Source organism: Kribbella antiqua, assembly GCF_004345665.1.
Lineage (GTDB): Bacteria > Actinomycetota > Actinomycetes > Propionibacteriales > Kribbellaceae > Kribbella > Kribbella antiqua.
This window is the reverse complement of record NZ_SLWR01000017.1, coordinates 1-57,027: the sequence shown is the minus strand read 5'-3', so window position 1 is coordinate 57,027 and position 57,027 is coordinate 1. Positions and strand designations below refer to the sequence as shown.

55 protein-coding genes, 1 tRNA gene and 1 pseudogene (1 of these 57 only partly in view) are annotated in these 57,027 nt (G+C 67.0%); 24 read left to right on the top strand and 33 right to left on the bottom strand.

Going from position 1 to position 57,027, the window contains the following annotated elements; all coding sequences use genetic code 11:
* The 5 genes from EV646_RS35705 to EV646_RS40450 form a co-directional block, all read left to right on the top strand.
* Window positions 1-238: the final stretch of an ABC transporter substrate-binding protein gene (locus EV646_RS35705; protein ID WP_241996542.1), read on the top strand. The gene continues 1,055 nt to the left of window position 1, outside the view; 238 of the gene's 1,293 nt are visible here — the last part of the coding sequence; its start codon lies off the left edge, out of view; the stop codon is at window positions 236-238.
* Window positions 239-1,150 (top strand): carbohydrate ABC transporter permease, encoded by a 912-nt coding sequence (locus EV646_RS35700; RefSeq protein ID WP_132156685.1) that lies wholly within the window; start codon window positions 239-241, stop codon window positions 1,148-1,150. It begins immediately after the preceding gene.
* On the top strand, window positions 1,147-1,989 hold the full coding sequence (locus EV646_RS35695) for a carbohydrate ABC transporter permease (protein WP_132156683.1): 843 nt from the start codon (window positions 1,147-1,149) through the stop codon (window positions 1,987-1,989). The genes EV646_RS35700 and EV646_RS35695 overlap by 4 nt, the downstream gene beginning before the upstream one ends.
* Before the next feature lie 74 nt (window positions 1,990-2,063).
* Entirely contained in the window at window positions 2,064-3,983 is a 1,920-nt protein-coding gene (locus tag EV646_RS35690; RefSeq protein ID WP_132156681.1) for a glycoside hydrolase family 2 protein, read from the top strand.
* Between the two features lie 120 nt (window positions 3,984-4,103).
* Window positions 4,104-5,441 (top strand): ricin-type beta-trefoil lectin domain protein, encoded by a 1,338-nt coding sequence (locus EV646_RS40450; RefSeq protein ID WP_241996541.1) that lies wholly within the window; start codon window positions 4,104-4,106, stop codon window positions 5,439-5,441.
* Between the two features lie 174 nt (window positions 5,442-5,615).
* Here the strand turns inward: EV646_RS40450 and EV646_RS35680 are convergent, their stop codons facing one another.
* On the bottom strand, window positions 5,616-5,813 hold the full coding sequence (locus EV646_RS35680) for an antitoxin (RefSeq protein ID WP_241996540.1): 198 nt from the start codon (window positions 5,811-5,813) through the stop codon (window positions 5,616-5,618).
* A 196-nt stretch (window positions 5,814-6,009) separates the two neighbouring features.
* On the opposite strand from EV646_RS35680, the gene EV646_RS35675 reads away from it, so the two are divergent.
* The 4 genes from EV646_RS35675 (at window position 6,010) to EV646_RS35660 (ending at window position 10,324) form a co-directional block, all read left to right on the top strand.
* Window positions 6,010-6,282: a hypothetical protein gene (locus EV646_RS35675; RefSeq protein ID WP_199237382.1), complete on the top strand. Its 273-nt coding sequence runs from the start codon at window positions 6,010-6,012 to the stop codon at window positions 6,280-6,282.
* Window positions 6,279-7,868 (top strand): amidase, encoded by a 1,590-nt coding sequence (locus EV646_RS35670; RefSeq protein WP_132156677.1) that lies wholly within the window; start codon window positions 6,279-6,281, stop codon window positions 7,866-7,868. Before EV646_RS35675 ends, EV646_RS35670 begins: the two co-directional genes overlap by 4 nt.
* A gap of 141 nt (window positions 7,869-8,009) precedes the next feature.
* The gene (locus EV646_RS35665) at window positions 8,010-9,155 is read left to right on the top strand and encodes an aminotransferase class I/II-fold pyridoxal phosphate-dependent enzyme (protein WP_132156675.1); all 1,146 of its coding nucleotides are present in this window, start codon (window positions 8,010-8,012) and stop codon (window positions 9,153-9,155) included.
* Entirely contained in the window at window positions 9,152-10,324 is a 1,173-nt protein-coding gene (locus EV646_RS35660) for an ATP-grasp domain-containing protein (protein ID WP_132156673.1), read from the top strand. The genes EV646_RS35665 and EV646_RS35660 overlap by 4 nt, the downstream gene beginning before the upstream one ends.
* On the opposite strand, the gene EV646_RS35655 is transcribed toward EV646_RS35660, so the two are convergent.
* The 12 genes from EV646_RS35655 to EV646_RS35600 form a co-directional block, all read right to left on the bottom strand.
* On the bottom strand, window positions 10,317-12,794 hold the full coding sequence (locus EV646_RS35655) for a LuxR C-terminal-related transcriptional regulator (RefSeq protein WP_132156671.1): 2,478 nt from the start codon (window positions 12,792-12,794) through the stop codon (window positions 10,317-10,319). The two genes, EV646_RS35660 and EV646_RS35655, sit on opposite strands and share 8 nt — an antisense overlap.
* A gap of 49 nt (window positions 12,795-12,843) precedes the next feature.
* On the bottom strand, window positions 12,844-14,004 hold the full coding sequence (locus EV646_RS35650) for a DUF6923 family protein (protein WP_241996539.1): 1,161 nt from the start codon (window positions 14,002-14,004) through the stop codon (window positions 12,844-12,846).
* A gap of 133 nt (window positions 14,005-14,137) precedes the next feature.
* Entirely contained in the window at window positions 14,138-14,905 is a 768-nt protein-coding gene (locus EV646_RS35645; protein ID WP_132156667.1) for a bestrophin-like domain, read from the bottom strand.
* A complete protein-coding gene (gene ispH / locus EV646_RS35640; protein WP_338419310.1) occupies window positions 14,902-15,810 on the bottom strand; it encodes a 4-hydroxy-3-methylbut-2-enyl diphosphate reductase in 909 nt (302 codons plus the stop codon). Before ispH ends, EV646_RS35645 begins: the two co-directional genes overlap by 4 nt.
* 17 nt (window positions 15,811-15,827) lie before the next feature.
* The gene (locus EV646_RS35635; RefSeq protein ID WP_132156663.1) at window positions 15,828-16,859 is read right to left on the bottom strand and encodes a family 2 encapsulin nanocompartment cargo protein polyprenyl transferase; all 1,032 of its coding nucleotides are present in this window, start codon (window positions 16,857-16,859) and stop codon (window positions 15,828-15,830) included.
* An 11-nt stretch (window positions 16,860-16,870) separates the two neighbouring features.
* The gene (locus EV646_RS35630; protein WP_132156661.1) at window positions 16,871-18,247 is read right to left on the bottom strand and encodes a family 2B encapsulin nanocompartment shell protein; all 1,377 of its coding nucleotides are present in this window, start codon (window positions 18,245-18,247) and stop codon (window positions 16,871-16,873) included.
* Window positions 18,244-20,424 (bottom strand): terpene synthase family protein, encoded by a 2,181-nt coding sequence (locus EV646_RS35625; RefSeq protein WP_132156659.1) that lies wholly within the window; start codon window positions 20,422-20,424, stop codon window positions 18,244-18,246. The genes EV646_RS35630 and EV646_RS35625 overlap by 4 nt, the downstream gene beginning before the upstream one ends.
* Window positions 20,425-20,427: 3 nt before the next feature.
* Window positions 20,428-21,840, bottom strand: a complete 1,413-nt coding sequence (locus EV646_RS35620; RefSeq protein WP_132156657.1) for a family 2B encapsulin nanocompartment shell protein — start codon at window positions 21,838-21,840, stop codon at window positions 20,428-20,430.
* Window positions 21,841-22,151: 311 nt separating this feature from the next.
* On the bottom strand, window positions 22,152-23,156 hold the full coding sequence (locus EV646_RS35615; protein WP_132156655.1) for a zinc-binding dehydrogenase: 1,005 nt from the start codon (window positions 23,154-23,156) through the stop codon (window positions 22,152-22,154).
* A 31-nt stretch (window positions 23,157-23,187) separates the two neighbouring features.
* A complete protein-coding gene (locus EV646_RS35610) occupies window positions 23,188-23,928 on the bottom strand; it encodes a cysteine hydrolase family protein (protein ID WP_132156653.1) in 741 nt (246 codons plus the stop codon).
* Window positions 23,929-23,985: 57 nt separating this feature from the next.
* Entirely contained in the window at window positions 23,986-25,500 is a 1,515-nt protein-coding gene (locus tag EV646_RS35605) for an amidase (RefSeq protein ID WP_132156651.1), read from the bottom strand.
* Window positions 25,501-25,554: 54 nt separating this feature from the next.
* Window positions 25,555-26,100 (bottom strand): XRE family transcriptional regulator, encoded by a 546-nt coding sequence (locus EV646_RS35600; protein WP_132156649.1) that lies wholly within the window; start codon window positions 26,098-26,100, stop codon window positions 25,555-25,557.
* Between the two features lie 80 nt (window positions 26,101-26,180).
* Here EV646_RS35600 and EV646_RS35595 point away from each other — a divergent pair, with 80 nt between their 5' ends.
* From EV646_RS35595 to EV646_RS35565, 7 genes are read left to right on the top strand one after another with little or no spacing between them, the layout of a single operon-like run.
* Window positions 26,181-27,056, top strand: a complete 876-nt coding sequence (locus EV646_RS35595; protein ID WP_199237380.1) for an MBL fold metallo-hydrolase — start codon at window positions 26,181-26,183, stop codon at window positions 27,054-27,056.
* Entirely contained in the window at window positions 27,053-28,240 is a 1,188-nt protein-coding gene (locus EV646_RS35590) for an amidohydrolase family protein (protein ID WP_132156647.1), read from the top strand. Before EV646_RS35595 ends, EV646_RS35590 begins: the two co-directional genes overlap by 4 nt.
* Window positions 28,237-28,971, top strand: a complete 735-nt coding sequence (locus tag EV646_RS35585; protein WP_241996538.1) for an ABC transporter ATP-binding protein — start codon at window positions 28,237-28,239, stop codon at window positions 28,969-28,971. The genes EV646_RS35590 and EV646_RS35585 overlap by 4 nt, the downstream gene beginning before the upstream one ends.
* On the top strand, window positions 28,968-29,765 hold the full coding sequence (locus EV646_RS35580; RefSeq protein ID WP_132156645.1) for an ABC transporter permease: 798 nt from the start codon (window positions 28,968-28,970) through the stop codon (window positions 29,763-29,765). Before EV646_RS35585 ends, EV646_RS35580 begins: the two co-directional genes overlap by 4 nt.
* A gap of 38 nt (window positions 29,766-29,803) precedes the next feature.
* Window positions 29,804-30,973: a substrate-binding domain-containing protein gene (locus EV646_RS35575; RefSeq protein WP_241996537.1), complete on the top strand. Its 1,170-nt coding sequence runs from the start codon at window positions 29,804-29,806 to the stop codon at window positions 30,971-30,973.
* Entirely contained in the window at window positions 30,973-32,268 is a 1,296-nt protein-coding gene (locus EV646_RS35570) for an FAD-binding oxidoreductase (RefSeq protein WP_132156643.1), read from the top strand. The genes EV646_RS35575 and EV646_RS35570 overlap by 1 nt, the downstream gene beginning before the upstream one ends.
* Before the next feature lie 11 nt (window positions 32,269-32,279).
* A complete protein-coding gene (locus EV646_RS35565; protein WP_132156641.1) occupies window positions 32,280-33,035 on the top strand; it encodes a creatininase family protein in 756 nt (251 codons plus the stop codon).
* Here EV646_RS35565 and EV646_RS35560 read toward each other — a convergent pair.
* Complete coding sequence (locus tag EV646_RS35560) at window positions 33,022-33,450, bottom strand: cupin domain-containing protein (protein WP_132156639.1); 429 nt, start codon at window positions 33,448-33,450, stop codon at window positions 33,022-33,024. The two genes, EV646_RS35565 and EV646_RS35560, sit on opposite strands and share 14 nt — an antisense overlap.
* Window positions 33,451-33,520: 70 nt before the next feature.
* Window positions 33,521-33,739 (bottom strand): hypothetical protein, encoded by a 219-nt coding sequence (locus EV646_RS35555; protein WP_132156637.1) that lies wholly within the window; start codon window positions 33,737-33,739, stop codon window positions 33,521-33,523.
* 390 nt (window positions 33,740-34,129) lie between these two features.
* Here EV646_RS35555 and EV646_RS35550 point away from each other — a divergent pair.
* A tRNA-Lys gene (locus tag EV646_RS35550) sits at window positions 34,130-34,202 on the top strand.
* 99 nt (window positions 34,203-34,301) lie between these two features.
* Complete coding sequence (locus EV646_RS35545; protein ID WP_132156635.1) at window positions 34,302-34,835, top strand: 2'-5' RNA ligase family protein; 534 nt, start codon at window positions 34,302-34,304, stop codon at window positions 34,833-34,835.
* Between the two features lie 138 nt (window positions 34,836-34,973).
* On the opposite strand, the gene EV646_RS39645 is transcribed toward EV646_RS35545, so the two are convergent.
* The 11 genes from EV646_RS39645 to EV646_RS35490 all read right to left on the bottom strand — a co-directional run bounded on the left by EV646_RS39645 (window position 34,974) and on the right by EV646_RS35490 (window position 44,592).
* On the bottom strand, window positions 34,974-35,390 hold the full coding sequence (locus tag EV646_RS39645; RefSeq protein ID WP_199237379.1) for a site-specific integrase: 417 nt from the start codon (window positions 35,388-35,390) through the stop codon (window positions 34,974-34,976).
* Window positions 35,391-35,496: 106 nt separating this feature from the next.
* On the bottom strand, window positions 35,497-35,739 hold the full coding sequence (locus EV646_RS35535) for a hypothetical protein (RefSeq protein WP_132156633.1): 243 nt from the start codon (window positions 35,737-35,739) through the stop codon (window positions 35,497-35,499).
* Between the two features lie 143 nt (window positions 35,740-35,882).
* Entirely contained in the window at window positions 35,883-36,566 is a 684-nt protein-coding gene (locus EV646_RS35530) for an SDR family NAD(P)-dependent oxidoreductase (protein WP_132156631.1), read from the bottom strand.
* Entirely contained in the window at window positions 36,556-37,746 is a 1,191-nt protein-coding gene (locus EV646_RS35525) for a sialidase family protein (RefSeq protein WP_132156629.1), read from the bottom strand. Before EV646_RS35525 ends, EV646_RS35530 begins: the two co-directional genes overlap by 11 nt.
* The gene (locus tag EV646_RS35520) at window positions 37,743-38,507 is read right to left on the bottom strand and encodes an HpcH/HpaI aldolase family protein (protein ID WP_132156627.1); all 765 of its coding nucleotides are present in this window, start codon (window positions 38,505-38,507) and stop codon (window positions 37,743-37,745) included. The genes EV646_RS35525 and EV646_RS35520 overlap by 4 nt, the downstream gene beginning before the upstream one ends.
* A gap of 20 nt (window positions 38,508-38,527) precedes the next feature.
* Entirely contained in the window at window positions 38,528-39,469 is a 942-nt protein-coding gene (locus tag EV646_RS35515; protein ID WP_132156625.1) for an aldo/keto reductase, read from the bottom strand.
* Window positions 39,466-40,296 carry an ATP-binding cassette domain-containing protein gene (locus EV646_RS35510; RefSeq protein ID WP_132156623.1) on the bottom strand — a complete coding sequence of 277 codons (831 nt, stop codon included), beginning with the start codon at window positions 40,294-40,296 and terminating at the stop codon, window positions 39,466-39,468. Before EV646_RS35510 ends, EV646_RS35515 begins: the two co-directional genes overlap by 4 nt.
* Window positions 40,293-41,138 (bottom strand): ABC transporter ATP-binding protein, encoded by an 846-nt coding sequence (locus EV646_RS35505; RefSeq protein WP_132156621.1) that lies wholly within the window; start codon window positions 41,136-41,138, stop codon window positions 40,293-40,295. Before EV646_RS35505 ends, EV646_RS35510 begins: the two co-directional genes overlap by 4 nt.
* Entirely contained in the window at window positions 41,138-42,031 is an 894-nt protein-coding gene (locus tag EV646_RS35500; RefSeq protein ID WP_132156619.1) for an ABC transporter permease, read from the bottom strand. The genes EV646_RS35505 and EV646_RS35500 overlap by 1 nt, the downstream gene beginning before the upstream one ends.
* Window positions 42,028-42,963, bottom strand: coding sequence for an ABC transporter permease (locus tag EV646_RS35495; protein ID WP_132156617.1), 936 nt, complete (start codon window positions 42,961-42,963; stop codon window positions 42,028-42,030). The genes EV646_RS35500 and EV646_RS35495 overlap by 4 nt, the downstream gene beginning before the upstream one ends.
* A 3-nt stretch (window positions 42,964-42,966) precedes the next feature.
* A complete protein-coding gene (locus tag EV646_RS35490) occupies window positions 42,967-44,592 on the bottom strand; it encodes an ABC transporter substrate-binding protein (protein ID WP_132156615.1) in 1,626 nt (541 codons plus the stop codon).
* A gap of 222 nt (window positions 44,593-44,814) precedes the next feature.
* On the opposite strand from EV646_RS35490, the gene EV646_RS35485 reads away from it, so the two are divergent.
* The 3 genes from EV646_RS35485 to EV646_RS35475 are packed head-to-tail and all read left to right on the top strand — an operon-like array spanning window position 44,815 to window position 47,843.
* Window positions 44,815-46,026, top strand: coding sequence for a four-carbon acid sugar kinase family protein (locus EV646_RS35485; RefSeq protein WP_132156613.1), 1,212 nt, complete (start codon window positions 44,815-44,817; stop codon window positions 46,024-46,026).
* Window positions 46,023-47,027 carry a 4-hydroxythreonine-4-phosphate dehydrogenase PdxA gene (gene pdxA / locus EV646_RS35480; protein WP_132156611.1) on the top strand — a complete coding sequence of 335 codons (1,005 nt, stop codon included), beginning with the start codon at window positions 46,023-46,025 and terminating at the stop codon, window positions 47,025-47,027. Before EV646_RS35485 ends, pdxA begins: the two co-directional genes overlap by 4 nt.
* A gap of 24 nt (window positions 47,028-47,051) precedes the next feature.
* Window positions 47,052-47,843: a DeoR/GlpR family DNA-binding transcription regulator gene (locus EV646_RS35475; RefSeq protein WP_132156609.1), complete on the top strand. Its 792-nt coding sequence runs from the start codon at window positions 47,052-47,054 to the stop codon at window positions 47,841-47,843.
* Window positions 47,844-47,904: 61 nt separating this feature from the next.
* On the opposite strand, the gene EV646_RS35470 is transcribed toward EV646_RS35475, so the two are convergent.
* Window positions 47,905-49,671, bottom strand: coding sequence for a CE1 family esterase (locus tag EV646_RS35470; protein ID WP_132156607.1), 1,767 nt, complete (start codon window positions 49,669-49,671; stop codon window positions 47,905-47,907).
* 428 nt (window positions 49,672-50,099) lie between these two features.
* On the opposite strand from EV646_RS35470, the gene EV646_RS41090 reads away from it, so the two are divergent.
* Both EV646_RS41090 and EV646_RS35460 read left to right on the top strand, forming a co-directional pair.
* The gene (locus EV646_RS41090) at window positions 50,100-50,747 is read left to right on the top strand and encodes a hypothetical protein (protein WP_158291111.1); all 648 of its coding nucleotides are present in this window, start codon (window positions 50,100-50,102) and stop codon (window positions 50,745-50,747) included.
* Window positions 50,666-51,445 (top strand): type IV secretory system conjugative DNA transfer family protein, encoded by a 780-nt coding sequence (locus EV646_RS35460; protein WP_241996536.1) that lies wholly within the window; start codon window positions 50,666-50,668, stop codon window positions 51,443-51,445. Before EV646_RS41090 ends, EV646_RS35460 begins: the two co-directional genes overlap by 82 nt.
* A gap of 364 nt (window positions 51,446-51,809) precedes the next feature.
* On the opposite strand, the gene EV646_RS35455 is transcribed toward EV646_RS35460, so the two are convergent.
* From EV646_RS35455 to EV646_RS39130, 6 genes and pseudogenes are all read right to left on the bottom strand, one after another.
* Entirely contained in the window at window positions 51,810-51,998 is a 189-nt protein-coding gene (locus EV646_RS35455; RefSeq protein WP_132156605.1) for a hypothetical protein, read from the bottom strand.
* A gap of 156 nt (window positions 51,999-52,154) precedes the next feature.
* Window positions 52,155-52,982: an alpha/beta hydrolase gene (locus EV646_RS35450; protein ID WP_132156603.1), complete on the bottom strand. Its 828-nt coding sequence runs from the start codon at window positions 52,980-52,982 to the stop codon at window positions 52,155-52,157.
* A gap of 693 nt (window positions 52,983-53,675) precedes the next feature.
* A complete protein-coding gene (locus EV646_RS35445; RefSeq protein WP_158291110.1) occupies window positions 53,676-54,446 on the bottom strand; it encodes a S1 family peptidase in 771 nt (256 codons plus the stop codon).
* Window positions 54,447-54,640: 194 nt separating this feature from the next.
* Window positions 54,641-54,910, bottom strand: a pseudogene (locus EV646_RS41085) (BBE domain-containing protein); the annotation flags it as partial.
* A 127-nt stretch (window positions 54,911-55,037) separates the two neighbouring features.
* Window positions 55,038-55,226: a hypothetical protein gene (locus EV646_RS35435; RefSeq protein WP_132156599.1), complete on the bottom strand. Its 189-nt coding sequence runs from the start codon at window positions 55,224-55,226 to the stop codon at window positions 55,038-55,040.
* 8 nt (window positions 55,227-55,234) lie between these two features.
* Entirely contained in the window at window positions 55,235-55,387 is a 153-nt protein-coding gene (locus EV646_RS39130; RefSeq protein WP_158291109.1) for a hypothetical protein, read from the bottom strand.
* Between the two features lie 368 nt (window positions 55,388-55,755).
* Between EV646_RS39130 and EV646_RS35430 the strand changes: the two genes are divergently transcribed.
* Entirely contained in the window at window positions 55,756-56,730 is a 975-nt protein-coding gene (locus EV646_RS35430) for an NYN domain-containing protein (protein WP_132156597.1), read from the top strand.
* Window positions 56,731-57,027: the final 297 nt, after the last annotated feature.

Here is a 57,027-nt window from a genome sequence, read left to right as displayed (position 1 = left end):
CCCGGCGGCGCCGCTGTTCAAGCCGATCGATGCGCTCGGCGGTCAGGACCTGTGGAAGGTCGCGGTCGAGGCCGGCAAGCAGGTGCCCGGCGGCTACACGATCCCGACCTGGTGGGGGAAGGCGGTCGACTACTTCGGCGTCAACGTGCAGAAGCTGCTCGCCGGGCAGATGAGCCCGGACGAGGTACTGAAGACGTCGGCGACGCAGATCCAGAAGAACCTGATGGGTCCCAGCTGAATGGCAACGATCACCGAAGCAGCCGCAACCCGGCGGCAGGCGCGTCCAGTACGACGCCGCCGGGTGAAGGCCGCACCGTATCTGTTCGTCGTGCCCTTCGTCCTGGTCTTCGCAGCCTTCAGCGCGTACCCGATCTTCTTCGCGCTGCAGCTGAGCTTCACCAACTGGCACGGCGCCGGGGTGCTGGAGTTCATCGGGTTCGCGAACTACCGCTATCTGCTCGCCAGCCCTGACTTCTGGCAGTCGATGGCGACGTCCGGTGCGCTGTGGCTGCTCGTCGTACCGGCGCAGGTTCTGCTGGCGTTGACGATCGCTGTGGCCTTGCGCAAGGCAAGGTTCCGCGGGTTGTTCAGCGCCGCGTTGATCGCACCCTTCGTCACGCCGCTGGTGGCGATGGCGCAGGTCTGGATCATCCTGTTCGATCAGGACTTCGGTGCGGTCAACCACGGCCTGGCATCTGTCGGATTGCCGGCAATCGGCTGGTTGACGACCTCAGCGGGCGCGAAGGTGACCGTCGCGCTCCTCGTGCTGTGGCGAACGACCGGATACGCCGTGATCCTGTTGATGGCCGGATTGTCGGCAATCCCATCGGATGTCTACGAGGCGGCGCGGATCGACGGCGCGAGCGCGTGGCACCAGTTCTGGTCGATCACCGTCCCGCTGGTGACGCGGACGCTGAGCTTCGTCGTCGTGATCGGGACGCTGACCGTGTTCCAGCTGTTCGCCGAGCCGTACGTCGTCACCGGCGGCGGACCGTTCAACTCGACCCGGACGGCCGGGCTCCATCTCTACAAGCACATCACCAACTCCGACCTAGGGCTCGGGGCGGCGAACTCGATGCTGCTCGTGGTGATGGTGCTCGCGTTGTCGCTCGCGTCCATCCGGCTGCTGCGTTCGAGGGAGGACTCGTGAAACTCGGAGCCGTCGGACGGTACACGCTGCTCACCATTGCCGGGATCCTCAGTCTGGCGCCGCTGCTCTGGATGATGCTGTCGTCGCTCAAGCCAGGCGGGGACATCATCGCCCGGCCGTTCAGCTTCGACTTCTCGCAGCTGACCCTGCACAACTTCCGGGCGATGCTGGACACGATCCCGATCGGCACCGGCTTCCGGAACACCGCGATCGTGGTCGTGATCAAAGGCGCGCTGACCATGATCTTCTGCCCGATGGCCGGTTTCGCGTTCGCGAAGTACGCGTTCCCGGGGAAGCGCGTGCTGTTCGCGACCGTGCTGACCACGCTGATGCTGCCGACGCTCGTACTGCTGATCCCGCTGTTGCTGGAGATGAGTCAGCTCGGCTGGGTGAGCACGTTCCAGGCGCTCATCCTGCCGGGTGCGATCGATGCCTTCGGCGTGTTCTGGATGCGCCAGGTGATCATGGCGATCCCGGACGAGCTGCTGGACGCCGCCCGCGTCGACGGCGCCGGTGAGTTGCGGATCTTCGCGAGCATCGTGCTCCCGGTGATCCGGCCGGGTCTCGCGGCGCTCGGCGTACTGACGTTCATCAACATCTACAACGACTTCGTCTGGCCCGTGGTGGCGGTGAACGACGAGCAGCACCAGACCCTGCAGGTGATGCTCTCGGCCCTCGCCCAGAACATCCGCTCGGGTCAGCTCGGCGCGGACTGGACCAGCGTCTGGGGCCAGTTGCTCGCGGCAAGCACCGTGGCCGCGATCCCGGTCCTTGTCGTCTTCATCGTCCTGCAACGTCACCTCATCAAGGGCGTCATGGCCGGCAGCCTCAAGGGATGAAAATCACCCTCGTTCCGCTCGGGGTGGGGGAAGCCCGCTCCGCTCGGGGTGGGGGAAGAACCTGGAGAACACTCGTGAACACACCGCGTCCCGAATATCCGCGCCCGCACTTCGATCGCTCGGAGCGCTGGCTCAACCTCAACGGCGACTGGGACTTCGCACCGGACCCCGACGACCTCGGCCCCGGCGACTTTCCGGAAACCATCGTGGTGCCGTTCCCTTGGGAGCACCCAGCCTCAGGTGCCGTCGCGCACTGGTTGCCGACAGCCTGGTATCGGCGGCGGATCGAGCGGCCCGCGGACTGGGTCGGGCAGCGGACGATTCTGCACTTCGGCGCCGTGCACCATCAGGCGACCGTCTGGGTCAACGACGTACTCGCCGTCGAGCATGAAGGCGGTTACCTCCCGTTCGAGGCCGACATCACCGACTTGCTCGACGCCGACGGCGCCGGGACCCTCGTCGTCCGCGTGCATGCGCCGACTGATAAGCGCTTCATCCCGCACGGCAAGCAGCGGAGTATTCCGGCCGACGACTACGACGGTTGTGCGTTCACCCCGTCCAGCGGGATCTGGCAGACGGTGTGGCTCGAGCCTCGGCCGGCGTCGTACATCTCCCAGCTGTCGTTGCGCCCGACTCCGGAACTCGACGGCATCGAGGTGTCGCTGACAGGTCCGTCGCCGGTCCGGATCGAGATCCCGGGTGTCGGCGTGCAGACTGTCGACAATCTGACCGGCCCGGTCACGGTGCCGATCCCCGAGCCGCGGCTGTGGAGCCCGGAGGATCCTCATCTGTACGACGTGATCGTCACCGCCGGCGAGGACACGGTTCGGACGTACACCGGGCTGCGCCGGATCGAGTGGCAAGGCAACAACCTGCTGCTGAACGGCGTACCGACGTACGTGCGCGGCGTCCTGGACCAGGGCTTCTGGCCGACCGGCGGCCATGCTGCGCCGAGTGACGAGGCACTGCGGCAGGACATCGAGCTGGCGCGTGAGGCCGGGTTCAACCTGGTCCGGAAGCATCTGAAGCTCGAGGACCCGCGCTGGCTTTACTGGGCCGACAAGCTCGGCATGCTGGTATGGGCTGAGCCGCCGTCGACCGGCCGGTTCAGTGGCACGGCTGTTGCCGCCTTCGAAGAGGTGGCGGTCGGGATGGTGGCGCGCGACGGCAACCATCCGAGCATCGTGATCTGGGGTGCGTACAACGAGGAGTGGGGACTCGACTGGGACGTGCCCGGCGATCCCGCCAAGCAGGACGCCGTACGACGGGCGTACCGGTTGATCCGGGACGCCGACCCGACGCGGCCGGTGGTGGACAACTCCGGATGGGCGCACGTCGAGACCGATCTGGTCGACTGGCATTACTACGACGACAACGTCGCGTCGTGGGCATCGGTCATCGACCGGCTGATCAACACGGCCGACGGCAGCTTCCCAGTGAAGCTCGGGCCGGACTTCGTGGTAAACGAGGCGATTGCGGCTCCTGGCTTCGAAGCTGCCGATCGGATCCAGCTCAACGGTGAGTACGGCGGCGGGTCGACCAGCGTCGAGCGCGGCTGGCATCTGCGCTGGCAGACGCAGGAGCTGCGCAGGCACGCGCGGAACGCCGGGTACATCTTCACCGAGCTCTACGACATCGAGCACGAGACCGTCGGCATCTACACCTACGACCGGCGAACGAAGGACCTCGGCGGCACCCGGCCTTCCGACGTACATGCGGAGACGACGCTCATTGTCGACGTCACGCCGGAAGCGCCTGGCCGTGATGCCGTGGGTGAAACGACCCTACCGGTCCGGGTCTCGCACCACGGCCGCGAGCCATTGCTCGGCACGTTGCACTGGGAATCCGGCTCCGCGCCGATCGAGGCCAAGCCGTTCGCCGTCACGGCGCCGATCGAGGTCTCCGCGACAACGCCTGGCCGCCTGCATCTTTGGGTCACCGACTCGGCCGGTGCCGTCGTCGCGAGGAGTTTTGTCGACATCGCCGCGCGCTGAATTCCCGGGGATCAATCCGCCCGTTGTTCCGAGGAGGTTTCATGTCCGTCCGACGACTATTGATTGCTCTCGGCATCATTGCCGCGGCGCTGGTGGCTCTGCCGGCGTCCGCGGACCGTTTTGGCTACCTTTGCCCGGCGCAACGAATCCGGGCCGGCCAACTTCCCCATCTTCCGTAGCACCGATGGCGGGGCCACCTTCGGCGCCGCACCGATCAGTACGATCAGCTCGAACACCGCCGGCTGGGATCTTGGCGCACCTGTCATCTACGAGGTCCCGCGCACGGCCAACGGATTGAATGCCGGTGACCTGCTCGCCGCCGGTACGGCGTGGGACGAGGGCAGCTTCACCGCGCAGAAGATCGAGGTCTTCAAGAGCACCAACCATGGCGCGAGCTGGCAGTACCTGTCGAACTGCACCCAGACGAGCGGACAGCCGAACACGATCGGCCAGGGCATCTGGGAGCCATGGTTCCTGCTCGCGCCGAACAACACGCTGGCCTGCTTCATCTCCGACGAACGGCCCGCCGGTTCGCCTACCAACAACCAGATCATCGGGCACTACACGTCGACCAACGGCGGCCAAAGCTGGAGCGGCAGCATCACGCCGGACGTCGCGTTCCCGAACGACAACCTCGCCCGGCCGGGGATGTCGATCATCACCGCGCTGCCGAACGGCCAGTTCCTGATGACGTACGAGCTGTGCCGGGACGCGACCAACCCCGACCACGCCTGCGAGGTCTATCTCAAGACCAGTCCGGACGGCCTCAACTGGGCGCCGAGCGACAACCCCGGCACGCTGGCTCAGACGAGTGACGGCCGCCATCTGCTCCATACGCCGTACGTCGCCTGGGTGCCGGGTGGAGGACCTAACGGGACGCTGCTGCTCTCCGGGCAGCGAGTGGTCACTGGACCCACTGGCAACAAGGCGGTGATGGCGGAGTCGGGCTCGGTGGTGTTCGCCAACAAGTCACTGGGAACGGGCAGTTGGACCGAGGTCGAGGCGCCGGTGAATGTGAATCCGACCGGCAGCTACGGTCCTGGTGCCCCTGGCTGCCCGGGCTACAGTTCGCCGATCGTCCCGTCCTGGAACGGTACGTCGTTCCTCTACCTCGCTGCGACGTGGTTGGGAACCGGCAACCAGTGCCAGGTCCGCTTCGGCACCGGCACGATCCCCGGCCCGACCGGCGCCATCACTGGCCCGGCCGCCGCCGGCAAGTGTCTCGACGTCGACCACAACACTGCCGTGAACGGCAACGCCGTACAGCTGTGGACGTGCAACGGCGTACCCGGCCAGCAATGGACGATGACCACCGACGGCAGAATCCATGCCTTCGGCAAGTGTCTCGATATTGCCGGCAACGGGACGGCGAACTTCACCAAGGTCCAGCTGTGGGACTGCGGGACGGCCGGTGGTCAGGTCAGGTCTGGCAGCCGCAGGTCAACGGTGCGCTGCTGAATCTGCAGTCAGGCCGTTGCCTTGACAGTCCTGGCGGGGCGACCGCTGATGGAACGGATCTGCAGATCTAGGACTGCAACGGGCTCGATCCACAGAAGTGGAAGGTGCCGGTGTAGAACGCGTGAGCGGCCGCGGGGCTGATGCCTGCGGCCGCTCGGCGTTGGTCGAGGGCGACTACTGGATGTCGTCGTCTTGGCCGTCGAGGTTGTCGAGCTGGTCCTTGGCGAAGTCGGTGCCCTGGTCGATCTTCTCGCCGTACTGGCCGCCGGTCTTCTCGTCCGCGAACTCGCCGGCCTTGTCCACGCCTTCGCTGACCTTGTCGCCGTGCTCGTCGACGGCGTCGGTCGCCTTGTCCTTCAGGTTGTCGAACATGCCCATCGTCTTTCCCCGTTCTGTCGATGGTTGCGTGCACTACCTCTCCCGTTACTACCCGATCGGGCGAATCCCACACAAGCACAGCGAGCCGGAGAACGGTTGCCTTTGGATGAAACTTCGCTGTCACGTCAGCGAAATCGGTGGCTGAGATAAAGGCCTGACGGTTGTCCGCCACGACCTGGAGGGGGATTCGGTGAGCCTTGCTCAGCCCACGGACGCGGAGCTGGATGTGATGATCCGCGCGCGTCTGGCCTCGATCGGTATCGATCTCGATCAACTACCCGCGGGAAGTGCGCCGGACCCGGAGACCGGGAGCCCAGGCCGGGACTCGGTGCTCGCGAGTCTCAGGAGCTTCATGCGTACGACGGTGTTGCCGTTGAGCGCGTACTCCTTCGGCGCCGACGCGCTGCAGGTCGCGCCGCCGAAGCTCTACCCGTCGATCGACATCACCCGGGAGGCGCGATGAGTGCGCCGATGGACGAGCAGGTCGACCGGCGGTCGTTCCTCTATCGCGCGAGTGCTTTGGCCGCGGCGACGACCGTGGGTTCGATCGCGCTGCCGTCGATCGCGCATGCCGCTCCTGCGACAACCAGTACGGCGTTGGTCGACGTGCCGGCTCGATCGGTCGACGTCAGTGAGTTGACCATCGCCGAGGCGGCGACCCTGATCCGAAAGGGGCGCTTGACGCCTGAGCAGTTGCTCGAGGCCTATCTGGACCGGATCGGCAAGTTCGACTCGATCTATCAGGCGTTCAACCTGGTACTCGCGGACGAGGCGCTGGCTCGGGCGCGCACGCTGGGCCGGTCGCGGGGCGGCGCACTGCACGGAATCCCGCTGGCGATCAAGGACAACTACTACACCCGCGGCGTCACCACGACTGCCAACTCGTACCTCTTCGCCGACTTCGTCCCATCGTACGACGCGACCGCCGTACGACGACTGACTGCGGCCGGAGGCATTGTCTTGGGCAAGACCCAAATGGGGCCGTTGGCAACGACCCGGGCGACGACGCCCGACGGGCGGATCACCACGGTGAACGCGTGGACTCCGGCGGATCCCAGCACCGATCCAGGTGGTTCGTCGTCCGGCTCGGCAACGGCGGTCGCCGCGCGGATGGCGGCGTCGAGTGTGGGCACCCAGACAGGCGGCTCGATCACGGCGCCGTCGAACGCGCAGAACCTGACCGGCCTCAAGCCGACGATGGGCCGCGTCTCGCTGCACGGCATCGTGCCGCTGAGCTACACCCGCGATCACCCGGGTCCGCTCGCGCGCGACGCGATGGACGCGGCGATCATGCTGACCGCGATGGCGGGGGAGGACCCTGCGGATCCACGCACGCAAGGCTTGCCGCCGGTGCCGGACCTGGTGACCGCCGCGACTCCTGTGATCCGAAGTGGAAAGGTCCGTGCGCGCTGGCGCACGCGGATCGGCGTCATCCCCGGCTTCACCAGCGGTACCTCGGAGACTGCCGTCGCGCGGAAGACGGCGCTCGACGTACTCGCGGGGATCGACGGGCTGTCGGTGGTCGACGTCACGATGCCGGAGGAGTGGGACCTGCTCACGAACGCCGCGTTCAACAACGTGCGGCTGCCGGAGCGGAGCGAGCCGTTCCTGCCGATGCTGCGGTCGGACCTGCGGGGATTCGGGGTATCGGTCACCGGCTGGCTGCAGGGTGCGTTGCTCGGGGCAAACGAATACCTGATCGGCCAACGGGCAAAGGTATTGCTGCTGCAGCGGGTGCTGGACGACCTGTTCGAGCAGTGCGACGTCGTCGTACAGACCTCTCCGACGCCGTTCGACGCCCTCGGCCTGCCTGAGCTCGCTCTCCCGATCGGCTTCACCACCGCCGGCATCCCCATCGGCACAATCCTCGGCGGCAAACCCTACGGCGAGGACCGCCTCCTAGCGGTGGCCGCCGCCTACCAATCCGTCACCGACTGGCACCACCACCGCCCCGCCGATCCCGTCATCCCCACCGCGACTGCACGAACAACCGCGATCTCCGACCGCGGCCGCATCCTCGCCCACGAGGTCCCCGATCTGATGCAGTGACGCCTTTAGGAACGTCCCCGCGCCGTCGAAAGCCGGAGAATCATTCACCTTCAGGGTCGCCGAGGTCTTCTCGTCGGGCTATTAACCGGTTAACCTGCCCCTCGCGAACAGTAATCGGCTGGTCGCGGAGGGGAGGCGCGGATGGACTCGTTGGGGCGGGGGCTGCGGGTGGGGAGTCTTGCGGTGCAGGGGCTGGCGCCGGAGGTGGAACCGGCCGGGCCATTGACGGTGTCGCCGGAGTTTGCGACGGCGTACGACCAGGATCTCGACGACATCGCCCCGGTTCGGTACGGACGCTGGGGCCATCGGTCGGCCGAGCAGTTGGAGGAGTGTCTCGGGCGGCTGGATCGAGGCAGCTCGGTGGTCTTCAACAGCGGGATGGCAGCGGTGTCGTCGGTGTTGCTGGCCTTGGTGCGGCCGGGGGAGCGGCTGGTTCTGTTCGAGGGCGGGACGTACTACGAGACACGGCAGATCGCTGAGCAGTTGGCCGGTCGCGGTGTCGCCGTACGGGTGATCGCGAGCATGGCCGAATTACCGGAGGCGGTCGTCGGAGCTCGTCTGGTCGTGGTGGAGTCGCCGAGCAATCCGTTGCTCGACCTCTACGACTTGCGGGCCGTCGCGCGCATCGCCCACGACGCGGGTGCGATCGTTGCCGTCGACAACTCTGTCGCCTCGCCGCTCGGTCAATGCCCGCTGGAGCTCGACGCGGACCTGGTGATGTCGAGCGATGCCAAGGTGATCGGTGGTCACAACGATCTTGTCCTCGGACACGTGAGTACTCGCGATGACCAACTACTGAAGACATTGCAGGACTGGCGATACCTGCATGGCAGCATCCCGTCGGCGTTTACCTGCTGGCTGGCGCTGCGGTCGATCGGGACGCTGGAGCTTCGGGTCGAACGGCAGAACGCGAGCGCGGCGGCTCTGGTGAAGCTGCTCGCGTCGCGGCCGGAAGTCACCGGGTTGCGCTGGCCCGGGGCGCCGGCTGATCCGCAGCATCCGATCGCGGCGGCGCAGATGCGGCTCGGCGGCGGATTGTTGACATTCTGCTTGCCGGATCGCGCGTACCTGCACCGGTTCCTGCGTTCCTGCCGGCTGATCGTTCCGGCCACCAGCTACGGCGGGTTGCAGTCGACGGCGAACGACATCGGCGCTTGGCCGCATCTGAACGTCCCCGGCGGACTTGTGCGGATCTCCTGCGGTTGCGAAGACACCACCGATCTCGTTGACGACGTTCGGCAGGCGCTCGACCTCGCCGCGCTGAGCCTGACGGCCGGGCTGCCATGAACCACCTGCTTCTGGTCGGTGCCTGGCCAGAGCTGGCGAGCCGCCTCGTCGGCCTGCCCGGCCGGGTCACCCTGCTCCAGCTCGACGGGATGCCCGGCGGCAGTGACCTCACGCCGTACGCGCGCTGGGCGGCGGACCTCATCCACGCGCCGTGGGATCAGCCCGCCAAGGTGGTCAAGCTCGCGGCGGAGCTGCACGCGCGCGATCCGTTGGACGTGGTGGCCGGGTACGGCGAGTTCACGCTGAGCGCGGTCACGGCGATCGCGCAGCACTGCGGGATCCGGTCGGTCCCTGGTCCGGCGGATCAGCGGCCGGGCAAGGCCGCGCAGCGCGCAATGCTGGCGGCCGGTGGCTGCATGCCGGTGCGATGTCTGGTGTGCGATGGCCCGGATGACGTACGGCGCTTCGCGGCCGGACGGCCGGTCATCCTCAAACCCGACCTTGGGAACGGCAGTCTCGGCGTCTTCGCGGTAACCGATGCCTGCCGGATCGACGAGGGATGGCGGTGGGTTCGGGCCGCGGGGCTGGGTGCGGTGCTGGCGGAGGAGATGCTGGCGGGGCCGGAGTTCAGCGTTGAGACCCGCTCGGTCGAGGGCCGGCATGAGGTGCTGATGGTGACCGAGAAGTTCACCTCCGGCCCGCCGCACTTCGTCGAAGTCGGTCATGTCATGCCCGCTCGCACCGCTGCCGGGCCGTCGCTGGAGGATGAGGCGGTACGCGCGTTGATCGCACTCGGGCACGCCGACGGACCGGCACATGTGGAACTCATACTGACCGAGGCCGGGCCTGCTGTCGTCGAGGTCAATCGACGGCTGGGTGGTGATCGCATCTGGGAATTGCTTCAGCTCAGCACCGGCATCGACGTACTGCGTCTTGTGCTCCTCGATGCGCTTGGCAAACCTCCTGTTGTCGATCGTTCGGTCGACGCAGCGGCCGCGATTCGCTTTGTGCACGGGGATGCGGCGATGTTTGCCGATGGGCCGCCGGTCCAGCCGACGTCGGTCGCGGCTGTGCCGGGCCTCGTTCGCTTCCGGTGGGAGCCGACGACCTATCACCGGCGGCTTGGCCATGTCCTCACTCACGCCGCGGATCCTTCTCGTGCCGTTCACGCGGCCGAGCAGGCGTGCGCTTCCTTCCCCGATCGTCCGCCGGCGGGCACGGTCACCTGACGTGCGGGCCGAGGGCGTGGCGTGAGGTGAGGCCGAGTTTGCGGAGAGCTCGGGACACGTGATCCTCGACGGTGCTGACGGTCAGCCCAAGCGTCGCCGCGATCTGGGCGTTGGTGAGTCCCTCGGCGGCTAGCCGCGCCACCTCCAGTTCGCGCGGCGAGAGGGTATTGCCGTAGCCGCGGCGGCCGCGACTGCGAGGAACGGCGACGCCGGCTGCACGAAGGGCGTCCTGGCAACGACGCGCATCCCCATGCGCGCCCATCGCTTCGTACGCACGGGCTGTCGACTTCAATGGCTCCTGGTTGCCCTGAGCAAGTAACAGCAGACCTTGCTGCTCGAGTACGACGCACTCGTCGTACTGCCGGCCGATCGCCCGATACCGAGCGGCCGCCTGCGAGAACAGGCTCACCGATTGCTGTACGACGGCCTCGGCGTGCAGGGCAGCCGCGGTGGCAGCAGGTGCATCCAGGCCTGAGACGATGGCGGTGAACTCGGTCGCGAGTCGTCTCGCGTCCTCGGTGCGGCCTTCGTGGAGCAACGCCGTACAGGTGACCACGATCAGGTCGCCGGCCGACACCCAGCCGGACTTGCGTCGTACCAGGGCCAGGCAGCGGTCGAGGTCGTGGGCGAGGGCTGCGGATGCGGCGGCATGGACCGGTAGTGGGCCGAGTTCGGTGCGGGTCACGACCGAGGCAAGCAGTTCTTTGCCTGCGGCAACATCACCCTGGGCCAGCCGCAGCCGGGCGTCGATGAGGTCGACCTCGGCTTGGACGAGCGGCAGGCCTGCCGCTGCGGCCCGTGCGCGCGTCAGTTGCTCCGCGATGACGGCCCAATCGCCGGAGTGAAACGCCAGCCGGAGCCGCGTGACGGCCGCGACCGCGCTGTCGTCAGAACGTTCGAGGAGAGCCGAGGCCCTACGCGCGTGACCCAGCCACGCAAGAGCACCCGCAACCTCGAATCCCTCCACCACATCGACCTCGCCGAGTGCCAGCCGGAAGCGTGCCTGGTTGATCCTTACAGCGGCATCCGGCGCGTCGCCGACCAGTGAGAGCGCTCGCTGCATCCACGCGCGGTGCTCGAAGATCGGCTCGGTGCCGAAGATCGGGACAGCAAGCGCGGACATCGCCCAGGCTGCCGATGCCGGGTCCTCGGCCAGTTCGTCGATCGCAGCAGTCAACTCACGCCGACCGGCCGGGATATCGCCGGCTCGATCGTGCAACAGCAGTCCGAGCGCCAGCCGGAGTCGACCTCTCGCCGTACTGCGCGCCGGGAACTCGGCAAGGACCGCCTGAACGGTGGTGACGGCGTCTTGCCACTGCGGACCTGCCAGCGCGGTCCGGCCGAGCTTGGCAGCCAGCCGGGCGCGATCCGCCCAGGGGAGCGCCTCGACCTGCAGCATCGCGGCGTACTGCTCCGCGTCCGCCGACTGGTCCGCAGCGAGTTCGGCGTGCGTCAGCCAACCGTCGATCACCCCACCCCGGCGAAAGTGCCCAGCGATCCGCGCATGTGGTGGCGGCTCGACTTCCGCCAATGCGGTCGCCGCCTGCCGATGCAAACGTCGTACCTCATCTGGCGGAATCGTTGCCCTGACCGCTCTTCGGGCGAGGGGATGTCTGAGGTCGTACAGGCCTGGTCGGGCCTCGTGGAGGAGGCCGCGTGCCAGGGCACGGTCGACGGCATCGGTCAGCGCGGAGCGGGTTATGCCGGACACCGCGCCCAGCAAGTTCTCCGGCGCGGCTGTGGCCAGGACGGCCGCGGCACAGACCACGCGCCGGCAGGAATCCGGCACCTCCTGGAGACGCACGGCCATGGATGCGCGTAAGGAGACCGGCGCGGGCGTTTCCGCCAAGGCACGACGTACCTGCTCCTCGATGTCCGCACCGTCCGGCACCTGACGCAGGAACTCCTCCACTGCGAAAGGCAGGCCGCCGGTGTGCCGCGCGAGTTCGTCGGTGAGTGCCATCGGCAACAGATCCAGTCCGAGCAACTGGGCCGAGAGCTCCCGTACGGCGCCTCGGTCGAGCGGATCGACTCGTACCTCTGTCGTCCGCGCGCCACTCCCAGCCAGCGACGTGATGTCGTCTTGATGCCGAGCGTCCTCCGGCCGGTATGTGACCACCAGCGTGATCCGGCCGGCGAAAGACCTCAACATTTGAAGGGCGTCCGGTGAAGCCCAGTGGATGTCCTCGATCAGTACGACGGCCGACCCGGCCGCCGACCCGAGGACCTCCTCGACAACCGGAGCCGAGTCTTCGTACGGCCGGCACTGCGCAGTGAGCCAGCGAGCGGGGTGCCGGGCCGCAACCTCCGAGATGAGTCTGGTCTTGCCGACCCCGGCCTCGCCGACCACCAGGACCAGGCCAGACGGCATCCTGAGCGCATCGTGCAGCAGCCGAAGCTCGTGGTCCCGCCCGACCAGCCGGGCCGAACCAGTCGATCCGAGCTCCTCCGCGATCCTCACCACCGCCATCTGCTTGCTCCCCCTCGTGACCGTTCCCCCGACGGCGTCGCTTTATGCGTCAGCGTCGCATCTGTCGCATCCGTCGCATCCGTCGCTGCGCTGCCATCGCGGCGCCACTGATGAGAATCACCAGCAACATCGCCAGCGACCACCGCCGCAGCACCTGCACGGTCCTGTCATCTCCTTCAGCAGGTACGGCGGCAACCCGCGGCGCGGCGCGGACAACAACCGGCGTACTCGGCGCTGCGGACGGCGGCGGGGTCGGCGGCACTGTCGGCGGCACTGTCGGCGGAACTGACTGCGGCGGTCGCACCGGCACCGACGTGTCGCCTTGTGGCAAGACCGGAGTCGGAGTCCGGGAGGACGGCGCCGTCGTCCGGGACTGCGTCGGCCGGGGAGTGCCCGGCTCGTCCGGTGGCGGCGGCGGTGGTGGTGGTGCAGCCGTCCCAGTCGGTGTCGCTGTTGGCCGCGGTGATGGTGGCGGCGTCGACGGTTTCTGAGTGGGAGTAGGCGTAGGTGTCGGTGGAGGAGGCGGAGGCGGTGACTGGACGACCTGCTTGAGACAGCCCGCCGCGTCGCTCCGGGCCAACGGCTTCCACGACGACAATTCCTTGGACGACCCGTCGAACCCGATCCGGAACAGTTGACTTCGCCTCCCGTGCCCGGTGTGGACGGCGTACAACTCCGAAGGCCCCACCACAACGGAGCTGTACGAGTCCTGCCAAGGCGCGCCCGGCACAGTGGCGATCACCCGAACGGCACCGGACATCGGGTCAAGGCTCACCACCTTCGCCACATGCCCGAACGTGGAGATCCCGTAGAGCAGTCCCGTCGAGGGATCGGCCGCGAAGTCGTCCACGTCTGTCGCCAGGGACGCGGGTGACAGCCAGACCACCTTCAGCACACTCTGGTACGACCTACTCCGCGGATCGATGTCCAGCGTGTAGAGCCGGTGCACGTCCCGCACGTACAACCGGGTGCTGGTGGCCGCCCCGGCCGTGGGCTCGGCGATGCCACCGATCCCGTATCGCACCGGACCGAGGGTCCGAAGCGTCCCGCGGCGGTCGACGGTGACCAGCTGCGGCCGGCGCAGCAGCCAGCCGAGCTTGTCGTGCGTCGCGATGCCGTAGACGAGGTCCTGGCTCGCCGAGTAACCCGCCGCGCGGACCTGGTAGTCGAGTACGCCGAGGTCGGTCGTCGTACCTGATGCAACATCCACTCGGACCAGCCGGGACCGCGAGGTGAAGCCAGCCGACTGAAAGTCCAAGAAAGAACAGGCCGTCGCTGCAGTAGCCGGACCAGTGGTCAAGAAGCCCGTGGCCAGGCAGAACGCGGCCAGAGCTCGGAGACCCTTAGCCACTGTCACTCAGTCGGGCGAGCGCGGACACGAAGGCGTCGGGCCCGACATCGGCCCCGCCGCTGAACGGGTTCTGCAGCTGGTAGATCGCGAACAGCAGCAACCCGATCGCACCCGACAGCATCGACACCATGAACGCATACGAGTAGATGCCCGGCCCGCCGAACATGAACATCAGCGCAACCGACATCACGCTGCCGATCAGGATCGCGAACCAGACCACCCCGCTGACATCGCTGCCGCTCGAGTTCAGCCGGACCTGACGGGCCTGGTAGACGTTCCAGATCTGGTTCGCGGCCTCGACCCGGCTGTCCTCTTGCCGGTCGGTCGTCGTCTTCGTCTGCTCGACCGTGTTCCGCAGCTCGGCCAGCAACGTCCAGCCTTCGCTGCCGACGACCCGTCCCGCCCGCATCGCCGGCCACTCCCGCTCCGACACCACGGTCGCATACGACTTGGTCAGGTCCTGGACCCTGGACTTGGCCGGTTCGGGTAGCGAGTTGCCCGCCCACTGCACGGCGACGAGCGCGTTCGCTTCGTCGTACGTCGTGTCCCTGGCCTTGTCCATCCCGTCGAACAACGAGATCAGCACGAACGCGGCGATCACCACGTTGACCCCGCCGACGATGGTGAACACCTGGCCGGCGACCTCGTTGTTGGCCTCCCGCCCCTCCCGCTGCCGCGCCTTCCGCAGTACGACGGCCAGCACACCGGTCGCCAGCATCATTCCGCCGACCCACAGCAGGCCGGTCGCAAACAGACTCATGATTGCCTCACCGCTGCCGGGAGCGTGAAGCGAACGGTCTCCCGCGTCACCTCACGCTCGATCACCTCACCTGGGTCGAGTCGCGCGATCACCTCGTCGACCAGCGCCGGGGGAGCGGACGCACCCGCGGTCAGGGCAACAACCTCGACTCCCTCCAGCCAAACGTCTTGTACGTCGTTCACGTCGTCGATCAGGTACGCCGTCGTACCGTTGCGCACGGCAAGTTCGACCAGCCGCTTCGAGTTCGACGAGTTCGCCGATCCGACCACGAGCACCAGATTCGCCTCCGCAGCGACGGCAGCAAGCGCGGTCTGGCGATTGGTGGTCGCGTAGCAGATGTCGGCCTCGCTGGGTCCGCGCAGCTCGGGAAACTTGTTGCGCAGGGCATCCACCACGGCAGCGGTCTCGTCCACAGCCAGCGTGGTCTGGGTCAGGTAAGAGACGGGACCCTCGATCTCGAGCTCCGCCACGTCTTCCACCGTCTCGACCAGCACGGCCGGAGCTTCCCCGAGCGTTCCTTCAACCTCTTCGTGCCCGGCATGCCCGATCAGTACGACGGTGTCGCCGCGCGCGGCATAGCGCCGAGCCTCCGCATGGACCTTGGTCACCAGCGGACAGGTCGCGTCAACGACGTCCAGTCCGCGGCGAGCGGCCTCGGCGTGGACGGCCGGCGCGACACCATGCGCGGAGAAGACGACGGTCGCGTCGTCGGGAACTTCGTCCAGTTCGTCGACGAAGACCGCGCCCCGAGCCCTCAAGTCCTCGACCACATGCGTGTTGTGCACGATCTGCTTGCGGACGTAGACAGGTCCGGGCCGCGAGCTCAGTAGTCTTTCGACAATATCGATCGCGCGCTCGACACCGGCGCAGAACGATCGTGGCGAGGCCAGCAGAACTGTCCTCATGTGCATCCCCCTTCACTTCAGTAGTCGCGGCGTGTGGCCAGCCTGGCGAGCCTTTCCAGATCCGTGGCCGCGGGCGCGAGCGCCCCGGATGCCGTCAGTTCCCCCAACGAGGCAGCCAGCAGGGCATCAGCCTGTGCTTGGCTCGTCTCGCGTCCACCAGCCGCTTCGATCAGTGCGGCTGCTTCCATGAGTTCGGCGTCCGTCAGCTCGCCGTCTTGCTTGTAGAGGGCCGCCAGTTCGCGGCCGGCCGCCGTACCGGAGGACAATGCGGCAACCACCGGGAGGGACTTCTTCCGCCTCCGCAGGTCGGAGTACACGGGCTTGCCGGTGACGGCTGGCTTGCCCCAGATCCCCAGCAGGTCGTCGACGTACTGATAGGCCAGCCCGAGGTCCTCGCCGTACAGCCTGAGGTGGTCGATCTGGTCCGGTCTGCCGCCGCCGAAGAGCGCGCCGAGGGCGGCGCAGCACCCGAGTAGCGCGCCGGTCTTGAGCTGCGCCATACGCACGCATTCGGACGGTACGACGTCGTCCCGCGTCTCGAAGTGCGCATCGGCCAGCTGCCCGTCGACCAGCTCCTGTACGGCGGCCCCGAGCATGCGAGCGGCATCACCGCGACACGGGTGACCGCTGGCCACGAGGACATCGAAGGCCAGGCCGAGCAGGGCATCCCCGGCCAGGATCGCCGGACCGAGCCCGAACACCGTCCAGGCCGTGGCGCGATGCCTGCGGGCGGTGTCGCAGTCCATCACATCGTCATGCAGCAAGGAGAAGTTGTGGACCAACTCGACCGCGACCGCGGCCGGCAGCGCGGCTTCCGTCGTACCTCCGACTGCCTGTGCGGTCAGTAGCACCAGCGCTGGACGGATGGCTTTACCGCCGTCGGCATGAGCCGGACGGCCGTCCTCGTCTTCCCAGCCGAAGTGATAGGCGACAATGCGCTTTGTTGCTGGCGGCAAACTGTCGACAGCGGCTCGCAAGGCGGGCTCGACCTGCCCCCGGCTCCAGGCAAGGACATCGGCCGCGGACCGGTCATCTTGAAGAGTAGACATCGCGTCGCTCCTCATGCGCCGAGTTCGACGTTCTCCAGGACGCCGAGGGCGTCCGGGACGAGCACTGCCACCGAGTAGTAGGTGCTGACCAGGTAGGAGATGACCGCCTTATCGTTGATGCCCATGAAGCGGGCGTTCAGGCCGGGCTCCACCTCGTCCGGCAGGCCGGTCTGCCGTAGGCCGATGACGCCTTCGTCGTCGGCGCCCGTACGCAGGACGAGGACCGATGTGGTGTTGGTAGCGGAGATGGGAATCTTGTTGCTCGGCAGCAGCGGTACGCCGCGCCACGCGTGCACGCGCCGGCCCTCGACCTCGACGGTCTCCGGATAGACGCGCCGCTTGGTGCACTCCCGGCCGAACGCCGCGATCGCCCGCGGATGCGCGAGCAGCAGTCGTGGTTTGCGCCGCCGGGTCAGCAGCTCGTCGAAGTCGTCGGGCGTCGGCGGACCGGTGCGGGTGTAGATGCACTGCTTGTAGTCAGCGTTGTGCAGCAGACCGAAGTCGCGGTTGTTGATCAGCTCGTGCTCCTGCCGCTCGCGCAGGGCCTCGATGGTGAGCCGCAGCTGCTGCTCGGTCTGGTCCATCGGCTCGTTGTAGAGGTCGGCCACCCGGGTCTGCACCCGCAGGATGGTCTGCGCGACGCTCAGCTCGTACTCCCGCGGCGCCGGGTCGTAGTCGACGTACGTCCCAGGTAGTGCGTCCTCACCCGCATGCCCGGACGCGACCTCGATCTCCGCCTCGCCGGCCTTGTTCTGCGCCGGTTTCGGCCGTCGTCGTACGGCGTCCAGATGGTCGCGCAACGCCTCGGATCGCTCCAGCAGCTCGTTGAAGTCCGACCGGCTCAGCTTGAGCACGATGCAGCTGGTCAGTGCCTTGGCGGTGAACTCCCAGAGGTTCTCCGGCGGCTCGACCATCAGCTGCTCGCCGAGATAGTCGCCGTCGGCAATCGTGCCGAGATCCGTCCCCGCGCCGTACTCACCCACGCCGGTCTTGGCAACCTTGCCATGGGCAATCAGTACGACGTCGTCCACCCGGCTGCCGAACTCTGCCACGACCTGGCCGGGCTCCAGCTCCTCACGCCGGAACCGATCGGCCAGGGCGGCGAGGACCTCGGGGTCGCCGAAGTCCCGCAACGGTGGGAGCTCGGTGAGCTCGGCCGGGATGACCCGGACGTCGGAACCGGTGACGTCGAAGCTGAGACGGCCGTCGCCAAGTGTGAACGTGGTCCGCCGGTTCACCCGGTAGGTGCCGCCGGTGGTCTCCACCCAGGGCAGCATCCGGAGCAGCCAGCGGGGCGAGATGCCCTGCATCTGCGGGACGGACTTGGTGGTGGTGGCCAGCTGCCTCGCGGCGGCTGTGCTCAGGCTCAGCTGATCGACCGCTGTCATGCCGCACCGACCTTTCTGTGGATCCGGAATGCCGACGTGCCAAGGCCAGTGGCTGGTCTGGGTCGACGGTGGGGCAGGGCGGACTGTTCGTAGCGGTGGCAGCCTTGGTGCCAGACGAGGATCCCGGACATCCAGTTCTGCAGTTCCTCGGCATAGCCTGTGACGGCCCGCCGAACGTCGTCGTCCAGACCGAAGTCCGTGCACAGCGCGGGAAGGTCGTCCGCGACGAGTTGCTCGAACTGCCGCATCCGCGCGGTCATCAGCTCGTTCACCACTTCGAGTGCCCGGTTCTTGTCACAGGCAAGGAAGTTCTCGACGACCCGGACGCCGTTGTGGAAGTCGCCGTCGTACTGGATCTCCTTCTGGTACGAGAAGACGTCGTTCAGCAGGCAGGCGTAGTCGGCGGCCGCGTTCTCCAGCGCCTGGATCGGCCGGGAGCGGTAGACCTCTGCTGGGATCCGGTTGCCATGGCCGATCCGGCACAGGCTCATAGTGAGGTCGGAGCCGAACGTCCGCCGCCGCATCTCGATGTAGTCGACCGGGTCGGGGATCCGGTTCTGGGCGAGGTTGGCCAGCTCCCACAGCCAGCTGTCCGTCATGGTGTCCACCGTCTGCCGGAACAGCCGGCGGTCCGCGGTGTGCATCCGTCCGGCGGTCCGCGACCACAGATCGGCAAGACTACGTTCCAGCGGAGTCACCGGTGCCGGAGTGGCCGCGTCCTCGACGGGCATGAATTGGGACAGTCGCGCGTTGGTCGTCTTCGCTGCGGCCAGATCGCGCCGCGGACCGAAGACCGCCGGATAGTAGTCATCGGCATAGGTGCCCCAGGCAAGCCATTGACTGGACAAGGCCAGGTCATCCGCCGACGCATCCGGGTGGATCCCCGCCGCGCAGAGCGCAAGGTCGAACTGCTCCAGCATCCGCGGGTCCCAGATCGTCCCGTCACTGATCCCCATCCGTGCGCCCCACTCCAGTACGGCGTCACGCGCGACGGCCAGATGTGGACTGCACTTCGCGGCGTAGGGCATGTAGATCGGCGGCAGCACACTCGCCCCGACAGCCTGGAACAGAACAAAGCTGTGACTGCGGATCCGGTACGGCGCACTCGCCACGAGCGAGGTCATGATGCGCGCGGCCGACGTACCGAGCCCGGTCGGACCACCGAGCGCCGCTGTGCCACCGTTGTTCATGTACCGGCTGGACCGCAGATGCCACTCATGACCGCCGGACTGCCGGTCCTGCAGGCCTTTCACATAATTCAGCACAGCGAGCCGGCCGGGCAGATCGACCTGATGTTCTTCGAACAACCGGGGGACCTCGGTGACGGCTGTGTTCTCGAACTGGTGCAGCCGCGAGGTGAGGATGTCGTTCACCAGTCCCGCGGCCTGCTGCACACCACAGTCCAGGAAGCGTTCCACAACCAGGACGCCGTTGTTCAGTTCGCCTTCCTGCTCGACCTCGCGCTGGTAGGAGAACAGGTCGTTGCGCAGGTGGACCGCGTCGGAGAACGTGTCGCTGAGCACCTGCATCGGTCGCGTGCCGGCGATCTCCACCGGCACTTCGGCGTTCGCGGCGTACTCGACCAGGTTCGCCGACCACGGGGCTCCGCCGACCTTACGACGCATCTCGACGTACTCGATCGGGTTGGGCAGGCGGCCAGTGCTGATGTTCGCGAGCTCCCACAGGGATTCCGCGAGCAGCGCCTCGGTGGTCTGCCGGAACCGCTGCCGCCAGCCGGGCGACATCGACGGGACCGTGCGGGTCCAGAGGTCGGCGAGACCGCGCTCCACCGGGTTCTCCGGGGTTTCGGTGATCTCGCCGTTGGTCGGCATGAAGGCGGGCAGGCGGTCCAGGTACGCCTTGGCGGCCGGGATGTCACGCGTCTTCTTGTAAAGCTCGAGGAAGTGGTCGTCGAAGTAGAACACCCACACGTACCAGTCCGTCACCAGGTCGAGCGCCGGGCCGGTCGCGTCCGGATGCGTGTAGGCGCAGAGCAGGGCGTAGTCGTGGGAGTCGAAGTCGTGCTCGTCCCAGATCGCCTTGCCTTGCTGAGGTCTATCGATCATGTCGAACTCGTAGGCCCAGGTCTTACTGTGCGCCCGGGCACCCTCCAGGTTCGGGTTGATCCTGGCGGGGTAGGGCACATAGAAGTCGGGCAGCTCGTAGGGCTGCGCCACGCGTCAGCCCTCGCGGCCGATCTCCACGTTTTCGAGGATGCCGAGCGCGTCGGGGACCAGTACGGCGGCTGAGTAGTACGCGCTCACCAGGTAGTTGATGATCGCCTTCTCGCTGATGTTCATGAACCGCACCGACAGCCCCGGCTCGTACTCGTCCGGCAGCCCGGTCTGGTGCAGGCCGATGACGCCCTGGCTGTCCTCGCCGGTCCGCATCAGCAGGATCGAGCTGGTCCGGGTCTCGCTGATCCCCAGCTTGTTGCACGGGAAGATCGGGACACCACGCCAAGCCGGCAGCCGGTGGCCGCCGACGTCGATGGTGTCGGGGTAGATGCCGGCCCTCGTGCACTCCCGGCCGAACGCCGCGATCGACCGCGGATGGGCCAGGAAGAAGGCGGGTTCCTTCCAGACCAGGCTGAGCAGTTCGTCCATGTCGCCTGGCGTCGGCGGGCCGCTGCGGGTCGGGATCCGCATGCCCAGGTCCGCGTTGTGCAGCAGGCCGAAGTCGCGGTTGTTGACCATCTCGTGTTCCTGCCGCTCGCGCAGGGCCTCGATGGTGAGCCGCAACTGCTGCTCGGTCTGGTCCATCGGGTGGTTGTAGAGATCCGCGACCCGGCTGTGCACGCGGAGCACGGTCTGGGCGACGCTCAGCTCGTACTCGCGGGGCGACGTCTCGTAGTCGACGTACGTACCGGGCAGGTCCGACTCGCCCTCGTGTCCGGCGGCCAGTTCGATGGCGGCTTCGCCGTACTCGTTGCTCTGGAGTTCGGGGCTGTTGCGGAAGTCTTCGACGTGTGCTCGCAGGCTGTCGGACTGGGAGACCAGTTCCTCGAAAGATGCCTGCGACAACGTCAGCAGCGTGACCGGTGTGATCGCCTTGACGGTGTACTCCCAGAAGTCGTCGGACTCCAGGATCGCCTTGTAGGTAAAGTGATCGCCGTCGACCAGGGTCTCGAGCACCGACTCGTCGCCGTACTTGCCGAGACCGATCTTGTTCACCTTGCCGTGCGCGATCAGGCAGATCTGGTCGGCCGGGCGGCCGCGCTCGACGATCACGTCGCCGGGCTGGAACTCCTGCTGGACAAAGCGATCCGCGAGCGCGGACAGCACCTCGACATCGTCGTAGCTGCGCAGCAGGGACAGCTCGCAGAGCTCCTGCGGGATCACCCGGACCTCGGAACCCGTGGTGGTGAAGGTCACCCGGCCGTCGCCGACGGCGTAACTCAGCCGGCGGTTGACCCGGTACGCGCCGCCCTTGGCTTCCACCCACGGCAGCAGCTTCAGCAACCACCGCGAGGTGATGCCCTGCATCTGCGGTTCGGACTTGGTCGTGGTCGCCAGGTTGCGGGCGGCGGCGGTGCCGAGGCTGAGCTGTGGCTGCTGTCCGTTGGCGTTGACATCCGGTTCGGTCAAGGTCATATCTGAACCCCCAGAAGGCGTTTTTGAATCGGCGCTGTAGGGCGCACTGCTCTACGGGTGGGAGCATCCACCCGTAGAGCAGGGAAAATGGCCGAATTCGACTAGTAGGCGGGTCCCCCAGTAGGCCCTGTGTCTGTCCCCCCGGCCTGTACATCACAAACAGTAACCGGCCGGTGACCGAGGTCGTCAAGACGTTTGCGTTGGCAACTTGTTTCGGACGTCGCCAACCCCCGAAACAATGCGATGGGCACCCCGACGAAATGCCGGGTACCCACGAGACATCAGCTCCCAAACGCTTGTTTCATTCGGGGTCAGAGTGCGATGAGCACCTTCCCGGAGGAGTCGGAGTCCTTGGCCACGGCGAAGGCCTCGACCGCTTGGCCGGCCGGGAACTCGTGGGTGATCACCTGCTCGAAGTGCGGGTTGGCGTCCAGCAGTGCGACCGCGTGGTCGATCTCGTCGTTGAAGCGCATCGTCCCGCGCAGCTGGATCTCGCGGGAGACGAGCGGCGACAGGTTCACCGGCCGCGGTTCGTTCGGCGGGATCCCGACCAGTACGACGATGCCCGCCCGCCGCGCCGCATCGAGCGCACCGGTGATCGCCGTGGCGATGCCCGTGCACTCGAGTACGACGTCGAACCGCCCGGACGGGATCTGCTCGACGCCGACCTGAACAGTGCCGTGCACGCCGAGCCGTTGCGCCCTGTGCAGCGGACCTTTCAGCACGTCCGTTGACACCACCTCGGCGGCACCGAGGCTTACAGCGGCCGCGGCGGCGAGCAGACCGATTGCGCCGGCGCCGGAGACGAGCACCCGCTGATCCTTGACACCGCCGGCGATGGCGATGGCATGCAGCGCGACGGCGAGCGGTTCGGCGAGGGCGGCGCGACGCAGCGGCAGGGACGCCGGTAGCAGCCGGACCATGTCCTTGCGTACGACGATGAACTCGCTCATGCCGCCCTGGGTGTGCGGCCAGGTGGACGCACTGCCGAGGTAGGCGCCGCCTGGCCAGAGGTGCGGGCGATCCTCGATACCTGGCTCGGGATTGCCGAAGGTGGCGGGGTGGATGGTGACCGGCGTACCGGCTGCCCACTCGCCCGACGGGTCGAGGTCGACGGTGCCCGAGAGTTCGTGTCCGGGCACCAGCGGCTCGCGTACGACGTACTCGCCGTTCGCGCCTTCGTTGTAGTAGTGCAGGTCGGAGCCGCAGATCCCGCCGTACGCCACCTTCAGGCGGACCTGACCGATCCCGGGATCCGGCGTTGGCAGTTCGGTCTCGGTCAGCTCGAGCTTGCCCTGGATGACGATCGCCTTCATCGGGCTCCTTCGGTCAGGCGGCGGGGTAGGGCTAGTTTGCCTGAGTCCGTAGGGCGGTGGTCGTTGTGGTGAAGCCGTAGCACTGGCGGACGTTGTAGACGGTCGCGTCCAGGCAGTACGACGGAGACGTCGTACCGACCGCGTCTTCGAGCATCACCACGTCGTAGCCGAGGTTGGCTGCGTCGGTGAGGGTGTTGAGGACGCATTGGTCGGCGTTGACACCGGCGAAGAGCAATGTGTCGACGCGGAGGTTGCGGAGGATCGAGTCGAGCGGCGTGTCGACGAAGCCGCTCATCCGGTACTTGTCCACCTGGATGTCGCGGGCGTCGACTTTCAGGTTGTCGACAATCGCGGCGGCCCAGGAGCCGGCTTGCAGGACCGGTGATCCGGACGGTCCGGTCGTCGAGCCGATGCCGTTGCCTTCCGCCGCCGGGTCGTACACGTGCCGCACGCCCGGCGGCAGGTTGGCCTGGTCCGGGCGGTTGCCCCAGTTGACCCACACCACCGGCACGTCGCGAGATCTCAGCCACGGCAGGAAGTCGGCGAGTACGGCGATCGGTGCCTGGGCGCCGGAGATGTCGACGCCGATGCCGGCGAGCCAGCCGTCGGGGTGGCAGAAGTCGTTCTGCAGGTCGATCACGACGATCGCCGTACGCGCGAGATCGATCGTCAACTGCTGCGGCTGGGCGTCGAAAGTCACCGGCGACGTCGGTAGCGGTGGCCGGCGCAGGTCGGCGGTGGTGGAGGTCAAGGTCCAGTCGTTGCGGGTCATCTCGGCTCCGGGACGATGGGGCGATGGGCGCGGTGGGGGCGATCAGGTGATCGGCAATCAGTCGATCAGGGCGAGCAGCGAGCGGTCGGCCTCAGGGCCGCCGACCAGGCAGAGTCCGGCGGGCAACGTTCCGACTCGCGCGGTCGGGATGCTGAGCGCGGGCAGTCCGGCGAGGGATGCGAGGCAGGTCAGGCGCAGAGTGCCGGCGCGGATCGTGTCGATGGTGGCGGCGTCGGCATCGACAGGCGGAGCCGGACTCGCCGAACTCGGCAGCGCGAGTACGACGCCAGGGGGCAGCAGCTCACGCAATTGCGAACGGGCCTCGGCCAGGATCGAGCGCGCAGCCTCGACGTCGGAAACCTCGGCACCGGACCGGAAGCGTGCTTCCACCGCGGGCTCGAACTCCCCGGGATGCGCCGCGACGAACTCCCCATGGATCCGCCAAGCCTCGGCCGACTGCACCTTGCGGAACGCCAGGAACCACTCCTCCAGCGCGGCACGGTCCACGTCGACCTCACGCACCGGAAGGTCCAACCGCAGCATCAGCGCCCGCAGCGCCGCCTCGACTGCGAGTCGTGTGTCGGGTGCTGCCAACTCCATCAACGTGGGCGCGACGAGCAACTCCCGAGCCGGCATGACCTCGGCGGCAGGCAGCAACACCTCAGCACCAGCCGCGAGTACGGCGCCTGTCCGCGCGAGCAGCCCAACCGCGTCGAACGACGGCGCCAGCGCGACCAGGCCGGATCTGTCCACGACATCATGCGTCGTACGCAGTCCATAAAGGCCGCAGTACGACGCCGGGACGCGAATCGAGCCGGCCGTGTCGGTGCCGAGACCGAGGTCGGCGTGGCCGGCGGCGACCGCAGCCGCTGACCCGCTACTCGAGCCGCCGGTGATCCGGCCAGGTGCGGCGGGATTGAGAGGTGTGCCGTAGTGGATGTTGGTGCCGGCCAAGGAGAAGGCGAGCTCATCGGTCTGCGCGATCCCGACGACATCCGCGCCTGCGTTCAGCAGCGCGGCAACCGCGCCGGCATGTGCCGACTCCACAGATGCTTCAGCCAGCCAAGCCGGATTGCCGGCGCCGATCCGCTGGCCTGCCACCGCAAAGAGGTCCTTGACCGCAACCCGCAAGTTGCTCAGCGGACCCTCTGCACCTTCCACCAATGGCTTGTCGCCGGGTGCGATGCGCCAGGCGACCGGATCGATCGGAAGCTCCACCGGACGAGCGGGCGGCGCCGTCGAGACGTGGGCGACGGTTACGACCCAGCCTTTGGGCAACCGCTGCCATAGCTGGGTTTGGATGCCGGTGGTGCCGTCTGGGCGGGAGGTCTCGGCCATCAGCACGACCGCGTCGGGCGTGAGCTCGCGTAGATGTACGCGCTCCAGCGTTCGGGGCGGAACGCCAGGCCGCCCAGCCCGGAACGCGGCGATGTGCTCGTGCCCGACCAGCACCGCACCACCGTCGGCTCGCAGCGTCTCCGAGCCTTCGGCGAACAGTTCGTCCAGCACAGGTACGTCGTTGGCGAGCAGGGCCCGCTCATAACGCATGAATGCCTGCAGCAATGAGTTCATCGGAGCCGATCGTAGGTAGCAATCAAGCGGTGGCGGGTGGTCGCACGCAGATGCTTACGTGCGGGAAACATGCTCGTCACCGTGGACAATCAAGACGACGCAGGGCTCGGCGCTCGCCCGGCGGAAGCGGTGCAGCGTGCCGCCGGGGTAGTGGATCGACTCGCGCGCTTTTACTGTCGTGAAGTTGCTCGCGGCATCGTCGCTCACACGCGTCTCCACCTCCAGCGTGCCGGTCACGACGTACAGGAACTCCGGCCGGGCGTGGGTGAAGAACTCCTCGTACGACGTGCCGATCTCGGCGAACTCGGTGATGTCGACGCCACCCTCGTGCAGCAGGAGTCGCGTGCCGGCGCCGATCAACGGCGTCTCCTCGGCCGATGACGACACCTCGGCGAGCAGCGCCTGTTGCGTCGTACCGAGTGCCTCGGCGATGAGGAACAGCGACCGCATCGAGGGTCGCGCGCGGCCGCGCTCGATCTGGCTGAGGAACGGATGTGACAGCCCGGTCACCGCGGCGATCTCCACCAGCGTGCGCTGGCGGGTGTGCCGCAGGGCGCGGATCGCCGTCCCCAGCCGGGCGTCGACCTCGTCCTGATTCATACAGCAGATCCTCCGCGGAAACGTGGCTGAAACTGACCGTCCGTACCGTTCCTAATGTTACTCACATCAACATTCTGAAGGTGAGCGGCTTGGACGACTGGTTCGAGATCCGGGAGCTGGGCGACGGAGTCCAGCTCATCGCCGAGCCGGGTCATGCCAACAGCTTCCTGGTCTCAGGTACGACGACCGCGCTGCTGTTCGACACCGGCATGGGGATCGCGTCGATCGCCGACGTCGTACCAGAACTCACCGACCTGCCGCTGCTCGTGGTGAACTCGCACGACCACCTCGACCACCGCGGCGGCAACGCCTCCCTGCTCGACCATCCCCGGCTGATCGACATCGCCGCACATCCGGCCGGCCGGCACGCGGAGGTCGACCCAGAGTTCCTCAGGATGTACGAGCGCGCGATGCGATCGGTGTACGCCGATTACCTCCGCTATCTCGAGTTGGACGCGCAGAGCTTCTTCGTCGCCGCCAACCTCCCACGGATGCGCGAACTCCCCGACCTGACCGGCTGGCAGGTGCCCCCCGTGCAACCGACTCGCGCGCTCGCGGATGGCGACCGAATCGACCTCGGCGGCCGAACCTTGCGCGTGCTGCACACCCCCGGCCACGCGCCCGACGCGATCTGTCTGTACGACGAATCCACCGGCACGCTGATCGCCGGGGACACGATCCTCGCAGCCGCGTTCTGGTTGCACGGCGACGACGCCGATCTGAAGACTTTCGCGGCGTCGACCGCACGGCTGGCCGAGCTCTCGCCGGCACGGGTCCTGGTCGCGCACAACCTGCTCTACGAGCTGCCCGGGCAGTCGACCGCAGCCGTCGCGTACGCCGCAAACGCCGTACTGCAGGGGGAATCCACGCCGCGACCCGACAAGGATCTGCTCGGGCGTCCGGTCGATCGGCACGAGGTCGGCGGCGTCGTCATCCTCACGGAGCCTGCCGCATGAAGCCCGGCGAGGTGATCAGCAGCCTCCCCGGCGTCCGTGCGCTGGACGGTTCGCTCGTCGACCTGACTCTCGGCGAAGGCCGCATCGTCAGCGTCGAGGCCGCCACGACGCCGAGCGGCTGGCGCGTGATCCCCGCAGCCTCCGAGCCACACGCCCACCTCGACAAAGCGCTGACCGGCGAACGCGTCGATCCCGAGCAGAACGATCTCCCCGCCGCGATCGCCCAGTGGCGCGACCTCGCCGCCCGGATCGACAGCGAGGACATCTACGACCGGGCGCTGCGAGCGGTACGGCGCTATGTGTCACGCGGCATCACCACCATTCGCAGCCATGTCGACCTACCCGGCACCGGCGATCCGATGCGGGGTGTCGACGCCTTGGTCCGGCTTCGCGAGTACCTCGGCGACAGAGTGACACTCCAACTCGTCGCGCTGGCCGGTCATCAGACCAGCGATGACGTGATCGAGGAAGCACTTGCCCGGGGCATCGACATTCTCGGCGGTTGCCCGCATCTCGCGCCGGCACCCACGCCCGAACTCACCCGGCTCCTCGACATCGCGCAGCGTTCCGGTGTCCCGATCGATCTGCATGCCGATGAGCAAGTGCCTGCTCCTGAGCTGGACCTCGAGATGCTGGCCAAGGAAGTGATCGCGCGCGGGCTCACGCAGCAGGTGACCGCGAGCCATTGCGTGCGACTCGGTTCGCTGCCACCTGACCAGCTCGCGCCCGTGCTCGAGCTCGTCAAGGAAGCCGGCATCGGCATCGTCACGCTGCCGATCACCAACCTCTACCTGCAAGGGCGCGAGGCGAGTCACCTGGTGCCACGTGGGCTGACCGCCGTACGGGCGATTCTCGACGCGGGCATCCCGTTGGCGGCGGGCGGTGACAATCTGCGCGATCCGTTCAATCCGGTCGGACGGGCGGATCCGTTCGAGACCACCGCCTTGCTGATCGCCGCCGGGCACCTGCGCCCTTCGGAGGCTTTGGCGGCAGTGACGACCGGCGCCCGGACGGTGCTGGGCCTGCCGCAGGTCGGGATCGAAGCCGGTCGGCCCGCAGATCTGATCGTTGTACCGGACACCGATCTCGGCAATGTCCTCGCGGGCTGGGACGACACCCGGATCGTCCTGCACGGTGGTCGAGTAGTTGCCGTCAGCCACGTGAGCTCGATGGAGGCGCTGTGAGTAAAACCCTCGTGATGGAAGGGGTTTCGAAGACGTTTGCCACCGGCACCGTTGCGCTGACCGGAGTCGAGTTGGTCGTTGCCTCCGGCGACTTCGTCTCGGTCGTCGGGCCGTCCGGCTGTGGCAAGTCGACGTTGCTGCGGCTCGCCGCGGGACTGGAGCGAGCGACGGACGGCCGGATCGAGGTCGAGGCGGAGTCGACCAGCTATGTGTTCCAGGAACCGACGCTGCTGGAATGGCGGTCGGCGCTGTCGAACGTCGAACTCGTCGGCGAGCTGCGCGGTCTACCGAAGGCCGAGCGTCGCCAACGCGCCCGGGAAGCGTTCGACCTGGTCGGCCTGACCGGCTTCGAGAAACAGTTCCCGCGGCAGCTGTCCGGCGGCATGCGGATGCGGGTGTCGATCGCGCGGTCGCTGGTCGCCGAACCACAACTCGCACTGTTCGACGAGCCGTTCGGTGCTCTCGACGAGATCACCCGGCTGCGGATGCAGACCGAGCTGCAGCGCCTCTTCCAGCTCAAGTCTTTCGCGGGCCTGTTCATCACGCACTCCATCCCGGAGGCGGTCTACCTGAGCAACCGGGTGCTGGTGATGAGCGGACGGCCGGGCCGGATCGTTGCCGACTTCAACGTTCCGTGGGCGTACCCGCGATCGCCGGAGTTGCGGTACGAACCGGAGTTCACGGCGCTGACGGGTGCCGTTTCCGCCGCGCTGGAAGGCGATCACCCATGAGGAAGTGGTACATCAAGCTGCTGCTCAGCGCCGGTCCGATGATCGGCGCGCTGGCGACTGCGATCGGCGTGTGGTACGCCGTGACGTACCTGGTGCTCGGCGAGGACCGGCGGTTCATGCTTCCGCCGCCGCACGAGGTGATCAAGACGTCGCTCCTCGACCCCGCGCACCTCGATCCGATGCTCGACGCGCTCGCCCTGTCGGTCCGCGTCGCCGTGGTCGGGCTGGTGATCGCCGTCGTACTGGGGATCGCGCAGGCCGTCGTGATGGTGCAGACAACGTGGCTGGAGCGGGCGCTTTATCCGTACGCCGTCATCCTGCAGACGGTGCCGATTCTCGCGCTGGTGCCGTTGCTGGGCATCTGGTTCGGGTACGGGTTCAGCAGCCGGGTCGTGGTCTGCGTGATCATCTCGCTGTTCCCGATGATCTCCAACACCCTGTTCGGGCTGCAGTCGCCGACCGCGGCCGCGCACGACCTGTTCACGCTGAACAAGGCGACCCGCTGGCAGCGACTGGTGAAGCTGCAGCTGCCGGCCGCCGTACCGGCGATCTTCGGCGGACTGCGGATCTCCGCCGGGTTGTCGGTGATCGGCGCGATCGTCGGCGACACCTTCTTCCGGCAGGGCTTGGTCGGTATCGGCGGCCTGCTGGACATCTACACCGCGCGGTTGCAGACCGAGGACCTGTTCACCGCGATCGGGCTGGCGTCGCTGTTCGGCGTCGCGTTCTTCTCCGTCTTCGCCACGCTCGACCGGATCATCGTCGGCCGCTGGTACGGCGCCATCCACAGATAAGCACTGTCGTCGGTAGTCATTCCCCTGTGAGGAGTCCCATGAATCGCAAGATCACCGCCGCTGTGGTCGGTACCGCCGTACTGGCGTTGTCCGCGTGCGGCAACGGCGCCGCGAGTACGACGTCAGGCGGCGGAGTGCAAGCCACCTCGGCCGCCACCACTGGCTCGGCCAAGGACCTGTCGAGTGTGTGCCCGAAGACCGTCGTGATGCAGCAGGACTGGCAGCCGGAGGCCGAGCACTCGGCGATGTACCAACTGGTCGGGCCGGGCTACACGATCGACACCGCGAAGAAGCGCGTCACCGGTCCACTCGTCGCGGGTGGCGTCGATACCGGCGTCAAGGTGGAGGTGCGGGCAGGCGGACCATCGGTCGGCTTCCAGCCGGTGCCGGCGCTGATGTATCTGGACAAGAGCATCCTGATCGGCGCGGTCAGCTCGGACGCCGCGATCTCGGGCTCGGTGAAGCAGCCGACGACCGCGGTCGTTGCCCCGCTCAACAAGAGCCCGCAGATCCTGATGTGGGACCCGAAGACGTATCCGGACGCCAAGACGATCGCCGACGTCGCCAAGACGGGTGCGGTGGTGGTGACCGCGGGCGACATCATCCCGGCGCTGCTGATGTCGAAGGGCATGATCACCAAGAAGCAGATCGACACCGGCTACGAAGGCACCCCGGCGCGGTTCGTCGGCGACCCGAAGATCCTGCAGCAGGGCTTCATCAGTGCTGAGCCTTACATCTACGAGCATGAGGTCAGCGCCTGGAAGAAGCCGATCGGCAGCCAGTTGCTGGCCGACATCGGTTACAACATCTATCCCGAGGCATTCTCGGTGCGGACCGACGACGTCACGAAACAGTCGGCCTGCTTGAAGAAACTCGTACCGATCCTGCAGCAGGCGCAGATCGACTACCTGGCGAACCCGTCGCCGGTTAACCAGCTCATCGTCGAGCTGGTGCAGAAGTACAACACCGGCTGGACCTACTCCGAGGGCGTCGCGACGTACGCCGCCGAGTCGATGGCGAAGTACCAGATCATCGCCAACGACCCTGCCACCGGCAGCCTCGGCGGGTTCGACGAGAAGCGGGTGCAGGAGATCCTCGACACGTTCTCGCCGATCTTGAAACAAGGCGGCGCTTCGATCAAGCCGGGCTTGAAACCGGCGGACCTGGTCACCAACGAGTTCATCGACAAGTCGATCAAGCAGAGCTGATGACGACCACATCTGAGCTCGCCGGATTTGCGTCCGTACTCACGGCAGAGTTCGGTCCGTCGGTGGTGTCGACCGATCCACGGACGATCCGCCGGGTGTCGGCCGACTGGGCGCGGCTGTCGCCGATCCTGATGGAGAAGATCCCGCCCGGCCGGTTCCTCGCCGATGTCGCCGTACGGCCGACATCTCCGGAGCAGATCCCGGCGTTGCTCGCGTTGGCCTACGAGTACGACGTACCGGTCACGCCACGCGGTGCAGGCACGGGCAACTACGGGCAGGCGACGCCGTTCTCCGGCGGGGTCCTGCTCGACCTGCGCGGGTTGGACAAGGTGGTTGACGTCGGGGACGGATACGTTCGTACTCAGCCCGGCGCGCGGCTGACCGTGGTCGATCGCGAGGTGCGCGCGGCCGGCGCCGACCTCTGGATGTTCCCGTCGACGAAGGGGTCGTCGCTCGGCGGCTTCATCGGCGGCGGCAGCGCCGGCACCGGGACGATCGAGCACGGGACGACGGCGGACGGCTGGGTCGAGGAGCTCGTGATCGCGCCCTGCGACGGTCGCGGTTCTGTCTTTGCCGTGTCGGGGTCTGACGCGTTGGCCTATATCCATGCGTACGGCGTGACCGGCATCATCACCGAGCTGACCGTGCGTACCGCCGAGGCGCGTGAGTGGGTCTCCTTCTATGCGTCCTTCGACTCGTACGACGCCGCCGTCGAGGTGCACCGGGCCTTGCCGGAGCTTCCGGTGCTGCCGCGACTGGCGTCGGCCGACGAGCCTCCGTTGGTCGCCAACCTGCCGGCGCCGGTCGATCTTGATCCATCCCGGATCAGCTTGCGCATCATCCTCGAAGCGTCCACGGTGGCGTCGGTTTCGCGGCTGGTGACGGCCGCGGGTGGCACCGTTGTCGCCGTACTGGAGGGGTATGGGCAGACCGATCGGCTGAGCACGATGTCGTACAACCATCCGATCTTCTTCCTGCAGCAGTCCGGGTATCCGTGCTTCCACCTGGAGGTCGGCGGGATGCCGTTGTGGGACGACCCGGACGCCGTACGGTCGGTGTATCCGAACTCCCGGATCCACCTGGAGCTCGGCGTGAACGGGCCGATCGGGATGCTCGTCGCCGACTACGAGAGCGAGGAGCGGGTGCTGGCCGGGTTCGCCGAGCTGGAGAGCCTGGGGATCGGGATCCATTCGCCGCATCAGTGGAACGTCGACCGGCACGTCGCCCAGATCTTGGAGACGGTGCCGCGGACAGATCCGAAGGGCCTGCTGAATCCGGGAAAGCTCAACGCCTGAAGGGTTTTCGTATGTACTTCGTGGATCACACCTTCCCCGAGATCGCCGCATTGTCTGCCGACACCGTGGCGGTGTTGCCGCTGGGCGCGATCGAGCAGCACGGGCCGCACCTGCCGGTGTCGACCGACTACCTGATCGCGTCGTCGGTCGCAGAGGCCGCGGTGTCCGCCGCCGCGGCTCCGGTCTTGTTGCTGCCGGCACTCGCTTACACCAAGTCCGACGAGCACGCGTGGGCGCCAGGGACGATTTGGCTGTCGTGGGAGACGCTGATGCGCACGCTGATCGACATCGGCCGGTCGCTCGCGGCTACGCCGATCCGGCGGCTGTTCTTCCTCAACGGGCACGGCGGCAACTCGGCCCTCGGGCAGGTCGCGTGCCGGGAGCTGCGGCGGGAGTTCGGGTTGCAGACGTTCCTCGGGCATCCTTCGGTGCCGGTGGACCACGGCGGCCGTACGTCGGAACCGTCGGAGCTCGGGATGGGGATTCACGGCGGATTCCAGGAGACGTCGATGGTGCTGCACTTGCGCCCGGAGCTGGTGCGGTTGGAGCTGGCGACTCCGGCTGTGCCTGAGGCCTTGACGTCGTACGAGCAGATCGGCTTCGGGATGCCGGTTTCGTTCGGCTGGCTGTCGGACGACTTCGGGCCGGCGGGTCACATCGGCGATCCCACCGGTGCGACCGCGGCGGTCGGGAAGGCGCACTTCGAGGCCGCGGTGGAGACCACCGCGGCCGCTCTGGAGGAGGCGTCCCGCTTCAGCGTTGCATGAGGGTGTCGATCTCGTCCGGCGTCAGCGCTGTGGGCGTCCCGTCGGTGACGAGCTTGGCGAAGCCGCCGTCGTCGGCCATCACGGTGATCGTGTAGAGCTTGTCGGTCTCACTCGTGTTGAGGATCCGGTGCTCCGACCCCGGCTGGAGGACGAGTACGTCGCCGGCTGTGAGCGTGAGCTCGTGCTCGTCGCTGTGGGCCGTCGCCTGGCCTTTGAGGACGATGAAGATCTCCGCCGAGTCCGGGTGCGAGTTCAGCGGCTGCGCGCCGCCCGGCTCCCAGATCTCGAGGAACACGCTCGTGCCCGACCCTTGCTTCGGTCCCGCCAACTCAGCCAGCCGCACGGTGTCGTTCGGCGAGATCAGGTACGCCGGCAGCTGGTCGAGCCGACGTACAACTGGTGGCTCTCCACTCATTGGGGGCTCCTCCGCTGGATGTTGACGTGATCAACATCCAGCCTAGAGCGCTGGTATTACATCGACGTTTCTATGCCGCGAGTACGTCGTACTGGCCGCTGACCCGGGCGAGGGCGCCCTGGAGGGACAGCTTCTTCAGTTGCTCGCAGCCGGCGGCGATCGCGTCCTGGAGGGTCGGCCAGTGGTCGGCGCACCAGTACGGGTCGTCGGGCTGACGGTCGTAGTCGTCGTCGATGTCGACGCACCAGCCACTGGCGAACGTGCGGTGGACGTGCAGTCGGAGGTTCATGATCGTGCGTTTCGGTGTCGTGCGTTTCAGAACGGGGGAGTGGTGGGCTCAGAACGGGAGCGGTCGGCCGGACGGGGTGCGGAGGTCGAGAAGCTTCGTCGTACGGCGAGTGACCGTACGGAGCGGCCTCCTGCGGATCTGGATCTGTCGCATCGTCATGCACCTCCCTCGGCTACCTGGTTAGACCACCATCCCAGCTCCGAAGTTCGCGCACATTGGGGAAATTACCGATGTTCCTACCTACCCACCCCCGACTCGCCCTAGGTCCCCCCACCCCCCGCCCTAAGGGTCTCGCCACCCCACATCCCCTGACCCGGAAGCCTCCCGATAACCGATTTCGTATCTCCCGCCGACCCCTGCTACGATCCTCATCGTTCGACAGCAAGACAAGCGCCGCTAGCTCAATTGGCAGAGCAGCTGACTCTTAATCAGCGGGTTCGGGGTTCGAGTCCCTGGCGGCGCACAAAAGCCCAGGTCAGAGCGCTGACCTGGGCTTTCGTGTATCCGGCTCCCATGCCTTATCCCATGCCTTTGCCGCCGCCCGTGGGTAACGTGCGCGGTGATGACAGCGCTCATGACCTGGCTCGTGCCCGCCGCTGGCCGGGTGCGGGGTCACCTTGTGGCCACAATCGACAGCCTGGCCGCCGAGCAGGATGCGGCCCGGTTCCACCCGCACGTGACGCTGGCCCCCACCTTCGACTCTGCTCTTGACGCGGCCGGTCAGACACTCGGGTCGCTGGTTGCCGATACGCCGCCGGTTGATCTGACGTTTACCGCTGTCGGGCACGAGCAGACCTACTTCCGGGCGCTGTACTTGCAGGCGGAGCCCTCCGCGCAGCTCATGGCGCTCCACGAGGCAGCGCAGCGTGCCTGGGCGCTGGACCCTTGGCCCTTCATGCCCCATCTCAGCCTGCTCTACTCAGACATTCCCGACGCGGCGAAACACACCATCATCGACGGCATGCGCATCCGCCTTCCGCTGACCGTCCGGTTCGACGCCATCGAACTCTGGGCGGGAGACGACCCCGAGGTGCGCGGTTGGTACCGCGTTGCCCGAGCACCATTTGCTGGACTCTCACAAGGCGCGCCGCACTAACGCGGGCCTCTAAACCTGGCTAGACCGGGGTAGATGATCGATCCGCCGAGCGGAGATGCCCAGGCGTCCTACAGACCGCGCTGGACACCTTGAACTCGGCTCGGCACCGCGTACTCGGAGACCGGGACGCCTCAGCGGCTACCGCGCAGGCGATCGGCTGTAGATGTCTGTGGAGTCAGTCGGCTCTCCGTGTCCGAGCCGAGCCGTCACATCAGCAGATCTGTTGAGCGCGACCTCAAGCGCTGCCGCCGCGGCCGGGTTCTTGGCCCGACGCCCCATGTACACGTCCTGGGTCAGCGACGGCCGCGCGTGCCCGAGCTGGTCCGCGATCTGCCGCGCGCTCTGTCCGGCGTCGTCCAGGATCGTCGCCGTCGTCTTGCGGAACGAATGTGACGTTATCCACGCCAGCGCGTCGGCCTGACTCCCTTCGGCGGCCTGGGTGGCGATGTCCGTCAGCTCGACTCGGTCGCTACCGGCAACGCGGTACAGGTCGAGCAATTGAGCGGCGGCAGACCTCAGCTGGTCCAGACTCTCGTGAGGACGGCTGCTTCCCATGCGAATCGCTCGGCCGTCCGATCAGTGGCGCCGTTGCACAGCGTCTCACCGAAACGCTGGATGCGGCCCTGGTCGATCCCGGCGCAGCGCAGCTGCTGCCTTCAGGTCAGCTGACCAGTGCGCTGCGGCATATCGGTTCGGTGTTGTTGACGAGACCGGTGCGCCGGCCAAACTCGCACCGATCAAGCCACGCGTCGTACGCAGCAACAAGCCCACCCGACAACCACCCAAACGCCCACCGGCCAAACAGCCCACACAACAACAACGACGCGCCGAGCTCCGCGCGCTGGCCAAGGAAGCCGAGAAAGAGTACGCCGAGGCCGCCAGAGCCGAACTCGACGCGACCCATCTTCGCCACCCTGGGATTGGCGGTTCTGCTGGTGGCCGCGATCCGTGGCGGCCGCCAGACGGGTGCTGCCGCTGTAGCTGGAACGTGTGAGGGCTCGGAGCCTTGTGCCGCTTGGGCCTCGTTATGTGCCGCGCATGGGGCGGTCAGAGGGAAGCGCCGCCGCAGATTGTCAGGTGTTGGCCGGTGATCATGGCGCTGTTGTCGGTGAGGAGGTAGTGGGCGAGGGCGGCGACTTCTTCGGGGTGGATGAGGCGGCCGAGGGGTGGTGTGACGGGTGGTGTCGTGGCTCTGGCGGGGTCGGTGAGCATTGCGGTTTCGGTTGGGCCGGGTTCGATGACGTTGACGGTGATTCGCCGGGGCGCGAGTTCCGTTGCCCAGGATCGTGCCAAGGCGCGCAGGGCGGCCTTCGTCGCGGCGTACTGGCTCTTGCCCGCGACGCCGACGGCGGTCCTGCTGCCGATCAGCAGGATTCGGCCGCCGGCTGTTATCCGGTCGACGAGGCTGTTGGCGAGGCGAATCGCGGCGTCGACGTGGACGGCGTACATGTGGGTGCCGTCGTCGGGATCGAGGGCGCCGAGCCGGCCGCTGACCTGGAAGCCGGCCGCGTGGATGAGCGCTTGAACGGTCCCGATGTCGCTGACCGCGCCCTCTGTGCTCCTGGGATGGGTGAGATCGCAGTGTCGCCAGCTGAAGCGTTGAGCGCTCAGGTCGGGCTGGCGCCGGGATAGGCCGATCACGGTCCAGCCGTCTGCGAGCAGGTGGGCCGCGATGGCCCGCCCGATCCCGGAGCTGACCCCGCTGATGACGGCTGTGCGGTCAGCCGGCATTCAATTGTTCCTGGAGGTTTGCGGCCGGAAGGCGAAGGTAGCGGATCGCGCGGCGGTGATGGGTGAACGCGACATGGAGGTCGCCGCGGTCATCGATCACCACGGAGGGATAGCTGAGCTCGCGATTGAGACCGTCGCGTGAATTGTTCGAGAGTGCATAGCCGTCGCCGTCGGCGAGCACCCGTCGGAGCGGCCAGGTCAGTCCGTCGTCGCGGGAGACGGCGAGGCTGAGCGGTGCCCGTGGTGCTCCCCAGAAGGCGGTCCGTTCGGTGGCGTCCTCGACCTCGCGCACCCGCGGCTTCGAGCTTTCGACGATGCCGCTGTCGTCGATCTCGTCATACAGCGAGACCCGGCGCGCGACCGCGTCGGCCCGGCTGCTGTCGTTGAACACCATCGCGGTCAGTCCACCGGGTAGGGCGATGGCTTGGATCGACGAGTTGTTGTTCGGGAGCTCGGTCGGCTGTGGCGGTTCCCACGTGATTCCGTCTGTCGAGGTACTGCGGTAGATGTTGTCGGCCCAGCGGCTCCGGAAGTACGCGGTGAGTCGCTCACCCGGCACGATGTTCATGTGCACGCATCCGGTCGAATCCGGCACGGGCACCTCCCGCCAGGACGCGCCCTGATCGTCGGAGAACCACACGCTGCTGGTGTCCCGATCGCCTGCCCACTTGCGACCTTCGATCCGTACGCAGGCAAACGTCGGTAGCAACCAACGTCCACTCGGTAGGACCACGATCGGCTGCCGGACGAAGACACCGCCGTCCGGGGAGCTGAGCAGTTCCCGGATCGGTCCCCAGGTCACGCCGTTGTCGCTGGAGACACGCGCCCTGACCACCGCGGTGTCCTGGTCGCCTGCATGCTGCGCGGTGTAGAGCAACCAGAGCTCGCCTGTGGGCGCAGGGAACAGCAGCGGGTTCTGCTCCGAGCGGGTGTTGTCGTTGCTGAGCTGCACTGGCGTGCTCCACCTGCCACCCGGTGCGAGCCGTGAGAACCACACGCTGATGTCCGCGACGCCTTCTTGAGTCCCGCCGAACCAGACGCATCCCAGGTCACCACCAGGCAGTACGGCGAGCTGCGCGGCATGCGACTGCACGGTCTCGGTCGGCAGGAACGCCTCGCCGAGCCCGTCCGCTCGCTCGCGTACGACGCCATCCGTGGCCAACTGCTCCAGCGCGCTCATCCTTCACCCGCCACGCGCAGGTGCTCGGCTGCAGCCTGCTCGAGGTGCACGAGATCCGAGGAAACGGTAGCGAACGTGAATCCTTCGGCCAGCCGCTGCGCGGCGATCGTCCCGTGAGCGGTATGGATGCCTGCAGCAACGTTCGCTGCTTTCGCCGCGGTCCGCACCCGCTCCAGCGACGCCTCGAAAACGTCCGCTACCGCCGGGTCTCCGGGATAGGCGCCGCCGACGGCGAGGCAGAGATCCGAAGGACCGACGTACACGCCCGTGAGTTCGGGCACGGCGCAGATGCTCTCCACGTTCGCCAGCCCCTCGGGAGTCTCGATCATCGCCAGTACGGCGATCGACGCGTTGACCTCGGCGGGCTTCGGTCCGATCCGCAACATCGACCGCATCGGTCCGTACGAACGGACACCACCGGGCGGGTACGTCGCAGCCGCGACCGCTCGGGCCGCGTCGTCGGCCGTGTTGACGAGTGGGACGATGACGCCGGCTGCACCGGCGTCGAGCGCCTGGCCGATGTAGAACGGCTCGTTCGCACCGACCCGGACCAGGCCGACGGAGCCTCCGCCCGCGTCGATGGCGGTCAGTCCGCGCAGGATCCCGGCGTACTCGATGAGTCCGTGCTGGGCGTCGATACAGACGTAGTCGTAGCCGAGGCGCGCGATGCGCTCGGTCGCGACGGGGGAGTCGAGCACGACCCAGTAGCCGAGGGCGCGGTCGCGGCGGCGAAGCTTGTCGGTGAAGGAGCGGGCAGTCACAGGCAAGGACTCTCCAAGTGTCATCGGTTGTAAGCAGGCATGGGACCTGACAGCACGCGGCCGACTTCGTCACAGGCGTCGAGGACGTCCTGTGGCAAGGGCCCTTGCTGCGTGGCTGCGATGTTGCTGAGCAGCTGCTCTGGCTTGGAACCGCCGAGCAGTACGGCGGTGACGACGTCGCGGGACAGTAACCACCGCAGCGAAAGCTCCGGCAGCGTAAGGCCCGCGTCAGCCGCGATTGTCGATAACGACGAGACGGCCTCGAAGAGCGGACGGCTCCAGTAGCGATCCCGGTACATCTGAGACAGCGCCGACGAGCCGAAGCGGCCTTCGTCGGGGCTGTCGTCGAACGAGTGCCGTCCGGTCAGCAGCCCACCGCCGAGCGGGTTGTAGACGATCGTGTCCAGGCGGTGTGTGGCGGCGTACTCGACGTACTCTGCCTCGATCCGGCGGGCGACGAGGTTGTACAGCTGCTGGGCGACGACCGGCCGTGGCGCACCGGCGGCGACGCATGCGGTGGACACGTCTGTGATCTGCCAGGCGGCGTAGTTGGACACGCCGATCGCGCCGATCAGTCCGTCCCGTACGGCGTCGGCCAACGCGCCCGCGGTCTCCTCGAGTGGCACCGACCGATCCGGCTGGTGCAGATAGAAGAGATCGACCCGATCGGTCCCGAGACGGCGCAAGCTGGCTTCGAGCGACGATCGGATTCCCTTACCCGACAGGAGCGGCCGGCCGCCGGCGTCACCCGGGTAGACGCCGGCCTTGGTCGCGATCGTGACTTCCTCCCACCGCCCGCGCAGGATCTCGCCGAGCATCTCCTCGCTCCGGCCGCCGGCGTACCCGTTGGCGGTGTCGATCGCAGTGATGCCGTTGCCCAGAGCAACGTCGACCATCGTCCGGGCCCGGTCCAGGTCGACGGTGTCACCGAAGGTCATCGTGCCGAGGACGAGATCGGTCATGAAGCGGCCGCGCTCTCCGCGGTGCGGGATGCCGCGATCGCCCGGACGACTTCGCGGGGTTTGCGTCCCGAGATGAGCGCCGGTTCGAGCGCGCTGCGCCGGAGTCGCTGGGTGTACTCGTGCTGTGGACGCTGCAGTACGTCGGCCACCGCACCCTGCTCCACGATCTGACCGGATCGCAGTACGGCGACCTGGTCGCACACGGCAGTCACGACGCCGAGGTTGTGGGAGATGAACAAGTAGGTCAGGCCCTGCTCGGCACGCAATGCGGCCAGGATCTCGAGTACCTGCGCCTGGACGGAGACATCCAGAGCACTCGTCGCCTCGTCCAGCACCAACAGGTCCGGCTCGGAGGCGAGGGCGCGGGCGATGCCGATGCGTTGCCGCTGGCCGCCGGAGAACTCGTGCGGTTTGCGGGTGAGCGCCGACGACGGCAGTCCGACCTGGTCGAGCAGTTCGGCCGCGCGCTTCTCCCGGGTACGGCGGGATCGTTCGCCGCGGACCGCGATCGGTTCGGCGACGATGTGCTGGGCGTCGAGGTGCGGGTCGAGCGAGCCGTACGGGTCCTGGAACACCATCTGGATCCGGTGTCGCAGTGGCCGCAAGCGGCGTTCCGTCAGGGTCGTCAGGTCGACTCCGTCGAACACGATCGACCCGGCCGACGGCCGGACCAACCGCACCAAGGCGCGCGCGATGGTGGATTTCCCGGAACCCGATTCGCCGACCAGGGCCAGCGATCCACCGCGAGGCAGCTCGAAGGACACCTCGTCGACGGCGCGATGCTCGCCGTACTGCACCACCAGACCGGAGACCTCCAGCAAGGTCATGACGACCCTCCGTTCATCACTTCGAGCTTCCGGGCGGTCGGTACGTCGGGATCGTCCCAAGGGCCGAGTTTCGGTATCGCGTCGAGCAGCTTGCGGGTGTACGCATGCTGTGGCCGGTCGACCACGTGCTCGACCGGGCCGCTCTCGACGAACTTGCCGGACTGCATCACATGGATCCGGTCGCTCATCAGCCGGGCGACGCCCAGGTCGTGGGTGATCAGCAGGATGCCGACGCCGGTCTCCTGCTGGATCTCCAGCAGGAGGTCGAGGATCCCGGCCTGCACAGTGACGTCGAGTGCCGAGGTGGGTTCGTCGGCCACGATCAATTCGGCCTGGGCGGACAGCGCCATCGCGATCAGGACGCGCTGGAGCATACCGCCGGACAGTTCGTGCGGATACTGCTTCAGGCGCTGCTCCGGCCGGCTGAGGTGGACCTGCCGGAGTAAGGCGAGTGCCCGGTCACGTGCCTCCGCCTTGCCGCACCGATGCCGCAGCCGGATCGCCTCGACCATCTGCCGGCCCACCGTCGCGATCGGGTTGAGCGCGGTCATCGGGTCCTGGGGGACGAGCACCACTGCCCGCCCGCGCAGTCCGTCGATGTGCTTGCGGGTCCCGATCACGTCCTTGCCGGTGAGCTCCGCTTGGCCCGCAAGTACGGCGAGATCGTCCGGGAGCAACCGGAGCAGTGCCATCGCTGTCGTCGACTTGCCGGACCCGGACTCGCCGATGATCGTGACGGTTTCTCCGGAGTCGATGCCGAAGGTCACGCCATCGACGGCCCGGATCACTCCGCCCGCGGTCATCAGATCGACGGTGAGGTCGCGAACGCTGAGGATCGGCATCAGCCGGTCACCGCCTTCGCGCGGCGGACCCGGTCGCGCAGACCGTCGCCGAGCAGGTTGACGCCGAGCACGAGCAGCGCGATCGCGATGCCGGGGATCGTCACGAGCCACCAGGCACCTGTGACGAAGAGTTCACGGCCGTCGGAGATGATGCCGCCCCAGGTCGGGTACGGGCGTTGCACACCGGCGCCGAGGAAGCTGAGCGCGCTCTCGAGCAACACGGCCTGGGCGAGCAGCAGGAAGACGACGACGAGGGTCTGCGACAGGATGTTCGGGACGATGTGGCGGACGATGATCTTCAGTCGTCCGAGCCCGAGCACCTGGGCGGCGGCGACGTACGGCTTCTCGCGCTCGACCAGAACCAGCGCGCGGGTGAGCCGGGCCGGCTCCGGCCATTGCGCGACCGCGATCACCAGCGTGATGACCGGCACGGACGGGCCGAAGAGCGCGACGACCAGCAGCAGCATCAGCAGCAGCGGCAGCGACATCTGGGCTTCGAGCAGACGCGAGACGATCGTGTCGACCCAGCCGCCGAAGTAGCCGGCGGCGGCGCCCGCCGCGATGCCGATGACGCCGGACAAGGCGATGGCCAGCACTCCGATCAGCAACGAGGTCTGGCCGCCATGCAGGATGCGGGAGAGCAGGTCCCGGCCGTTCGGATCGGTCCCGAGCAGATGACCCGGGCTGAACGGCGGAAGCGACGTCTCCTTGAGCACACCGTGCACGGGATCGGGGAGCGGAAGGACGCGGGCGAGCGCCACCGGGATGATCACGATGCCGGCGCAGATCGCGCCGACCCAGATCTTGATCGTGCTGTAGCGAGCCTTGCGCGCCGCAGCCGACCGGCGGAGCAGCCTGCGGGCGATGCCTGACGGTGCGGCGACGTCTGTCACGAGCGGGCCTCCTGACCGAGCCGGACCCGGGGGTCGATGAGCGGATACAGCAGGTCCACCAGCAGCTGGACCACCAGGGCGAGGACGACAGTCACAAGGACAGTTGCCTGGATCAACGGGAAGTCCCGCCTCGACAGCGCGTCGACCACCAGTTCGCCGACGCCCGGCCACTTGAACACCACCTCGACGATGACCACGCCGTTGAGCATCGCGGCGAACCGGGTTCCGAGCGCGGTGACGACCGGGATGGACGAGTTCGCGAACGCGTAGCGCCAGGTCAGCCGACGCTCGGAGACGCCGCGGGACCGTGCGATGGTCAGGTACGGAGCGGCCAGGTTCACCGCCATCTCACGCCGGACCAGCCGGGAGATCAGCGCGACCTGAAGCACCACGATGGTCAGGCACGGCAGCACGATCGCGCTCGTCGAGGTGAACCCCGACGACGGCAGCCACTGCAGGTTGACCGCGAACACGATCAGCAGCACGAAGCCGATCCAGAAGTCCGGCATCGACTGGCCGGCGATGGTGGCGATGTTCGCGCCGAGCTCCGGTGCGGTGTCGCCGCGCCGCGCCATCCAGACGCCCAGCGGGATCGCGAGCGCCGCGGTCACCGCGATGGCCGCGACGGCCAGCGTGACCGTGTAGGGCAGTCGATCCATCACTACCTGCAGGGCGGGCTGCCGGAACTGGAACGACGTACCGATGTCGCCGTGCAGCAGGTTGCCGAGATAGGTGAGGTACTGCGACAACAGTGGCTGGTCGAGTCCGAACTCCTGCCGTACGGCGGCCAGTTGCTCGCTGGTCGGGTTCGGCGGGGCGTAGTTCACGGCCGGATCACCAGGGGCCAGCCGGAGAAGCAGGAAGACGACCGTCACAGTGATCCAGGCCGTCAGCACGGTCTGGCCGAGACGCTTGAGAATGTAGCGTGGCATGGCTCAGCCCGAGACCTTGACCTTGGACAGGTCGTAAGAGTTGGTGGGAGACAGTTCGAGCGTGGCGACCCGCTTCCGCTTCGCCAGTACGTTGTCCGGCGTCCAGGCCCACATCGCCGGCCAGAGCGCCCAGATCTTTTCCTGTGCTTGCTTGAGCAGCGTGTCCCGTTTGGCCGCGTCCGGTTCGGCACTCGCCTGGTCGAGCAGGTTGGTCACCTCGGGGAACACGAAGCCGTGATACGTGTCCCTGGTCTTCTCCTTGGCCGCCGTACCGGCGTACTGGCCCTGGAGGTTGGTGATCGCCAGGCCGGTCTGGTTCCCGTAGCCGTTGCCGAGCACGTCCCAGTCGCCGGCCTCGCCGCGGCGCCAGGTGTTGATGTCGCCGCCCTTCGGGATCTCCTTCAGCGTCGCCTTCACACCGACGTCGCCGAGCATGTCGACCAGTGCCTCCATCACCCGGGCCGCGCCGGCGAACTCCGACTCCTCCCAGATGAACGTCAACTTCAGGTTCGAGACACTTTCGGCAGCGAGCATCGATTTCGCTTTCGCCGGGTCGAACGTGTACTCACCGGTCTTCGCGAACCCGGCCAGGGTCTTCGGTACGACGCCCTCCGCGGACTTGACGAGTCCGTTCATCAGGCTGGAGATCAGCGAGTCGTGGTCGACCGCATGGCTGAGCGCCTCACGGACCTTCGGGTTCGTGAGCGGGTGGCCGGCCGGTTTGCGGAAGTTGTAGAACAGGTGAATCAGTCGGGTGCCCGGCTCCTGGACGAGTTCGATGTCGTTCTTCTTCTTGAGCGCGGTCGCCGACTCGGGAGTGATGGTGTCGATCACATCGGCCTGGCCGGACGTGATCGCGATGACCCGCGCGCCCTCTTCCTCCTGATACGACACGTTGACCTCGTCGAGCAAGGCCTTCTCGCCCCAGTGGTCGTCGTTGCGCACGAGGCGGTAGGTGCCGGTGCCGGAGTCGGCCGAGGCGACCTTGAAGGGGCCACTGCCGATGCCTTCGCGCAGTTCCTCGGCCTTGTTGGCCTTGGCCGGGGTGATCAGGATGTTCGACATCAGCGAGTCCAGCGTCACCACAGGCTTCTTGGTGGTGAGCGTGAAGGTCTTGTCGTCCACTTTGGCGAACGTGGGCTGCTCCGGGAACTGCGAGGCGACATATCCGGCCTTGACCTGGAAGTAGAGCTTCAGTGCGGTCTCGACGTCCTCGACCGTGACGGGCGACTTGTCCGAGTAGTGGACGTCGCTGCGCAGTTTCACCGTCCACACGGTCGGCGAGGTGAGCTCGAACTTCTCGGCGAGTACCAGTTCGGGCTTCAGGTCCGGACCGATCCGGGTCAGCGCTTGGCGGACCGCGCGCTGCACGGTCACGGCGGCGTCGTACTGGTTGAGCTTGTTGTCGAGGCTGACCAGGTTGCGGTTGAGCACGATGCTGAGCTTCCCGCCGGTGCCTGAGCTGCCGCCTCCGTTTGCCGCGCCCGAGCTCTGCGGACCGGCGCAGGCAGTGACAGTCGAGCCGAGCGCCGCACTCGCGCCGACGATGCCGAAGAACTGCAGGATCGCCCGCCGGGAGACTCCCGTGCCCGACTCGGCGGTATCGACCAACTTCTCGATGTCGGACATGACGTTCTCCTTGAACTCTGCCAGGGGGCGCCCGGTGACGGGCTCGTTTCCACAAGATGACATTGTTGCGTGTTCTGCGCAATACCTGTAGCGTCATTTGCGTGATCTGATCTTGAGCAACTGCCCGGTCAGGCTCTCTGTGGGAGTCTGCGGTTCGGCGTGCTCGTGGCGGGGAAACGCTTGTAAACACAGGGTTTCTGAGGATCGACGAAGGGAGGGGTGATGCCGGAGCTGGCGATCGTGGCTGACGATCTGAGTGGCGCGGCCGAGTCAGCCGCCGCCTTTCTGTTGCGCACTCTGCGTATTTCGGTCGGCCTGCAGGCCCCACACCGGCCTCCCGTTGTCGATGAGCGATCCGCGGCACGTGTGATCGCCGTCGACACGGACTCCCGGCGACAGAGCCCGGCGGACGCGGCGGCTTCGGTGCGGTCTGCGATCGCGGTGTGCGGCGGTCTGCCGATCCTGAAGAAGGTCGATTCGCTCTTGCGTGGCAACCTCGCCGCCGAGGTTGGTGCCCTGCAGGAGCTGTACGGCGTTGCCCCCATCGTTGCTTCGGCTCTGCCGTCCGCCGGCCGGGTCGTGGTCGACGGTCTCCTCCGGGTTGGGGGAATGCCCTTGCACGAGACCGGGTGGTGGCATGCCGAGGAACGGCCCGTGCCACGCTCCGTCTCGGAGGCGTTGGCGCCGTTGGCCACCTATTCGGTGCCGTTGGCAACGGTTCGTCAGGGCGGTGAGGTGCTGGCCAAGGCATTCGCGGAAGCCGGCACGGCGGGGCTCGTCGCGGTCTGTGACGCCGAATCCGACGCCGACCTGGACCGTGTCCACGCCGCTGCGCGCGAAGTCAGTGAGCGGCCTGTACTGGTTGGGTCCGGCGCGCTCGCCGCCGCAGCAGCGCGCGCCTTCCCGGCCGACGCGGAGTTGGGCGCCGCGCCCCGATCCGCGGCGGAGGCCGTCCTGGTGGTGGTCGGAAGTGCGGCCCCCTCACTGTCCGTCCAGCTGACGGCGCTGGAGGCCGCAGCTGACGTCGTACTGCGGCTCGACCCGCACGTCCTGCTGCGTGATCCTCGCGGGATGCGGCGCGACATCGCGTCCCGGGTCCGGGGCTCCCGGTGCGCCGTGGTGAGCCTGGACGGAGATGCCGGCGTACGGCCTGAGCTGGCACCACAACTGGCTGCCTCGCTGGCGCAGGCCGTCGAGCCGGCGGCTGCGGATCACCGCGCTCTCGTTCTCACCGGCGGTGAGACTGCCCGTGGGGTCCTGGACCTGCTTGGCATCGACCGCCTGACGCCGGTCGCAGAGCGCTGCGGAGCAGTGCTGTCCCGAGCTGGTGACCGACTCGTGGTCACCCGTCCCGGCAGCTTCGGCAGCCCCACCTCGCTCGCCGATCTCGTCGCCAGCTTGTTCACCGAACCCGTACCCGAGGAGCCGACATGAGCAGCACCCCCCAGATCGCCGTCACGATGGGCGACGGCGCCGGTATCGGTCCCGAGGTCATCGTCCGAGCGCTCCTCGACCCCACCATCTCGCAAGCCGCGCACTGCGTCGTCATCGGGGATGCCGAGCGACTCCGGCAGGCCGCGCGGATCGTCGGTCTCGAACCCGACATCGTCGCGATCGGGAGCGCGGGTGAGGCGGAGTTCACACCGGGGCGTATCAACGTCATCGATCTCGGACTGTTGCCGCCGGACCTGCCGTTCGGTGCGGTGTCGGCGGTCGCGGGCGATGCGGCGTACCACTACGTCCGAGTCGCGAGCGAGCTCGCGATGTCCGGACAGGTGCAGGCGATCTGCACGGCGCCGCTGAACAAGGCAGCCTTGCAGGCAGGCGGGCACATCTTCCCCGGGCACACCGAGCTCCTGGCGGAACTCACCGGCACCAAGGAGGTGTCGATGATGCTGTCGACGCCCAAGGTGAAGGTCATCCATGTCACCACTCATATCGGCCTGATCGACGCGGTGGACCGGATCGAACCCGGGCTGGTCGAGCGCACCATCCGGCGCGGCCATCAAGCCTTGGTTGACGCGGGCTTCGCGGCGCCGAAGATCGGTGTCTGCGGGATCAACCCGCACGCCGGCGAGAACGGCCTGTTCGGACGGGGCGAGGAGGAGACGAAGATCGCTCCCGGGGTCGAGGTGTGCCAGGCCGACGGCATCGACGTGCACGGTCCGCTGCCGGCCGACACGCTGTTCTTCCTCGCCGGTCGCGGCGACTACGACCTTGTGGTGGCGATGTACCACGACCAAGGCCACGGTCCCGTCAAGATCCTCGGACTCGAGGCGGGGGTCAACGTCACCGTCGGATTGCCGGTGATCCGAACATCGGTCGACCACGGTACGGCGTTCGACATCGCCGGCCAGGGTGTGGCGGACCACCGCTCGATGATCGAGGCACTGCGACTCGCGGTCGAGATGGCTCCGGAGCGAGTGGCAGGCTGACCTTCCTTGGATAAAGTGCGAGGCGTGAGCAGGCAGAGGTCGGGGGAGCGACGCGAGCAGATCGTCCGGATGGCCGCGTCGGACGGGCTGGCCAACGTGGAGGATCTGTCCGCGCGGCTCGGCGTCACGCCCTCGACGATCCGGCGTGACCTTGCCCTGCTGACCGCGCAGGGGAAACTCGCGCGTACCTACGGAGGCGCGCTGAGCCTCGAGCCGCATCCGGAGGCATCACTGCGCCAGCGCCTCGGCGAGGCGTACGAGGCCAAACGCGCGATCGCGGGCTGGGCCGCTCGCCAGATCGTGCCTGGTGAGAACGTGCTGCTGGACGGCGGATCGACCACGACCGCGCTGGCCCAGGAACTCACCGGCTTTACCAACCTTTCCGTGACCACAACCGCCCTGACCGCGCTCGACGTACTGGCTGAAGCCGAGAACATCGAGGTGATCGTGCTGGGCGGGCGGCTGCGGATCATCAGCCAGTCCTTCGTCGGACCGCTCACAGAAGCCTCGCTCGAGCGGATGTCGTTCGATCGCGCGTTCATGGGGGCCGACGGGGTCCGTGCCGACCGCGGTATCAACGAGAAGGATCTCGAGCAGACGCGATTGAAAGAGCTCATGATGGGCCGCGCCGATCACGTCTACGTCCTCGCGCACGGTGCCAAGCTCGGCCAGGGACCCTTTCACGCGTGGGCGGTGATGCCGCCGCGCTGGACTCTGGTGACCGATGACTCGGCCCCGCCCGCCGAGGTGCGGCGGTTCGAGGATAAGGGAATCGAGGTCGTCCTCGTCCCGGCGGTCGAATCGCCGGCAGACTGACCTGTTGATCCACGATCAGGCCCCGGGGACGTTCGGTCCCCGGGGCCTGATGCTTGTGCCGTCAGCGCGGCTGCTGGACGTTGTTGCCCTGGGCATCCTTGTGCCAGCGGGAGTACCAGTCCCAGAGGACCCGTGCCTCATCTGCGATGGTGCTGTGACCGCGCCCGCGGGTGACGCCGTACCTGGCCACGGTCGTCCCGTCCGCATTCTTCCAGGAGGAGATGTCGTACCGCCCGACTCGCTGGACCGACGCCGGTGTCGTTGGCGTACCGATTGCGTCGTTGCGGTTGATCCAGTACCGCATGGTCTCACCGACGTACGGCGTCGACAGATCGGCCGGCCAGAAGTCGAACTCGCCGAACAGCACGAAGAACGGCAGTGTCTCGCCGGTGTAGTCCGTCGTCGACGACGTTTGGCCACCGGAGGTCGCGCCGAGCGCGGCGAAGTTCCTGGAGAGCCCGAGGTTCTTCCCGGCCGCGATCGTCGTCATGCTCCCGTTCGACTGCCCGCCCAGATAGATCCGGCCCGGATCGACGTTGTAGTCGGTCTTGACCTCGTCGAGAAGCAACTGCAGGAACGTCATGTCGACGTGGTCGGCCGTCGTACCCCATCCCGTCCGGTTCTGGGTGTTGAGCCCAGTCGGCACGACGAGGATGAAGCCCTCGTCGTCCGCCACCTCCCACCACCGGGAGAAGTCGAACATCGAGTACATCGTCAGCCCGGAACCGTGCAGCGAGATGACGGCCGGGACGTTCTTGCCCTGCCTCGCGGCCTGCCTCGCCTTGGCGGGAACATAGACCATGTACTCGCGCAGCCGGCCTGCCAGCTCCATCGTCCTGAACTGGACACCGAGCTTGTCGTAGTGAGGTCGCCAGCCAAGCGTGTTGCCGCCGACGTTGCCGCCGTAGCGGGTGTAGCGCGACAGGAAGTCGTCGTAGATGCTGGTGGTCAGTCTCTTCTCGTTCTTCACCTTCTCGGCGACGGCGACGGCGCTGAGCGAGCCGTCGGCGACGTAGTACTTCAGTGCGCCGTTCCGCTGGTGGAAAATCCTTCCACCGTGGAACCCGGCAGACCTGGCCTCGGTCTGGTTGGCGTCCTTCCAATACCTCACGACACCGGAGGCCCTGGCGTCCAACCGGTCCTCCATGATCCAGACCGGAAGCGGGACGCTGCTGCTCGCGACCCGTTGACCGTTCCAGTCCGGCGTCGGATAGAACGTGCTGTGAAGCTGGCTGAGGAAGGCGGAGTCGATGTCGCTGGCGTTGACGAAGGTTGCCGCGGCGACGAGGGTCGGGTCCTTCATGACGATCTGCTGCAGCACAGTGCCCGGGCGGTCGTATCCGACGACGTAGTAGCTCTCGGGCGGGAGGTACCACGTGCCGCGGCCATCGGGAGAGTTGACGCTGATGTTCGCGTACGCCGTTTCGAGGTAGGACCGCTCCTCGTCGGGTGATCGCCACTGTCCGGAAGCGCCAGGCTCGAAGACGTAGAGGAGGAACTTGTTCTTCTCGGCAAGGCCGATCCATCCGCTCTCGACGAGCCAGGAAACGGTCTGCTCGCCCTCAGGGACGTTGAGCACGACCATGTAGGCACCGAGGTTCGCGGCCTTGGGGACGTAGAGCTTAGCCGTACGGTTCGTGCCCGAGATCGTGCGCTCGAACAGCCCGCTGATGCCCATCTTGATGCCCGCCATCGGGTCGTAGACGGGCGTCGTGGCGCTGAGCTGCTGGACGGGCGGAAGGCTGAGGGCTGTGGCCGCCCGCGCGGATCCCGTCAGGGGAAGCATCATCGCGGCCGTCAGGACGATGATCAGGAGCCTGTTCTTCACTGTCTACCTCCAGTGGATTGGCGGCTCGGTCATTTCGGCACAACCCTGGCAGGGGTGCGTGATTCACGCAATAGCTCGTGCGCGAACTGCGAGCGTGCGGTTGGCCGTGCCCAGGCAAAGTCGCTCCTCGAATCGGCGCTTTCCCCATGCATAGAGGAGATCTACTCGGGTGAGCCTGCCTAGGCTGCATCTATGCGAATGAGGTTCGATGGGCAGATACGCAGCGATTTGCGCAGTCTGCGCAGATAGTCTGGCCGGGGACGATGCTGACGCGCACGCCCTGCGGCCGAACTCGATTAAGTGCTCTGCGCGGACCGCCTGCTGCATCCGGCTGCCGCCGACACTGCGGCGGGAGCTACGCCGGGTGACGATTCCCTGATCGTCGGATCCAGGTTCCACGCTGGCTGTGGCAAGGCGACCGTCGACGTGTGAATGTTCCATCGGTTTCCAAGGCGGAGCGTCGGCGGCTGGTGGAGGCGAACCTAGCCGCGAGCCGGTTCTTCCGCAGTGAACTGTTGCGCGCAGACTGTAGTTGGGCGGCGCGGTATTTGGTTGCGCGAGGCGCACGGCGCGTGTTGACCCCTGAGTCTCGGTGGGCGCTCGGGTACGCGCCCGACTCGTGGGCGCGGCTTGTCGATCATTTGCGATCGCGTGGCTTCGAGTTCCAGACTCTCGAGCTGGCTGGTCTCGCGATGAGAACCGCTGAGGGGCAGATCGTCGATCGGTTTCGGGATCAGTTGATGCTGATGTCGCGCGACGAACGCTTAGATCCGGTCGGATTCGTTGGATTTCGGGAGGGATCGCGGCCGTTCTACACGATGACAGCGGTGACGCCGGTGCATCATCGATCGAAGGTCCTGCTTGGTGTTGATGAGCAACTACCGGGAAGTGGATCCGGTCCTCATGGGTCAACGCGCTTAAGGTCACGTTCGACCCACGCGATCCGGCGTCAGTCTTCGGCGTCGCTAGCCTCAATCCGCTGCTCTACTGGCTGGTGCTTCTCGCCCTGCTCGCGTTGCCTCTGCTCGGTCTGGTCGTCGCAGGCCGACTCCGGCAGGGCAGGGCAGCGGGCATGACCAGCCGGATCAAGGCGGTCGCAGCGCGCCCCGGCCTGGCGACTCGTGCAGACGTCGACGCGGCGGTCGGACGTCATCAGGTCGTACGCCGAGGCCGTTCAGCTCGGCCACTTGCACCGGCACGCTCACCCGAGGCAGTCGGCACGCTGCTCGGTCGTTCCCGCGGGCGCGGGTGCTGGGCATCCGTGGAGGACTCCGTGATCGTGGTCGGCCCACCACGATCAGGCAAAGGCCTGCACCAGATCATCGGCGCCATCATCGACGCCCCCGGCGCCGTCGTCACCACCTCAACCCGGCCCGACAACCTCGCCGCCACCCTCGAGCTCCGCCGTTCCATCGGCCCAGTCGCCGTCTTCGATCCCCAAGGACTCGGCAAAGCCGAAGGCGTCCGCTGGTCACCCGTCCGCGGCTGCGAGAACCCCACGACCGCCATGATCCGCGCCAGCGGCCTCGCCGCCAGTGCCGGCTTCACCAAAGGCAACGTCTCCGATGGCGCCTTCTGGCACGGTCAAACCGAAATGGCCCTGCGCGGACTGCTGCACGCCGCGGCCCTCGACGACACCGGCATCGCCCAGCTCTACCGCTGGGGCCTCGAACCAGCCTCTGCCATCGGGCACCGCGGCACTAACCCAAGGATTATGAGTCCGACGGCCCTTGCCACAGCGGTCGACTTCAGGCTCCGGGAGTTCGTAGCCTGACCCGATCCGACCCCTCTGCCAACACTATTTGACTCCAGATGGCCCCACGACTGGCCCCACGTCATCGGCACTTGGCGAGTACTCTCCCATCGACGTGGGCAGCTCAGCACGGTGCCGATAGCCGCCGCTATGTCCTGGGTTCAGCACAGGTTTCCATGCGACTGAAGCGGCGGATGGGGTGAGCCGACCGCCGAGTCGAAGATGGTGTTGAATCTTCGCGTCTCTGTGCCCGCGCTCTTTCGAAGTAGCAAGCCGGTCTGGTTGCCCTCGGCTTGGTGTCGTTCCAACCACCTCAGACTTCTAGTTGGTGGCTCGCGCTGGGCATGGTTTCGTGCCGTCCTGGCGCTAAGGCTCGGCCGGCGCTTCAGAGTTCGCCGCCGAGTGAATCGACGAGACCCTCTCGGGTCACGCCGAGGCGGAAGAGCAGGTCCGCGTCCGCCTCGTTGTCAGGGTCGATCTGATCTGGCAGCTGTCCTGCGATCGAATCGGCAAGGTCGGGTCCGTAGGCACGGCGAATGATCGCAAGCGCCTCGGCTTTCGTGTGAATCGCCACGGTTCCTCGCTTTCAGAGTCTTGGACGCGATCGCCCACCTACCATTCGACTCCTCGGCGATCTCAACGGGAAGCCCGTGTGGAGTCGACCTCGGCGGCCGACTCATCGCAGTCATCCCGGCGTCCAGCTGTGGCGACGACACCTGTCTGCGCTTGGTCAGCCCTGCCGCTCTCGCGCATGGCTCGTCGCCCACTCGAGCGCGTAGTCGGCCACTTGCTCCCAGCCAGGCTCAACACCGGTGAAGTGCGAGCGGTCCGGAAACTCGTAGGTCTCAGTCAGCGCCTCGGAATTGCGGTACTTCTTCGCGTTCGAACGGATCACCGAGGGCGGCATCAAGTGGTCTTGGCCGCCAATGATGAACAGCAGCGGAGCACGGTCGTCCAGGTCGTAGTCGACCCAGGTCTCCTGATGACCCGGCTTCCAGTTGGCTATCAGGCCGTACGCCCACACCCAACTGCCGGGCGCCGGGATGTGGAGAAGGTCGTACGCCGCGTCGGATTCCTCCCGGCTAACCGTATTGGCAAAGGCATAGTGGAACTGCTCCTTGGTGAAGCCCACCGCGCGGTGCCGGTTGGCCGGGTTCTTGAGGACCGGGAACAGGGACTTGATCTGGGACGGCGGGTTCACCCGCACGCCCTCGGGTGGCGCCGAGTCGATCGTCACGGCGGCCGCGCCGAAGCCGCGGTTGACCAGGAGTTGGGTGAAGGTCCCGCCGAAGGAGTGGCCCATGATGATCGGCGGACGGTCCAGGCTCTCGACCACCTCGCTGAGATGGTCGAGCGTTTCGGGGACGGTCGCCTCGGCGATGATCTCGGGCCTTTCACGCAGGGCCTCCACCTCGATCTCGAATCCGGGGTACGACGGCGCGACGACTTCATGTCCCTTCGCCCGGTAGTACTCCACCCAGCGGTCCCAGCTTCGGGCGGTCATCCAAAGCCCGTGGATCAGCACGATCGGCAAGGCATTGCTCGTCTGCTCGCTCATGATGCTCCTTCTGAGGGGGATGCAGCCATCGTCGAACCCTCGGGCAGCGGTCGCAAGACTCCGCAGGGATCAAGTCGCGGCTCACAGAGGTGACCCTCGGCTCGTCGGATCCGCCAGCCAAGGGCGAAGCATGGATTATGAGCGGTTCGCGGCGACGGCGCGAGGCGCATTCATCACGGCGGCGATGCGTCGTACGACGCTGACTTATGGCGAACTCGCTATGGCTATTGACCTTCCCGACGACGTTCCGCTACCGCATCACATCAACAGAGTTCTACGCCGTGTCTCTGCGGAGTGCATCGCGCGGGACGAGCCATCCAGGCGTAACCAGTCATCACCAGTTCGGTCGGTTTTGACTCCAGTTGACTCGGATCGACGCCTCTTTGTTCCCACAGTGTTCCCAAGCTGAACTGCTGATCGTGCAAACCCCGCCGGTGCCGCTGTCGACTGAACTATGCCGACCGGGCGGACCGCCAGGAACAACAGCGCCCGCGATGCCCTGTGGCGCATTCGGAGCGCTCGGCTGGCCTGTTGACGACGGCAGGTTAGCGGCCGTCCTCTTCGTCTCAGCCCAGATGCGCCTCAAGTCACAGCCTGGTGCCGTTCGCCCCACATGGCTGGCCTGGCAGGCAGCTGGTACGAGGAGAGCGGCCGCCCGATAACCGCTCTCCTTGTAGCTGCTGCAGTATCTGTCTACAGGAAGGTCTCGATCCAGCTCAGGATGTGTGGCTGATCGATCCGGTAGGAGAAGCCTGCCCCGGCGCAATTCTCGTTGATCACAAACGAGTTGACGGCCAAGATGGTGGTTCCGTACAGCACTGGGCCGCCCGAGTCACCAAAACACAGTCCACCTTGATGCGGCTTTCCTGGGTTGCTGGACAGTTGCAGGTTGAAGCCGGCCGAATAGCCGCTCTGCAGACTGACCAGCTTGACCGTGGCCTGCAGCCGACGCACGTCGGCGACCTGAACCGGCTGGGTGTCCTGGACGCCGTAGCCGACGATGGTGAACAGCTCGTGCTTGTACAGCGTGTCGGCCAGCCCCACGGTGGGCAGCGAGCCGTAGGTCGACAGCCGCACCGGCTTGTCCAGGACCACGATGCCGACGTCGCTGGTGTTGGGGAACGTGGCGAAGTCGTCGTAGTCCGGGTGGGTGTAGGTCTCGCCGGTGACGCCGCGCGTGTAGTCGCCGGAGAGGACCTCGGCGGTGGAGGGCGCGGTCTCGGTGAACCAGGCCTCCGCGGATGCGGTCCCAAAGGTGCAGTGTCCGGCGGTCAGCACGACCGTCGGCGAGATGAGGGTGCCGGTGCAGCGCCACAGGTAGTTGCCGTCTTCGTCAAAGAAGCGGATGACCCCAACGTAGGGATGCTGGTTGTCATCGGGCTGTCCGTAGAGCACGGCCTGGGCCGGGCCGGCAGTGACCACGAGAGAAGCGATCGCGGCGAGCAATACGAGAAGTTTGCGCATGGATCCCACCTCCGCACTTCGACTGTGCGGGTGGCATTCTAACAACTGAGTAACCCCGAGGTCCACGAATCGGCACGCTCGGAGAGGTGATCCAGTTCGGCTGCTGCGGCCACTCCGAGTCGGAGGTATCGCGGATCTACGAGGCTCGACCATCGACGCCAACGGTAAGAACAGCTCGGATCAATACCGCGCCTCTATCGAGTTGGTCGGCGGATATCCATCGCCCGTGCAGAGAAGGCTCTCCAACGCGATCCTTGACTGTCGCGGTGAGCTTCCGAGTGGGGAGGTTCGCCGATTTCTCCGGCTGTCATCGATGGGGTTGGGCGGATGGACAGGGCATGGTGGAACACGTCGCGGGGGTCCCAGCGCAGCTTGACGCCTTGGAGGCGGGGATAGTTGCCGCGGTAGTACATCGTGTACCAGGCACAGTCCAAGGTGTTCCACTCTGGATCGGCCAGGTCTCTGTCCGGATGGTTGAGGACGCTCCGCTGGCGACGTCGCCTGGAACCGGGACGCCGCCGGTGTCGGCGAACAGGTCTCGATAGACCGGCGTACCCACATCATGGTCGGCGCCTCGTCCCGCGGCTCCTGTCAGCCGGCGGCGACCGAGGTGGTGAGGATCGAATCGCGGTGCGCTGACGCCGTCGCGTCGGTGGCCACGGTGTTGACCGTGCCGCCGTACGTCGCCATGCCCAGATTCACGTTGACGTCGTGATCCGTGGGGGTGAGATGGTGGTAGGCGACCTCGATCTGCTGGTCGGTGAAGCCCTTGCGCAGCAACGCGTCCTTCAGTTTGAAGACTTGAAGACCGCGTTCTCCAGATCGACCCCAGCCAAGCCGGGCGCCGGGTCGAGCGCGAACTCCAGCCACGATTTCCGCTTCGTCGACCAGGCGCAAGGTGCGCCGACGCCGTCGTTGACGGCGTCCAGACGGTCCCTCACCAGCTGGTCGGCGCCTGTCACGGCCGTTGTCAGGCCGGTGAGCTCGAGCGTGCCGTGCTGGCGGCGGTTCAGGGCGAGGGTGCTGTACAGCTGTGCGAAGCGCGACGACCCGTCGCTGTTTGCGCTCGGCCCAATCGCCGTAATTGCGGACCAGCCGGCCGAACGTGGCCCGGTCGATGTCGCTCCAATTCCATTCGGCCTGGAACGTCAGCACCGAGGTCGGCGCCGGGGCAGCAGCCGGGCAGGATCGTCGCCTTCGGCCCTGGAGGCGAGGTGTGGTATCTAGCGGTGGGTCGGTGGGATGGAGGCTTGCCTCGCGTTCTTGGGCAGAATGGCGTCGGGAGCACATCCCATCGAGAAAGGGAATTATGGCCGAACCCGGCGTGACCCGCGTCGCCGTCTACATCGACTTCGACAATATCGTGATCTCGCGCTACGACCAGGTGCATGGTCGTAGCCAGTTCCAGCGTGACAAGGTGCGGGCGTTCGACCGGGCGGAGACGTCGGCCGAGCCCGACATCGCAGACAAGCTCAGGCGCGCCACGGTCGACATCGGCGCAGTCATCGACTTCGCCTCGTCGTTCGGCACGCTCGTCCTCACGCGCGCCTACGCGGACTGGTCAGACCCGGTCAACGCCGACTACCGCGGGCAACTGGTCAGCCGCGCAGTGGACCTGGTGCAACTGTTTCCCGCCGCCGCCTACGCCAAGAACGGTGCCGACATCAGACTGGCCGTAGACGCGGTAGAAGACATGTTCCGCCTCCCGGACCTGACCCATGTGGTGATCGTGGCCGGAGACTCCGACTACATCGCCTTGGCCCAACGCTGTCGACGCCTTGGCCGCTACGTGGTGGGCGTGGGGGTGGCCGGATCGACCAGCAGATCGCTCGCCGCAGCCTGCGACGAGCTTGTGACCTACGATGCGTTGCCCGGTGTCACACCCATCGACACCGCCGCGTCGGCGACCGAACAACCGGAAACCCCCAAGGCCGAATCCGACGGGCGGGCCGGGACCTCCTCCCAGCCCGGCTCGCGACGTACCAGGCGCCCGGGCGCCGCGGTGCCAAACGAGGCCGATCCCGACTCCGAAGACCCCCAGCAGCTGGCAACGAGTCTCCTCGAACGGGCGCTGCGCCTGGGACACGAGAAAGACGACGCAGACTGGCTGCACAGCTCCGCGGTGAAGAGTCAGATGAAGCGCATGGACCCGTCCTTCAGCGAGAGGGCACTCGGCTACCGATCGTTCTCGGATTTCGTGAGGTCACGGGAAGCCGTCGCCGACCTCGACGAGACAACCCCCGCACGGCTCGTACGGCTCAATCCGACGCTGGCCGAACGGTAGCGGATGACGCAAACCGGACCCAACGATCTAGGCCAGCGACGCCAACCACGAGGCTGGCCAGGCTCGTCGCGCCGTCGAGGTCATCGGATGCGGCGGTGGTCTAGTCCGCGAGTTCGCGCAGGTCAGGCAGAACGGACTCATCGTCGGCGGTCGCGTAGAGCAGGCCCGCGGTGCGGGACTGACCGCGAAGGTCACCCGGTGGCCGGGCCTTCGGGATCGCTGAGGTATTCGTGGATCAGCTGAATCGCGGTGGAGCCCTCGCCGACGGCCGCGGCGACGCGCTTGATGGACCGATGG

Coding starts and splice junctions, on each gene's coding strand:
- EV646_RS35700 (WP_132156685.1), top strand. CDS start 239: ATGGCAACGATCACCGAAGCAGCCGCAACCCGGCGGCAGGCGCGTCCA.
- EV646_RS35680 (WP_241996540.1), bottom strand. CDS start 5,813: ATGTTCGACAACCTGAAGGACAAGGCGACCGACGCCGTCGACGAGCAC.
- EV646_RS35670 (WP_132156677.1), top strand. CDS start 6,279: ATGAGTGCGCCGATGGACGAGCAGGTCGACCGGCGGTCGTTCCTCTAT.
- EV646_RS35665 (WP_132156675.1), top strand. CDS start 8,010: ATGGACTCGTTGGGGCGGGGGCTGCGGGTGGGGAGTCTTGCGGTGCAG.
- EV646_RS35660 (WP_132156673.1), top strand. CDS start 9,152: ATGAACCACCTGCTTCTGGTCGGTGCCTGGCCAGAGCTGGCGAGCCGC.
- EV646_RS35655 (WP_132156671.1), bottom strand. CDS start 12,794: ATGGCGGTGGTGAGGATCGCGGAGGAGCTCGGATCGACTGGTTCGGCC.
- EV646_RS35645 (WP_132156667.1), bottom strand. CDS start 14,905: ATGAGTCTGTTTGCGACCGGCCTGCTGTGGGTCGGCGGAATGATGCTG.
- ispH (WP_338419310.1), bottom strand. CDS start 15,810: ATGAGGACAGTTCTGCTGGCCTCGCCACGATCGTTCTGCGCCGGTGTC.
- EV646_RS35635 (WP_132156663.1), bottom strand. CDS start 16,859: ATGTCTACTCTTCAAGATGACCGGTCCGCGGCCGATGTCCTTGCCTGG.
- EV646_RS35630 (WP_132156661.1), bottom strand. CDS start 18,247: ATGACAGCGGTCGATCAGCTGAGCCTGAGCACAGCCGCCGCGAGGCAG.
- EV646_RS35620 (WP_132156657.1), bottom strand. CDS start 21,840: ATGACCTTGACCGAACCGGATGTCAACGCCAACGGACAGCAGCCACAG.
- EV646_RS35615 (WP_132156655.1), bottom strand. CDS start 23,156: ATGAAGGCGATCGTCATCCAGGGCAAGCTCGAGCTGACCGAGACCGAA.
- EV646_RS35610 (WP_132156653.1), bottom strand. CDS start 23,928: ATGACCCGCAACGACTGGACCTTGACCTCCACCACCGCCGACCTGCGC.
- EV646_RS35605 (WP_132156651.1), bottom strand. CDS start 25,500: ATGAACTCATTGCTGCAGGCATTCATGCGTTATGAGCGGGCCCTGCTC.
- EV646_RS35600 (WP_132156649.1), bottom strand. CDS start 26,100: ATGAATCAGGACGAGGTCGACGCCCGGCTGGGGACGGCGATCCGCGCC.
- EV646_RS35590 (WP_132156647.1), top strand. CDS start 27,053: ATGAAGCCCGGCGAGGTGATCAGCAGCCTCCCCGGCGTCCGTGCGCTG.
- EV646_RS35580 (WP_132156645.1), top strand. CDS start 28,968: ATGAGGAAGTGGTACATCAAGCTGCTGCTCAGCGCCGGTCCGATGATC.
- EV646_RS35575 (WP_241996537.1), top strand. CDS start 29,804: ATGAATCGCAAGATCACCGCCGCTGTGGTCGGTACCGCCGTACTGGCG.
- EV646_RS35570 (WP_132156643.1), top strand. CDS start 30,973: ATGACGACCACATCTGAGCTCGCCGGATTTGCGTCCGTACTCACGGCA.
- EV646_RS35565 (WP_132156641.1), top strand. CDS start 32,280: ATGTACTTCGTGGATCACACCTTCCCCGAGATCGCCGCATTGTCTGCC.
- EV646_RS35560 (WP_132156639.1), bottom strand. CDS start 33,450: ATGAGTGGAGAGCCACCAGTTGTACGTCGGCTCGACCAGCTGCCGGCG.
- EV646_RS35555 (WP_132156637.1), bottom strand. CDS start 33,739: ATGAACCTCCGACTGCACGTCCACCGCACGTTCGCCAGTGGCTGGTGC.
- EV646_RS35545 (WP_132156635.1), top strand. CDS start 34,302: ATGACAGCGCTCATGACCTGGCTCGTGCCCGCCGCTGGCCGGGTGCGG.
- EV646_RS39645 (WP_199237379.1), bottom strand. CDS start 35,390: ATGGGAAGCAGCCGTCCTCACGAGAGTCTGGACCAGCTGAGGTCTGCC.
- EV646_RS35535 (WP_132156633.1), bottom strand. CDS start 35,739: ATGGGTCGCGTCGAGTTCGGCTCTGGCGGCCTCGGCGTACTCTTTCTC.
- EV646_RS35530 (WP_132156631.1), bottom strand. CDS start 36,566: ATGCCGGCTGACCGCACAGCCGTCATCAGCGGGGTCAGCTCCGGGATC.
- EV646_RS35525 (WP_132156629.1), bottom strand. CDS start 37,746: ATGAGCGCGCTGGAGCAGTTGGCCACGGATGGCGTCGTACGCGAGCGA.
- EV646_RS35515 (WP_132156625.1), bottom strand. CDS start 39,469: ATGACCGATCTCGTCCTCGGCACGATGACCTTCGGTGACACCGTCGAC.
- EV646_RS35510 (WP_132156623.1), bottom strand. CDS start 40,296: ATGACCTTGCTGGAGGTCTCCGGTCTGGTGGTGCAGTACGGCGAGCAT.
- EV646_RS35505 (WP_132156621.1), bottom strand. CDS start 41,138: ATGCCGATCCTCAGCGTTCGCGACCTCACCGTCGATCTGATGACCGCG.
- EV646_RS35495 (WP_132156617.1), bottom strand. CDS start 42,963: ATGCCACGCTACATTCTCAAGCGTCTCGGCCAGACCGTGCTGACGGCC.
- EV646_RS35490 (WP_132156615.1), bottom strand. CDS start 44,592: ATGTCCGACATCGAGAAGTTGGTCGATACCGCCGAGTCGGGCACGGGA.
- EV646_RS35485 (WP_132156613.1), top strand. CDS start 44,815: ATGCCGGAGCTGGCGATCGTGGCTGACGATCTGAGTGGCGCGGCCGAG.
- pdxA (WP_132156611.1), top strand. CDS start 46,023: ATGAGCAGCACCCCCCAGATCGCCGTCACGATGGGCGACGGCGCCGGT.
- EV646_RS35450 (WP_132156603.1), bottom strand. CDS start 52,982: ATGAGCGAGCAGACGAGCAATGCCTTGCCGATCGTGCTGATCCACGGG.
- EV646_RS35445 (WP_158291110.1), bottom strand. CDS start 54,446: ATGCGCAAACTTCTCGTATTGCTCGCCGCGATCGCTTCTCTCGTGGTC.
- EV646_RS35430 (WP_132156597.1), top strand. CDS start 55,756: ATGGCCGAACCCGGCGTGACCCGCGTCGCCGTCTACATCGACTTCGAC.